The 57036-nt window shown below is 74.8% G+C and carries 50 protein-coding genes and 1 riboswitch (1 of these 51 only partly in view); of the genes, 16 read left to right on the top strand and 34 right to left on the bottom strand.

Annotation, left to right across the window (positions count from 1 at the left end; genetic code table 11):
- On the top strand, positions 1–2640 hold the 3' portion of the coding sequence (locus tag B5D80_RS20935) for an ATP-dependent helicase (protein WP_425437225.1). It extends 2007 nt beyond the left edge of the window; only the last 2640 of its 4647 coding nucleotides appear in the window; its start codon lies beyond the left edge, outside the window; its stop codon occupies positions 2638–2640.
- 66 nt (positions 2641–2706) lie between these two features.
- Here B5D80_RS20935 and B5D80_RS20930 read toward each other — a convergent pair whose 3' ends face one another.
- Positions 2707–3252: a hypothetical protein gene (locus B5D80_RS20930; protein WP_144081729.1), complete on the bottom strand. Its 546-nt coding sequence runs from the start codon at positions 3250–3252 to the stop codon at positions 2707–2709.
- A gap of 100 nt (positions 3253–3352) precedes the next feature.
- Between B5D80_RS20930 and B5D80_RS20925 the strand changes: the two genes are divergently transcribed.
- Both B5D80_RS20925 and B5D80_RS20920 read left to right on the top strand, forming a co-directional pair.
- Positions 3353–4147 (top strand): SAM hydrolase/SAM-dependent halogenase family protein, encoded by a 795-nt coding sequence (locus B5D80_RS20925; RefSeq protein ID WP_088645608.1) that lies wholly within the window; start codon positions 3353–3355, stop codon positions 4145–4147.
- Between the two features lie 24 nt (positions 4148–4171).
- A complete protein-coding gene (locus B5D80_RS20920; protein WP_307820989.1) occupies positions 4172–4432 on the top strand; it encodes a CPCC family cysteine-rich protein in 261 nt (86 codons plus the stop codon).
- Positions 4433–4475: 43 nt separating this feature from the next.
- On the opposite strand, the gene B5D80_RS20915 is transcribed toward B5D80_RS20920, so the two are convergent.
- The gene (locus B5D80_RS20915) at positions 4476–5759 is read right to left on the bottom strand and encodes a hypothetical protein (RefSeq protein ID WP_088645606.1); all 1284 of its coding nucleotides are present in this window, start codon (positions 5757–5759) and stop codon (positions 4476–4478) included.
- A gap of 109 nt (positions 5760–5868) precedes the next feature.
- Here B5D80_RS20915 and B5D80_RS20910 point away from each other — a divergent pair, with 109 nt between their 5' ends.
- Together B5D80_RS20910 and B5D80_RS20905 are read left to right on the top strand one after the other, a co-directional pair.
- On the top strand, positions 5869–6699 hold the full coding sequence (locus tag B5D80_RS20910) for a DNA-formamidopyrimidine glycosylase family protein (RefSeq protein WP_088645605.1): 831 nt from the start codon (positions 5869–5871) through the stop codon (positions 6697–6699).
- 152 nt (positions 6700–6851) lie between these two features.
- Positions 6852–10457 carry a fibronectin type III domain-containing protein gene (locus B5D80_RS20905; RefSeq protein WP_088645604.1) on the top strand — a complete coding sequence of 1202 codons (3606 nt, stop codon included), beginning with the start codon at positions 6852–6854 and terminating at the stop codon, positions 10455–10457.
- A 58-nt stretch (positions 10458–10515) separates the two neighbouring features.
- On the opposite strand, the gene pspM is transcribed toward B5D80_RS20905, so the two are convergent.
- The 11 genes from pspM to B5D80_RS20850 form a co-directional block, all read right to left on the bottom strand.
- On the bottom strand, positions 10516–11304 hold the full coding sequence (pspM, locus tag B5D80_RS20900; protein WP_088645603.1) for a phage shock envelope stress response protein PspM: 789 nt from the start codon (positions 11302–11304) through the stop codon (positions 10516–10518).
- Positions 11305–11326: 22 nt separating this feature from the next.
- Positions 11327–12199 carry a PspA/IM30 family protein gene (locus tag B5D80_RS20895; RefSeq protein ID WP_088645602.1) on the bottom strand — a complete coding sequence of 291 codons (873 nt, stop codon included), beginning with the start codon at positions 12197–12199 and terminating at the stop codon, positions 11327–11329.
- A 189-nt stretch (positions 12200–12388) separates the two neighbouring features.
- The gene (locus tag B5D80_RS20890; RefSeq protein WP_088645601.1) at positions 12389–12832 is read right to left on the bottom strand and encodes a helix-turn-helix domain-containing protein; all 444 of its coding nucleotides are present in this window, start codon (positions 12830–12832) and stop codon (positions 12389–12391) included.
- Between the two features lie 166 nt (positions 12833–12998).
- Entirely contained in the window at positions 12999–13574 is a 576-nt protein-coding gene (locus B5D80_RS20885; RefSeq protein WP_088645600.1) for a CinA family protein, read from the bottom strand.
- 178 nt (positions 13575–13752) lie between these two features.
- Positions 13753–14418, bottom strand: a complete 666-nt coding sequence (locus B5D80_RS20880; RefSeq protein WP_088645599.1) for a response regulator — start codon at positions 14416–14418, stop codon at positions 13753–13755.
- Positions 14415–16532, bottom strand: coding sequence for a sensor histidine kinase (locus B5D80_RS20875; protein ID WP_245854832.1), 2118 nt, complete (start codon positions 16530–16532; stop codon positions 14415–14417). Before B5D80_RS20875 ends, B5D80_RS20880 begins: the two co-directional genes overlap by 4 nt.
- Positions 16533–16576: 44 nt before the next feature.
- Positions 16577–17038, bottom strand: a complete 462-nt coding sequence (locus tag B5D80_RS20870; protein ID WP_088645598.1) for a hypothetical protein — start codon at positions 17036–17038, stop codon at positions 16577–16579.
- 353 nt (positions 17039–17391) lie between these two features.
- On the bottom strand, positions 17392–20583 hold the full coding sequence (locus tag B5D80_RS20865) for a hypothetical protein (RefSeq protein ID WP_144081727.1): 3192 nt from the start codon (positions 20581–20583) through the stop codon (positions 17392–17394).
- A 197-nt stretch (positions 20584–20780) separates the two neighbouring features.
- Positions 20781–21368: a CDP-diacylglycerol--glycerol-3-phosphate 3-phosphatidyltransferase gene (pgsA, locus tag B5D80_RS20860; RefSeq protein WP_088645596.1), complete on the bottom strand. Its 588-nt coding sequence runs from the start codon at positions 21366–21368 to the stop codon at positions 20781–20783.
- Between the two features lie 77 nt (positions 21369–21445).
- Positions 21446–22948 carry a 30S ribosomal protein S12 methylthiotransferase RimO gene (rimO, locus tag B5D80_RS20855; protein WP_088645627.1) on the bottom strand — a complete coding sequence of 501 codons (1503 nt, stop codon included), beginning with the start codon at positions 22946–22948 and terminating at the stop codon, positions 21446–21448.
- A 235-nt stretch (positions 22949–23183) separates the two neighbouring features.
- Entirely contained in the window at positions 23184–24107 is a 924-nt protein-coding gene (locus B5D80_RS20850; RefSeq protein WP_169733086.1) for an ornithine cyclodeaminase family protein, read from the bottom strand.
- 91 nt (positions 24108–24198) lie between these two features.
- A riboswitch (guanidine-III (ykkC-III) riboswitch) is annotated at positions 24199–24265 on the top strand.
- A gap of 56 nt (positions 24266–24321) precedes the next feature.
- Between B5D80_RS20850 and B5D80_RS20845 the strand changes: the two genes are divergently transcribed.
- A complete protein-coding gene (locus tag B5D80_RS20845) occupies positions 24322–24636 on the top strand; it encodes a DMT family transporter (RefSeq protein ID WP_088645594.1) in 315 nt (104 codons plus the stop codon).
- Here B5D80_RS20845 and B5D80_RS20840 read toward each other — a convergent pair.
- A complete protein-coding gene (locus B5D80_RS20840; RefSeq protein WP_088645593.1) occupies positions 24580–25194 on the bottom strand; it encodes a DinB family protein in 615 nt (204 codons plus the stop codon). The genes B5D80_RS20845 and B5D80_RS20840 overlap by 57 nt on opposite strands.
- Positions 25195–25354: 160 nt before the next feature.
- Between B5D80_RS20840 and B5D80_RS20835 the strand changes: the two genes are divergently transcribed.
- On the top strand, positions 25355–25600 hold the full coding sequence (locus B5D80_RS20835; protein WP_088645592.1) for a hypothetical protein: 246 nt from the start codon (positions 25355–25357) through the stop codon (positions 25598–25600).
- 61 nt (positions 25601–25661) lie between these two features.
- Here B5D80_RS20835 and B5D80_RS20830 read toward each other — a convergent pair whose 3' ends face one another.
- Complete coding sequence (locus B5D80_RS20830) at positions 25662–28133, bottom strand: FtsK/SpoIIIE family DNA translocase (protein WP_088645591.1); 2472 nt, start codon at positions 28131–28133, stop codon at positions 25662–25664.
- Positions 28134–28246: 113 nt separating this feature from the next.
- Here B5D80_RS20830 and B5D80_RS20825 point away from each other — a divergent pair, with 113 nt between their 5' ends.
- Complete coding sequence (locus B5D80_RS20825) at positions 28247–28723, top strand: type III secretion system chaperone family protein (RefSeq protein WP_088645590.1); 477 nt, start codon at positions 28247–28249, stop codon at positions 28721–28723.
- Complete coding sequence (locus B5D80_RS20820) at positions 28720–30324, top strand: type III secretion system chaperone family protein (protein ID WP_088645589.1); 1605 nt, start codon at positions 28720–28722, stop codon at positions 30322–30324. The genes B5D80_RS20825 and B5D80_RS20820 overlap by 4 nt, the downstream gene beginning before the upstream one ends.
- A gap of 74 nt (positions 30325–30398) precedes the next feature.
- Here the strand turns inward: B5D80_RS20820 and B5D80_RS20815 are convergent, their stop codons facing one another.
- Positions 30399–31598 (bottom strand): S1 family peptidase, encoded by a 1200-nt coding sequence (locus B5D80_RS20815; protein ID WP_088645588.1) that lies wholly within the window; start codon positions 31596–31598, stop codon positions 30399–30401.
- A gap of 183 nt (positions 31599–31781) precedes the next feature.
- On the opposite strand from B5D80_RS20815, the gene B5D80_RS20810 reads away from it, so the two are divergent.
- The gene (locus B5D80_RS20810) at positions 31782–32666 is read left to right on the top strand and encodes a helix-turn-helix domain-containing protein (protein WP_088645587.1); all 885 of its coding nucleotides are present in this window, start codon (positions 31782–31784) and stop codon (positions 32664–32666) included.
- A 201-nt stretch (positions 32667–32867) separates the two neighbouring features.
- On the top strand, positions 32868–33851 hold the full coding sequence (locus tag B5D80_RS20805; protein ID WP_088645586.1) for an SMP-30/gluconolactonase/LRE family protein: 984 nt from the start codon (positions 32868–32870) through the stop codon (positions 33849–33851).
- Between the two features lie 74 nt (positions 33852–33925).
- Here B5D80_RS20805 and B5D80_RS20800 read toward each other — a convergent pair whose 3' ends face one another.
- The 5 genes from B5D80_RS20800 to B5D80_RS20780 all read right to left on the bottom strand — a co-directional run bounded on the left by B5D80_RS20800 (position 33926) and on the right by B5D80_RS20780 (position 39430).
- Positions 33926–35614: a ribonuclease J gene (locus B5D80_RS20800; RefSeq protein WP_088645585.1), complete on the bottom strand. Its 1689-nt coding sequence runs from the start codon at positions 35612–35614 to the stop codon at positions 33926–33928.
- 52 nt (positions 35615–35666) lie between these two features.
- The gene (gene dapA / locus B5D80_RS20795; RefSeq protein WP_088645584.1) at positions 35667–36593 is read right to left on the bottom strand and encodes a 4-hydroxy-tetrahydrodipicolinate synthase; all 927 of its coding nucleotides are present in this window, start codon (positions 36591–36593) and stop codon (positions 35667–35669) included.
- Between the two features lie 46 nt (positions 36594–36639).
- Positions 36640–37383: an FAD-dependent thymidylate synthase gene (thyX, locus tag B5D80_RS20790; protein ID WP_088645583.1), complete on the bottom strand. Its 744-nt coding sequence runs from the start codon at positions 37381–37383 to the stop codon at positions 36640–36642.
- Between the two features lie 147 nt (positions 37384–37530).
- Complete coding sequence (locus B5D80_RS20785; RefSeq protein ID WP_425437224.1) at positions 37531–38196, bottom strand: DUF2752 domain-containing protein; 666 nt, start codon at positions 38194–38196, stop codon at positions 37531–37533.
- A gap of 4 nt (positions 38197–38200) precedes the next feature.
- A complete protein-coding gene (locus B5D80_RS20780; protein ID WP_088645582.1) occupies positions 38201–39430 on the bottom strand; it encodes a winged helix-turn-helix domain-containing protein in 1230 nt (409 codons plus the stop codon).
- A gap of 78 nt (positions 39431–39508) precedes the next feature.
- Here B5D80_RS20780 and B5D80_RS20775 point away from each other — a divergent pair, with 78 nt between their 5' ends.
- Positions 39509–40060 (top strand): GNAT family N-acetyltransferase, encoded by a 552-nt coding sequence (locus B5D80_RS20775; protein WP_088645581.1) that lies wholly within the window; start codon positions 39509–39511, stop codon positions 40058–40060.
- Here B5D80_RS20775 and B5D80_RS20770 read toward each other — a convergent pair.
- Entirely contained in the window at positions 39959–41296 is a 1338-nt protein-coding gene (locus B5D80_RS20770) for a glycosyltransferase 87 family protein (RefSeq protein ID WP_088645580.1), read from the bottom strand. The two genes, B5D80_RS20775 and B5D80_RS20770, sit on opposite strands and share 102 nt — an antisense overlap.
- Before the next feature lie 36 nt (positions 41297–41332).
- Between B5D80_RS20770 and B5D80_RS20765 the strand changes: the two genes are divergently transcribed.
- Positions 41333–41914: a GNAT family N-acetyltransferase gene (locus B5D80_RS20765; RefSeq protein WP_088645579.1), complete on the top strand. Its 582-nt coding sequence runs from the start codon at positions 41333–41335 to the stop codon at positions 41912–41914.
- A gap of 73 nt (positions 41915–41987) precedes the next feature.
- Positions 41988–42368 (top strand): VOC family protein, encoded by a 381-nt coding sequence (locus tag B5D80_RS20760; RefSeq protein ID WP_088645578.1) that lies wholly within the window; start codon positions 41988–41990, stop codon positions 42366–42368.
- Between the two features lie 12 nt (positions 42369–42380).
- Here B5D80_RS20760 and B5D80_RS20755 read toward each other — a convergent pair whose 3' ends face one another.
- From B5D80_RS20755 to truB, 7 genes are all read right to left on the bottom strand, one after another.
- Positions 42381–42851: a GNAT family N-acetyltransferase gene (locus B5D80_RS20755; protein WP_088645577.1), complete on the bottom strand. Its 471-nt coding sequence runs from the start codon at positions 42849–42851 to the stop codon at positions 42381–42383.
- Positions 42852–42958: 107 nt separating this feature from the next.
- Positions 42959–43726 (bottom strand): 4-hydroxy-tetrahydrodipicolinate reductase, encoded by a 768-nt coding sequence (dapB, locus tag B5D80_RS20750; protein WP_088645576.1) that lies wholly within the window; start codon positions 43724–43726, stop codon positions 42959–42961.
- A 160-nt stretch (positions 43727–43886) separates the two neighbouring features.
- On the bottom strand, positions 43887–45257 hold the full coding sequence (locus B5D80_RS20745; protein WP_088645575.1) for a M16 family metallopeptidase: 1371 nt from the start codon (positions 45255–45257) through the stop codon (positions 43887–43889).
- A gap of 128 nt (positions 45258–45385) precedes the next feature.
- Positions 45386–47761: a polyribonucleotide nucleotidyltransferase gene (locus B5D80_RS20740; RefSeq protein ID WP_088645574.1), complete on the bottom strand. Its 2376-nt coding sequence runs from the start codon at positions 47759–47761 to the stop codon at positions 45386–45388.
- 223 nt (positions 47762–47984) lie between these two features.
- Positions 47985–48254: a 30S ribosomal protein S15 gene (rpsO, locus tag B5D80_RS20735; RefSeq protein ID WP_067302624.1), complete on the bottom strand. Its 270-nt coding sequence runs from the start codon at positions 48252–48254 to the stop codon at positions 47985–47987.
- A gap of 218 nt (positions 48255–48472) precedes the next feature.
- Positions 48473–49399: a bifunctional riboflavin kinase/FAD synthetase gene (locus B5D80_RS20730; RefSeq protein ID WP_088645573.1), complete on the bottom strand. Its 927-nt coding sequence runs from the start codon at positions 49397–49399 to the stop codon at positions 48473–48475.
- 114 nt (positions 49400–49513) lie between these two features.
- Positions 49514–50398, bottom strand: a complete 885-nt coding sequence (truB, locus tag B5D80_RS20725; protein ID WP_088645625.1) for a tRNA pseudouridine(55) synthase TruB — start codon at positions 50396–50398, stop codon at positions 49514–49516.
- Between the two features lie 95 nt (positions 50399–50493).
- On the opposite strand from truB, the gene B5D80_RS20720 reads away from it, so the two are divergent.
- Together B5D80_RS20720 and B5D80_RS20715 are read left to right on the top strand one after the other, a co-directional pair.
- A complete protein-coding gene (locus B5D80_RS20720) occupies positions 50494–50790 on the top strand; it encodes a hypothetical protein (protein WP_088645572.1) in 297 nt (98 codons plus the stop codon).
- Between the two features lie 117 nt (positions 50791–50907).
- On the top strand, positions 50908–51930 hold the full coding sequence (locus B5D80_RS20715; protein ID WP_088645571.1) for a hypothetical protein: 1023 nt from the start codon (positions 50908–50910) through the stop codon (positions 51928–51930).
- A gap of 45 nt (positions 51931–51975) precedes the next feature.
- Here the strand turns inward: B5D80_RS20715 and B5D80_RS20710 are convergent, their stop codons facing one another.
- The 5 genes from B5D80_RS20710 to rbfA form a co-directional block, all read right to left on the bottom strand.
- Complete coding sequence (locus B5D80_RS20710; protein ID WP_088645570.1) at positions 51976–53301, bottom strand: MATE family efflux transporter; 1326 nt, start codon at positions 53299–53301, stop codon at positions 51976–51978.
- 1426 nt (positions 53302–54727) lie between these two features.
- Positions 54728–54937 carry a DUF6186 family protein gene (locus B5D80_RS20705; protein WP_194822111.1) on the bottom strand — a complete coding sequence of 70 codons (210 nt, stop codon included), beginning with the start codon at positions 54935–54937 and terminating at the stop codon, positions 54728–54730.
- Positions 54937–55344, bottom strand: coding sequence for a hypothetical protein (locus B5D80_RS20700; RefSeq protein ID WP_088645568.1), 408 nt, complete (start codon positions 55342–55344; stop codon positions 54937–54939). The genes B5D80_RS20705 and B5D80_RS20700 overlap by 1 nt, the downstream gene beginning before the upstream one ends.
- A 19-nt stretch (positions 55345–55363) precedes the next feature.
- A complete protein-coding gene (locus B5D80_RS20695; RefSeq protein ID WP_088645567.1) occupies positions 55364–56464 on the bottom strand; it encodes a DHH family phosphoesterase in 1101 nt (366 codons plus the stop codon).
- The gene (gene rbfA, locus B5D80_RS20690; RefSeq protein WP_088645566.1) at positions 56461–56934 is read right to left on the bottom strand and encodes a 30S ribosome-binding factor RbfA; all 474 of its coding nucleotides are present in this window, start codon (positions 56932–56934) and stop codon (positions 56461–56463) included. Before rbfA ends, B5D80_RS20695 begins: the two co-directional genes overlap by 4 nt.
- Between the last annotated feature and the right edge of the window lie 102 nt (positions 56935–57036).

The following is a 57036-nucleotide window of genomic DNA, read 5'->3' as shown; positions in this document are numbered from 1 at the left end:
ACCGCCCGCGACGCGCTGCGCGCCGGTGGCCTGGACGACTGGGCGGCCGACAACCTGATGGCCTACCTGCGGGAACAGCAGGCCGCCACCCGCTCGTTGCCCGACGACCGCACCGTGCTGGTGGAGCGGTTCCGCGACGAGCTGGGCGACTGGCGGCTCGCCGTGCACAGCGTGCTCGGGGCCCGGGTCAACGGCCCGTGGGCGTTGGCGATCGGTCGCCGGCTGGCCGAACGCTACGGGGTGGACGCCCAGGTCATGCCGTCCGACGACGGGATCGTGGTCCGACTGCCGGACACGGCCGACGAGCCGCCCGGGGCCGACGTGGTGGTGTTCGAGCCCGACGAGATCGCCCAGCTGGTCGAGGACTCGGTGGGCACCTCCGCGCTGTTCGCCGCCCGGTTCCGCGAGTGCGCCGCCCGCTCGCTGCTGCTGCCCCGGCGTGACCCGCGCCGCCGGCAACCGCTGTGGCAGCAACGCCAGCGCGCCGCCCAGCTCCTCGACGTGGCCCGCGAGTACGCCGACTTCCCGGTCACCCTGGAGGCCGCCCGGGAGTGCCTGCAGGACGTCTTCGACCAGCCCGCCCTGGCCGAGCTGATGCGCGACCTGGCCAGCCGGAAGGTCCGCCTGGTCGAGGTCGAGAGCGAGCGCCCCTCGCCGTTCGCCAGGTCACTGCTCTTCGGCTACGTCGGCGCGTTCCTCTACGAGGGGGACGCCCCGCTGGCCGAGCGCCGGGCCGCCGCGCTGGCGCTGGACTCGGCGCTGCTCGGTGAGCTGCTCGGCCGGGTCGACCTGCGCGAGCTGCTCGATCCGGCGGTGCTCGCCGAGACCGAACGGCAGTTGCGCTGGCGCACCGAGCAGCGTCGTCCCCGCGACGCCGAGGACGTGGTCGAGCTGCTGCGGGTCGTCGGTGACCTGACCGGGGCGGAGCTTTCCGAGCGGGGCGTACCGCAGGGGTGGCTGACCGAGCTGGCGGCGGCCCGCCGGGTGCTGCCGGTCCGGATCGCCGGTGCGGACCGTTGGGTGGGCATCGAGGACGCGGCCCGGCTGCGCGACGCGCTCGGGGTGGCACTGCCGGTGGGGGTGGCCGAGGCGTACCTGACGCCGGTGGCCGACCCGCTCGGCGACCTGGTCGCCCGGTACGCCCGCACCCACGGGCCGTTCGCCGCCGCCACCTGTGCCGCCCGGTTCGGGCTCGGGGTGTTCGTGGTGGAGCAGGCGTTGCGCCGGCTCGCCGCGACCGGGCGGGTGGTCTCCGGCGAGTTCGCCCCGGACAGCGTCGGCACCCAGTGGTGTGACGCCGAGGTGCTGCGGATGCTGCGCCGCCGGTCGCTCGCCGCGCTGCGCCGGGAGATCGAGCCGGTGCCGCCCCGGGTGCTGGCCGGTTTCCTGCCGCGCTGGCAGCAGATCGGCTCGTCGGCGCGCGGGGTGGAGGCGGTGGCCGCCGCCGTCGAGCAGTTGCAGGGCACGGCGGTGCCGGCGTCGGCGTGGGAGCGGCTGGTGCTGCCCGCCCGGGTCGCCGACTACTCCCCCGCCCAGCTCGACGAGCTGTGCGCCGGTGGGGAGGTGGTCTGGGCCGGCTCGGGGGCGATCTCCGGCGGCGACGGCTGGCTCACCCTGGCGTACGCGGACGTCGCGCCGCTGCTGCTCCCCCCGCCGGACGACGGTTTCGCCGGCACCCCGCTGCACGACGCCGTGCTGGACGCGCTCGCCGACGGGCAGGCGCTGTTCTTCCGTTCGCTCGCCGACCGGGTGGGCTCCACCGACGACGCCGCCCTGAGCGCGGCGATCTGGGATCTGGTCTGGGCGGGGCGGCTCACCAACGACACCCTGGCCCCGCTGCGGGCGGCGCTCGGCGCGGGCGGGGCGCACCGGTCCCGCCCGGCGGCTCCCCGGACCCGGTACCGCCGCCCGGGTCGGGTGGCGCTGCCCAGCCGGGGCGGTCCGCCCACGGTCGCCGGGCGCTGGTCGCGGCTGCCCGAGCGGGACACCGACCCGACCCGGCGGGCCGCCGCCCTGGCCGACCTGCTGCTCGACCGGCACGGGGTGGTGACCCGGGGCGCGGTGGTGGCCGAGCAGGTGGTGGGCGGGTTCGCCGCCGTCTACCCGGTGCTCGCCGCGCTGGAGGAACGGGGCGCGGCCCGGCGCGGCTACTTCGTGGAGGGGCTGGGCGCGGCACAGTTCGCGGTGCCCGGGGCGGTGGACCGGTTGCGGGCGCTGGCCGAGCCCGCCGACTCCGGGCGCGGCAACGGGCCGACCACGGTGCTCGCCGCCACCGACCCGGCCAACCCGTACGGCGCGGCGCTGCCCTGGCCGGAGCGGGCCGTCGACTCCGGTGACGGCACCGCCCCGGGCAGCGGGCACCGGGCCGGGCGCAAGGCCGGGGCGGTGGTGGTGCTGGTCGGCGGCGAGCTGGCCCTCTACGTCGAGCGGGGCGGCCGGACGATCCTCTCCTTCACCGACGACGCCGACGCGTTGGCCGCCGCCGGCAAGGCGCTCGCCGACGCGGTGCACTCCGGGGCGTTGGGGGCGATGTCGGTGGAACGCGCCGACGGCGGGGCGGTGCACTCCTCGCCGCTGCACGACGCACTCACCGCCGCCGGTTTCCGCGCCACCCCCCGGGGCCTGCGGCTGCGCGGCTGACCGGGCGGGCCGCCCCGCGTCGCCGGCCGGGTCACCCCGACCGGCGGCGGCCGGAGCGGGGCGGGGTCAGCCGAGCTTCGCCAGGACGTCGTTGTAGCGCTTCTGCTCGGCGGCGCTGGTCCGGGTGCCCAGGTAGTTGAGCACCACCGCACCGGCCCGGTACGCCTTGGCCCCCCACACGTCGGTCTGGTTGGTGGCGCTCGCCTCGTCGGGGAAGACGTACACGGCGACGGCGTCGGTGACCATCAGTTGGGCGCAGCCGACACCCGTACCGTTGGGGCCGCAGTCCTTGGAGCGGTCCCGCGGGTCGGGCACCTTGAGGCCGGCGGCCTTGAACGCGTCGACCACCTTGCGGGCGGCGGGGGCGCTGGTCTCCTTGGTCGGCCGCACGAACGGCGGGGTGGAGGGGCTCTCCCGGGGGGTGCTGCCCGGCTTCGCGGCCTTCGGCGCGCCGCCGGCCGGGGGCGCCTCGCTGGTGGCGGGGGCCTTCGACCGGCCGTCGGCCCACGCCCCGCCGTCCCGCTCGTCGCCGGGGTCGTCGCCGCACCCGGCGAGGGCCAGCGCGAGCAGGACGATGGTGGTCACGGGCAGGAGGCGGAGGCGTTTCGTCACCCCGGCAGTCTGCCGAACCGGGTGCGCGCCCGGAACCGGCCGGTCGGTCGATCGGGGTGTCCGGTCAGTGGTAGGGCGGTCACGGCACTAGCCTGCCGGCATGACCCCGACCCCCTGGATCTCGCTGACCACCGACTACGGGCTCACCGACGGGTTCGTCGCCGTCTGCCACGGCGTGATCGGCCGGATCGCCCCGGCCGCGCGGGTGATCGACGTGACCCACCTGGTGCCGGCGGGCGACGTCCGGCGGGGTGCGGCGGTGCTCGCCCAGGCGGTGCCGTACCTGCCGTACGGGGTGCACGTGGCGGTGGTGGACCCGGGGGTGGGCACCGCCCGGCGCGGGGTGGCCCTGGTGACACCGGGCGGGCTGCTGGTCGGGCCGGACAACGGGCTGCTGCCGGCGGCGGCGCAGGCGTTGGGCGGGGTCACCGCGGCGGTCGAGTTGACCTCGCCCGGGTGGGTGGCGGCGGAGGTGTCGGGTACCTTCCACGGCCGGGACGTGTTCGCCCCGGTGGCGGCCCGGCTGGCGCTCGGCGACCCGCCGGCCGACGCGGGCCCGCCCGTCGATCCGGCCGACCTGGTGACCCTGCCCGCGCCGGTGCTGCGTCGGGAGTCCGACGGGTTCACCGCCGAGGTGCTCACCGTGGACCACTTCGGCAACGTGCAGCTCGCCGCCGGGGCCGACCTGCTGGCGGCGTTGCCCGGCTCGGTACGGGTCGACGGCCACCCGGCGGTGCGGGGCGGGACGTTCGCCGACGCGCCGGCCGGGGAACTGGTGGTGCTCGTCGACTCGGCCGGCCTGGTCGCGGTGGCCTGCAACGGTGGCCGGGCGGTGGACCTGCTCGGGGTCGCCCCGGGTGCCACGGTGACGGTGCGGGGACGCCCCGGAGGGTGAGCTGCGCTCCCTGCGAGGCGTCCGGTGTGGAATGCTGCTGCGGTGGGTGAAGTGTGGGTTCCGGTGGGCTGTCCCTGTTGTGCGTCCCGGACGGGTGGGGGCACCTGTCCGGTCTGTTTCTGGACCGATGACGGCCAGGGCGACGCCGATGCCGACGTGGTGCGGGGCGGTCCCAATGGTGACCTGAGCCTCACCCACGCCCGGCTGAACTTCGCCGTGTACGGCGCCAGCCACCCCCGCTACCAGGACATGGTCCGCCCGCCCCGCCCGGACGAGCGGCCCTGAGCCGGTCCGTCCCCCGGCCCGGCGGGGTCGGGGGACGGACCGGTCAGCAGCGGGACACGGTGCCGCCGTACACCGTGGACACGTACGCGTGGCTGACGTACTGGCCGCCGGCCAGCCGGTTCCACCGGTTGGTGGTCCGGTACGTCCCGGTGACCGTCTGCCCGGTGACGTAACACTGGACGGGCACGTTGGCGTGCGTGGCGGCGAGCCCCCGCACCGGGTACGAGGTGCCGGGGCCGGTGCGGACGTTGAGCGGCCCGGAGCCGATCACGCCGCGCGGGCCGCCGCCGGTCCACAGGTACGTCACGTCGACCCAGGCGTTGTCGGTGAGCAGCAGGCCGTCCCAGAAGGTGCCGTCGGCGAGGTCGATGCCGGCCGGGTTGAGCACGGTACGCCCGAACTGATCCTTGCCGCCGTTGTAGCCGTACTGGTAGGCGGCCTGTGCCTCGGGTCGCCCCTGCGGCAGGTCCTTCCAGTTCTCCCGGACGGCGGCGGGGTTCCAGTAGTCGTCGCGGGTGTTCCACGGGCCGACGTCCCAGACGGGGGCGTACTCGCAGCGGCTGCCGCTGGTGGTGCAGACCCGCACGGTGTAGTCCCCGGTGTCGATCGGGGACAGTCCGCGTCGGGACGGCAGGGCGACGAAGTGGTCCCGGGGTTGGATGGTGCGCCCGTTGGCGGTGACCCCGCCGACCTCGCCCTCCCGGGTGGCGAACACCCGGTAGCTGCGCGCGGCGGTGGGGGCCGGGGTGGCGGCGGTGGTGCTGTCGGCGGTGAGCCGCACCGCGCGTACCGATGCGGCGGCGTGCGCGTCGCGGGTGGTGAGCAGCACCCGGGCCTGGACCCGGGTGACCGGGCGGTCGAAGACGGCCGGCCCGGTGCCGGCCTCCCGCCACTCGGTCCAGCCGGTGGCCCGCCAGCCGCGCACCTGGACGCCGACGGTGGCGCCGGTGGCCGCCTCGGCGGTGAGGTCGACGCGGACCCGGTTGGCCGGGCCGGCGAGGGTACGCGCGGGGGCGAGCAGCACCCCCTCGGCGATCGGCGCGCCCAGGGCTGCGGGCCGGGTGCGCCGGGTCGGGTGCGGGTCGGCGAGGCGCAGCCGGCCGGCACCGAAGCGGACGTTGACGTCGTCGCCGCCGGCCACGGCGAGGTCGACGGTCCAGTGCTCCCCGGCAGCGGGTGCGGCTGGGGCGGCGGCGTGGCCGGTGCTCTGGCCGGGGGTACGGGGTGCGGCGGCGGTGGCGGCGGTCGGCACGAGACCACCGGCCAGGGTCAGGGTCAGCAGGGCGGCCAACAGGGACGACGGGGGACGACAAGGGCCAAAGGCCATAATATTCTCCTCAAGACCCCCCTATAGTGCATTTTTTCGTAGATCGACAGGAAGCACGGTACAAATAGCGATACATGCGAATCCTGTTCGGACGAGGGAGAATGCTGGGGTGCCCGAGGGAGACACCGTCTGGAACACCGCCCGCGTCCTGCACCGCGCGCTCGCCGGCGCGCGACTCACCGGCAGCGACTTCCGGGTGCCCGCGCTGGCCACCACCGACCTGACCGGCTGGACGGTGACCGAGTCGGCCAGCCGGGGCAAGCACCTGCTGCTGCGGCTGACCGCACCGGCCCCGGTCACGTCGACCACCGCCTGGACGCTGCACTCCCACCTGCGGATGGACGGCGTCTGGCGGGCGTACGCCCTGGGGGAACGCTGGACGGCCCGGCCGGCGCACCTGATCCGGGCGGTGCTGCGCAGCGCGGAGGCGGTGGCCGTCGGCTACCACCTGCACGAGCTGGCCCTGCTGCCCACCGCCGGGGAGGAGCGCCTGCTCGGGCACCTCGGCCCCGACCTGCTCGGCGCGGACTGGGACCCGGCCGAGGCGGTCCGCCGGCTGGCCGCCGCCCCCGGGGTGACCATCGGCGAGGCGCTGCTCGACCAGCGCAACCTGGCCGGGGTGGGCAACCTCTACAAGTGCGAGCTGCTGTTCCTGCGCGGAATCTCGCCGTGGACGCCGGTCGGCGCGGTGCCCGACCTGCCCGGCACGGTGGCCCTGGCCCAGCGGCTGCTGGCCGCCAACCGGGGCCGGTGGACCCAGAGCACCACCGGTTCGCTGCGCCGGGGCCAGACCAGCTACGTCTACGGCCGGCGGGCCCAGCCGTGCCGCCGCTGCGGCACCGCCATCGCCAAGGAGGACCTGGGCGAACGGGTCACCTACTGGTGCCCGACCTGTCAGCCGGCCCCACCGCCGGCCGGCCCGGGAACACCTCCCGCCTGACGGGACAACCCGCAGACACGGACGAATGGGTAATTCCTATCCGGCCGCCGACGTCGCATGCTGCGGTGGAGTGCTCACCGTTCGTGACCATCGGACGCGACCGCCCACCACGCCGGGGTGGGGGCGGCGGGTCCCCGTGCCCGGGGAGAGCCATGACCCTGTTCCGCAGACTGCGACCGCACTGGACGACCCGGGTCGTCCGCCTCCACCGGCCCGACCGGCCCACCGTGCCGGCCGCCCGCACCGGCGAACCCGACCCCGCCCCGGCGACCCTCGACCCGGCCGCCGTGCCGCGCTGCTTCGGCCCGGTGCCCAACTTCGCCGGCAGCCCGCTGCCCGTACGCGACCCGCAGGGCCGGGTGGTCACCGGCACCGGCCTGCGCAAGTTCGTCGACGCGCTGCCGCTGCCCGGCCCGGCGGGCCGCACCGAGCTGGGCGGACACCTGCCGGTCGCCACCCCCGACACGGTGAGCTGGCCGGGCTGCGACTACTACGAGATCGGGCTGGCCGAGTACACCCAGCGGCTGCACCGGGACCTGCCCACCACCCGGCTGCGCGGCTACCGCCAGCTCAACCTGGGCACCGACCCGAACGGCCACAACACCGTCACCCCACCGGAACGGCCCTACCACCTCGGGCCGCTGATCATGGCCCGGCGGGGCCGGCCGGTCCGGATCAAGTTCATCAACCAGCTCCCCACCGGCCCGGCCGGGGACCTGTTCCTGCCGGTCGACACCAGCCTCCCCGGAGCCGGGGCGGGGCCGCTGGAGGGGCCTGCGCCCTACCCGCAGAACCGGGCCGTGCCGCACCTGTCCGGCGCGCACACCGGGTGGATCAGCGCCGGCAACCCGTGGCAGTGGGTTACCCCGGCCGGCGAGATCACCCCGTACCCGACCGGGCCGGGCCTGACCCACGTGCCGGACATGCCGCCGCCCGGGGCGGGGGCGACCACGCTCTACTACCCGAACGCGCAGAGCGGCCGGCTGATGTGCCTGCACGACAACACCCTCGGCCTGTCGCGGCTGACCGTCCTGTCCGGTCAGTTCGCCCTCTACCTGCTCACCGACCCGGTCGAGGAGGAGTTGACCGCCGACGGGGTGCTCCCCGCCGACCAGGTACCGCTGGTGATCCAGGACCGGACCTTCGTCCCCGACGACGCCCAGCTCGCCGCCGAGGACCCCACCTGGGACCGGGACCGCTGGGGCACCCGGGGCAACCTATGGCACCCGCACGTCTACCAGCCCCGGCAGGACCCGTACCGGGACTGCGGGCGCAACCCCACCGGCCGCTGGGACTACGGCCCGTGGCTGCCCGGCGTCGACGGTGGGGACGGGCCCCGGGTCGGCCCGGTGGACAACCCGCACCACGACCCGGTGGCCGCCCCGCAGGAGCCGCCGCAGGCCCCCGGGGTGCCGCACCCCAGCGCCGTGCCCGACGCGTACGGGGACACCATGCTGGTCAACGGGGTCGCCTACCCGTACCTGCGGGTGCGGCCGACGGCGTACCGGTTCCGGATCGTCAACGGCTGCGCCGACCGGTCGGTCAACCTCCAGCTCTACCGGGCCCGCTCCGACGGGCCGATGTGGCAGGCCGACGGGAGCCTCGCCGACGCCGACGCCGGTGAGGTGCCGATGGTGGACGCGGTCCGCGCCCCCGGCCGGCCGGCCGACTGGCCCACCGACGGGCGCGACGGCGGGGTGCCCGACCCGGCCGCCGCCGGCCCACCCATGATCCAGATCGGCAACGAGTGCGGGCTGCTCCCCGCCCCGGTGGTGCTGCCCAACCGGCCGGTCGGCTACCGCTACGACCGCCGCGACCCGACGGTGCTCAACGTGGACTCGGCCGCGCTGCTGCTCGCCCCCGGCGAACGGGCCGACGTGATCGTCGACTTCTCCACCCTGCCGCCCGGCGCGACGGTGCTGCTCTACAACGACTGTCCGGCCCCGCTGCCCGGCTTCGACCCCCGCTACGACCGGCACACCGCCGCCGGGGACCAGCGCGCCGAGGGCGGCGGCCCCGGCACCCTGCCCGGGTACGGCCCGAACACCCGTACCGTGCTCCAGTTCCGGGTGGCCGGCACCCCCGGCCGCCGGTACGACCTGGACCGGCTGGTCGAGCGGCTGCCCGCCGCGTACGCCGCCGCCCAGCGGCCGCCGGTGGTGCCGCACCCCGTGTACGACCGGGCGTTCGGCACCACCACCGGGCGGGCGACGGTCGCCTCCGCGCAGGCCACCTCGCTCACCTTCACCCCGCCGGGCGGCACCGCGCCGGTCACCCTCCCGATCCAGGTCAAGACCGTGGGGACCGTCTTCGAGCCGGAGTACGGGCGGCGGGCCGGCCGGCTCGGCGTACCCCACCCGGGTGCCGGCCCGCTCGGCCCGGTGTCCCTGCCGCTCGGCCCGACCGACCCGGCGACCGAGATCCTCGTCGCCGCCGACCCGACGGTGGGTCCGGCCGACCCGGCCGACGGCATCCAGGTGTGGCGGATCAGCGGGACCGGCCGGCAGACCCACCCGGTCCGCTTCGACGGCTGCGACGTGCAGGTGGTCAACCGGATCGGCGGGGACGGCACGGTCCGCGCCCCCGACGGCGGGGAGCGGGGCTGGAAGCAGACCGTCCGGGTCAACCCGGCCGAGGACGTGGTGGTGGCGCTGCGGCCCGAGGTGCCGCCGCTGCCGTTCAAGGTCGCCGACAGCGTGCGGCTGCTCGACCCGACCCGACCCGCCGGGGTACGCCTCGACGCCACCGGAGTCAGCCCCTGCGACGGCCGGCCGGCGATCGTGGTCAACCAACAGGTCAACCTGGGCTGGGAGTTCCGCTGGGTGAGCGGCGCGGCCGGGCTGCGGGACCTGGGCATGAGCCGGCCGCTGGTGCTGCGGGTGTCGCCCCGCGCGCCGACCGGGCTGACCGCGACCCCGGTGCCCGGCTCGGCGACCGCGCTGCCGGCGATCGCGCTGGCCTGGACGGGCAACGGCAGCCGGCCGGCGGCCACCGGGCACCTGCTCCAGCGGGCCACCGACGCCGGCTTCACCGCCGGCCTGACCACCATCACCGTGGCGGCGACCGCGACCCGGTACACCGACGCCAGCATCACCCCCGGCGTGACCTACCACTACCGCATCCGGGCCGAGAACGCGGCCGGCTGCTCGGCCTGGTCGAACAGCAGCCCGGCGTCGGTGCGCCTGCCCGCGCCGGGCGGGCTGGCCGCGACGGTGCCACCGGCGGCCCCGCTGCGGGTGGCGTTGCGCTGGATCAACCGCTCCTTCGCCACCGGGCTCGACGTGCAGCGGGCCACCAATCCGACCTTCACCAGCGGTCCGGGCACCACCGCCGTGCCGGTGGCCGACCACCACCTCGATCCGGCGGTCGCCCCGGACACCACGTACTACTACCGGGTGCGGACCACCTACCTCGGTGCGGCGTCACCGTGGTCGACGGTGGCGACGGTGACCACCCCGCCGGTGCCGGAACTGCCGACCGGGGTCGCCGCGACGGTGGGTGTCCCCGCGCCGGACACGGCGACGGTGTCGTTGAGCTGGGCGGCGGGCACCCCGGCCGGGCCGGGGGCCGGGTTCGTGGTGCAGCGCGCGGTGGACCCGGCGTTCGACCGGGAGGTGGCCAGCTTCACCGTCACCGGCCGCAGCTTCACCAACACCGGCCTGGCCCGGGGGGTCACCTACCACTACCGGGTCCGCGCGTTCAACGTGGTCGGCAGCTCACCGTGGACCGACCCGCTGCCGGTCCACACGCCCGACTGAGGTCACCCGGGCGGGCGGCACCGGCGCGGCAGGCCGGACCGGCCCGCCGCGCGGGCGCTCAGCGGGTGGGGGTGCGCTGGGGCTCGCCCACGGCACGCAGCTCGGCCAGGGCGGAGGCGACGCCGTGCAGCAGGTCCGTCGCCTCCAGCAGGCGGGCGGCGGACGGGTCCGCGACGACCTCCGGGTGGGCGTCCTCGGCGACGTAACCGGCCGCGGCGGCGACCAGCCCCTCGTAGGCGGTCACCCCGGCGACCAGTTGGTCGAGCAGGGCCCGGTGGGCCTCTTCGAGCCGGGGCCGGGCCTCGGGTGGGGCGAGCCGCAGGGCGCGCTCCACCCCGGCCGTGCGGTCGGCCAGGTCACGCAGCGAACGGTCGGCGGCGGCGGCCTCCAGCACGGCCGGCTCGGCCAGGCCGGTCAGCCGGGGCGCGATGCCGGCCAGGGTGAGCGCGGCGCGGTCCAGCCGGGCCCACGACTCGGCGGCGGAGGTGCCGCGCAGCGCGAACCGGGAGCGGAACCGGCGGGCCTCGGCCAGCACGCCGGGGCCCACCGGGAGACGTTCGACGGCGGCGACCAGCCGGGCCCGGGAGCGGGCGGCGGCCTCGGCCGGGTCGAGGGCGGGGGGCACCGGGCGGGCCGCGAACGCCCGCAGGTCGATCCAGCGCCAGGCGGCCAGCGCGACGGCGCTGCCCGCGGCGCCGGCCCAGGCCGCGTCGGGCAACCCCAGCCCGGCGTACGGGGTCAGCACCGCCGCCGCGCCGGTGAGCCCACCGGCCAGGACGCTCCACCGGCGGGCGGAGCGCCGCAACCGGCCCAGTCGACGGAAGTGTCGCGTTCGCTCGTCGGCCACCCGTACCTCCTCGTGCCGGCGGTCAGCCGGCGGTGGTGTCCCCCACGCCGCGGTCGCGGCTCATGCTGGCCCGGATCTCGTCCAGCCGGGCGGCGGCGGCCGGGTCGGACGCCGGGGCGGCCGGCTGGGCCTGCTGCTGCACCGACGGCTGCTCCTGCCGACCGCCGAGCTGGTCGCCGGCCATGCTGGCCCGGATCTGCTCCAGCCGGGACGACCCGGCGCTGTCCAGCGTCGACTTCTGGATCTCCAGCATCCGTCCCTCGACGGAGTTGCCGGCCAGCTCGGCGCGGCCCATCGCGTTGGCGTAGCGACGCTCGATGCGGTCCCGCACCTCGTCCAGCGAGGGGGTGTTGGCCGGCGCGGCCATCGACGACATCGACTCCAGCGACCGGGCCACGCTCTCCTGCATCTTGGCCTGTTCGAGCTGACTGAGCAGCTTGGTGCGCTCGGCGAGCTTCTGCTGGAGGATCATGGAGTTGTTCTCGACCGCGCGGCGGGCCTGCGCGGCGGCCCCGAGCGACTGGTCGTGCAGGGTCTTGAGGTCCTCGGTGGCCTGCTCGGCGGAGACCAGCTGGGTGGCGAGCACCTGGGCGGACTGCTCGTAGCGGCCGGCCTCGGCCTCGTCGCCCTTGGCGCGGGCCCGGTCGGCGAGGACCAGCGCCTGCCGGGCGTTACCCTGGAGCCGCTCGACCTCGGTCATCTGCCGGGAGAGCTTCATCTCCAACTGTCGCTGGTTGCCGATCACCGCCGCCGCCTGCTGCACCAGCGCCTGGTGCTGACGCTGCGCGTCCTCGATGGCCTGCTGGATCTGCACCTTCGGATCGGCGTGCTCGTCGATCTTGGCACCGAACAGCGCCATCAGGTACTTCCAGCCCTTGACGAACGGGTTGGCCATCTCCGCGGTATCCCCTCAGTAGCGTCGCTGCGCCCCGGCCACACCCGGGACCGGACGGGCCGGCACGGCGCTCCCCCATCGTCGCAGGCGGACGCCAGCAGGGCCGTTCGTACCGCGGGGAGTGCTCCGGCGGCCTGCGATCAACACTACGCGGCGTCGGCCAGCCCGGCCACGGGACGAACGGCGGGGTCAGGCGGCGCAGACCACGTCGCGGTCACTCGGGCGGACCCGGGCGCTACGCAGGGTGGCCTTGAGGGGGGAGTCCTGGCGGACCGAGACGGCGACCGCACCGTCGGTGGTCACCTGACGCACGCCCCGACCGGTGGCCTTGCGCACCCCGGCGGCGGGACCGGCGGTGGCCGGTTCGTCCTGCACCGGCATGAGCACGCCCGGCAGCTGCTCGGCCAGCGCCACGGTGTCGCTCACCTCGCGCAGCAACTCGGACAGGCGCGCACCGAGCGCGTCGCAGATGGCGGCGAGCAGCTCGCTGGAGGGTTCCTTCTGGCCGCGTTCGATCTCGGACAGGTAACCGAGGCTCACGTTGGCGGCGGTGGAGACCTCGCGCAGGGTGCGGTGCTGACCCTGGCGGCGCGCCCGAAGTGCGTCACCGATCACCCGGCGTAGCAGGACCATCGCACCTCCCCCTGACGGGATTTCACGCTCCGGGCGGATGGTCGCCCGCGCCGGACGCGGTGGACCGCGCCGCCGCCGACGCCGTACGCCGGAGCCTTCCCGCAACCGTACCCGTTGGTCGGCCCGGCGACATCCCACCCCGCCTGTCGGATCTGGACAACGCCGGTCAGCGCCGGCCCGCGCCGGCCGGCGGCACCCCCGCCGCCAACCCGGGGCGCGGGCCCGGCCCCGGCTCCGGAAATGCCCTGTGGATACGCGTCGCGAGCAGGCGTAACGCCTCGATCACCGCCGCCGCGCGGATGTGGTCACGGCCGCCGTCGAGGTCGAGCCGGCGGACCACCGGGCCGCCCGGCCCGGCCACCGCGACATAGACCAGACCGACAGGTCTGCCGTCCTGCGGCTCGGGACCGGCCACCCCGGTGGTGGCCACGCCCCAGTCGGCGGCGCAGCGCCGCCGGCCCCCCTCGGCCAGGGCGATGGCCACGTCCGGATCGACCGGCCCGCGTTCGGCCAGCAGATCCTCGGGTACGTCGGCCAGCCGCGCCTTCAGTTCCGTGGCGTAGGTCACCAGCCCGCCCCGGTAGACGGCGCTCACCCCGGCGATCTCCACGATCGCGGCGGCCAGCAGCCCGCCGGTCAGGGACTCGACGGTGGCCAGGGTCTGCTGCCGTTCGTGCAGGCTGTGCACCACGCCCGCCGCCGGGCTGCCTGCGGGTCGCTCGTGCTGCGCATCGGTCCCCATGCCGTCCTCCTTCCCCGACGTCATCCTGCTACTCATCCCGGCCCGGCCGATCGTCGTGTCCGCTCCCGCCGCCGGTGGGGCGGGCGTCCCGGGCGGGCATCCCCGGGTCCGCCCCCGGTGCCCGGCCCGGCTCCGGGCCCGTGCCGAGACCCGGCCGCCCCGTCGGGCCGGGGCGGGGTCAGCCGGTGAGACCCGCGTCCCGGGCGAGCAGGGCGGCCTGGACCCGGTCGGCGACACCGAGCTTGGCGAAGACGGCCGAGAGCTGGTTGCGGACCGTCTTCTCGCTGAGCCCGAAGTGACGGGCGATCCGGGCGTTGGTGTCGCCGCCGGCCAACCGGCGCAGGATGTCCCGCTCGCGCGGGGTGAGCCGGTCGAACGGGGGCGGCAGCTCGACCGGCTGGCGGCGCAGGCTGGTCAGCATCTGCGGGCCGACCCGGGGGCCGAGGACGAGCCCGCCGCCGGCCACCGTCCGCAGCGCGTCGACGATCACGTCCGGGTCGGTGTCCTTGAGCACGTAGCCCCGGGCGCCGGCCCGTAACGCCCGACCGACCACGTCCTCGTCGTCGGTCATGGTCACCATCAGCACCCGGGTCTCCGGCCGGCCCTGCACGATCCGCCGGGTCGCCTCCACGCCGTCGCCGTCCGGCAGCGCCACGTCCATCGCGACCACCCCGACGGGCTCGGTCGACGCGATGCCGACCGCCTCGGCGCAGGTGGCGGCCTCCAGCACGCCGTCGACCCAGGTCTCGCCCTCCAGCATGGTCCGCAGGCCCCGCCGGACCACCGGGTGGTCGTCCACGATCAGCACCCGCACCGCCCCGCCACGGGCCCCCTCCGCCGTCACTGCCCTCCCCCTCCCGCCGCGCCTTCCTCCACCCGGGGATCTTCGGTGATCAAGAGGTTCGCGTCATCCTCCGGGCGGATTCTGACGCGAACCTCTTGATCACCGGAAGCAGGCTGGGGCGGGGCGGGGGCGGGGGCGGGCGGGGCCGGGGCCGGGGGTAGGGGCAGGCGGACCCGGATCAGGGTGCCGTGCGGGTCGCGGTCGACGATGTCGCTGCCGCCGCCCAGCTCGGCGGCCCGCTCCCGGATCGAGTCCAGGCCGACGCCGCCGGGCCGGCGGGCGACGATGCCGGTGCCGTCGTCGGACACCTCCACGACCAGCGCCCGACCCCGGCGCACCACCACGTCGCAGCAGGTGGCCCCGGCGTGCCGGGCCGTGTTGGCCAGCGCCTCGCCGACGATCCGGTACGCCGCCACCTCCACCGCCGCCGGCAGCCCGTGCAGCGGGTCCGCAACGCTCAGCCGCACGGTCAGGGTCGGGCCGTCGAAGCGCTGGCACTCGGCCCGCAGCGCCGACTCCAACCCCCGGTCCAGGGCCGCCGGGCGGAGCTGGTCGACCAGTTGGCGTACCTCGCCGGTGCAGGTGAGCAGGTCGTCGGCGAGCCCGTCGAGGATGCGGGCCAGCCGGGCCTGGTCGACGGCGGCGAGCTTGCGGGCCGCGCGTACCTGCATCGACATGCCGGCCAGGGTCGGGCCGAGCCCGTCGTGCAGATCCCGGCGCAGCCGGCGGCGCTCCTCCTCCCGGGCGGTGACCAGGCGTTCCCGGGAGTCGCGCAGGTCGCGGATCAGCCGGGCGGTCGCGGCGGCCACCGAGGCGTGCAACGCGACGTCGCTGAGCAGCCGCCGCTCGACCGGGGTGAACCGGGTGCCCGGTGCCCGCCGGGCCACCACCAGCCGCCCCACCCGCTCGCCGTGGGTCACCATGTCGAAGCGTTCCAGCCCGGTGGTGGCCCGGCCGTGCGCGGCGTGCACCCGGGCGGGCCGCCCGTCGTCGGGCTCCCCGCCGAGTTCCACCGCCACGTACGGCACCTGGAGCGAGCGGGCGATGGTGCCGGTCAGCAGCGGCAGCACCGCCTCCGGCTGGACCGTCCGCTCCAGCAGGTCACCGAGGCGGGCCAGCACCGCGTACGGCTCGTCGCGGTCGCCGTAGAGCAGCCGGTTCACCCCGCGCTGCACCCGCCGCCGCAGCGGTTCGAAGGTCACCGCGATCAGCCCGGTCGCCACCAGTGAGGCGTTCGAGGTGTCCCCGCGCAGCACGAGGTCCCGCAGCAGGGCGACCACCCCGACGAACGCGGCGATCACCAGCAGGCTCATCACCAGCCAGACCAGGGTCCGGTTGATCACCTGTTCCAGGCCGTAGAGCCGGTAGCGGAGCACCGCCAGCGTCATCGCGCCCGGGATCGCGATCACCATCAGCACCCACGCGCCGGAGAGGTTGAGCCAGTCCAGCAGGAAGCCGAGCAGGAACAGTACCCCGGCGGCCAGCAGGCAGGCGAGCTGCTGGCGGGCCTCGCCGACGGCCCGCCGAAAGCGTCGGGCGAGCGCCACCAGCACGGCGGCCACCAGCAGCAGCTCCACCCCGACGGTCAGCAGGGCGACCCGGACCAGCAGCCGCGCGGTCGGGTCGGTGGCCGTCGTCGCGGACAGCAGCAGGCCCCGGGGGTCGCTGGTCGCAGCCACGGCCAGCGCCACGGCCACCACCGCCGTGGTGACCACCAGCCCGACCGCGACCGGCCGGAACCCTGGGCCCGGCAGCCGGCCGTCCGGGAAGACCAGCAGGGCCAGGAAGATCAGCCCGTACGGCGGCCACCAGAGCCACTGGCCCAGCCAGGCCAGCGGGGTGACGGCGGGCCAGCTCAACGCCAGCACCGCCGTCCCGGCGACGAGTCCGGCGGCCAGCATCAGCCGGCCGACCGGGTGACCGGGCACCCCGGCGAGCACCAGCGCGCCGAGCGCGGTGAACGCGACCGCGATCGTGCCGGTCAGCGCCGCCGGCCCGAGCGCCGCCGGCTGCGGGTACCACCACTGGCCGGCCAGGACGAGCCCGGCGACGAGCAGGCCCGCCCCGGCCAGGACCCGGCGGGACGGGGACAGCGCGGCGATGGGCGACGGCACGGCAGGCCTTCCGGGGTTGGTCGTCGGTGGTGGGAGCGGCTGGGTCAGTCGGCCCAGCCGGCGGCGTGCATGGCGTTGTGCAGCCAGTTGCCGGTGTCGTGTTCGAGGTGGTCGGGCAGGGTGCCGATCTCGTGCGGCAGGTCCGGGCCGTCCAGCCGGGGCAGTTGGGCCAGCGCCTGCTCCAGCGTGATCCGGGAGCGGGCGAGCACGTCCGGGTGGCTGCGGACGTACCGCGCCACGTGGGCGAGCACCGCGGTCAACCGCTGCCGGACGGCCTCGGGCTGCGCCGGGGCGGCGCCGGCGTCGAGGGACTCCAGCCGCCAGTCGGCGGAGAAGACCGGGTGCAGCCGTCGGCCGGTGACGTCGAAGAACTCGACCGCCCCGGCGAGCTTCTCGCCGTGGTCGGCGGTCGACAGCAGGTCGGACAGGTCCTGGTAGACGTGGCAGAACGTGTCGTCGGCCGCGATCAGCACGATCCGTCGGTCGTCGCCAGCGGTCAGGGTCATGATCACTCCTCGGGTGCCGTACGCGGACGGCGGGGCCGGTCCCCCGGCAGCCGTCCGCCGCAGCGTAGGTGGTCGACCGTCCACAGTGGCACCGCCGGGCGGGCCGGCGGGGTGGACGGTCGAGCCATCGTCACCCGCCGGCTGTCCCGCCGACCCGGGTCGGATGTCCCGGCCCGGCGGGACCGATCGGACGGCAGCCCCGGCCCGGGAAGCCCGGTAAGGGCCCGACCGGACGCGCGGGAGGGGCCCCGGCCGGCGACGGGGGAAGGGCCCCGGCCGGCCCGGCGGGCGGGGGAAGGGTCCCGTCCGCCCGGGCCGACGGGGCCCTTCCCGGTCGACGCGCCCGGGGGCGGTCAGCCCGCCGGGTGCACGCTCACCGTGGTCGCCCGGGTCATGTCGGTCGCCGCGGTCACCTCCGGCAGCCCCTCGGTGTGCCCGCCGGAACGCACCCGGGACGACCAGTGGTCGTACCGCTGGCCGAGCTGACCGACCCGGACGAACGCCGCGCTGGCCAGGCAGGCGCTCAGCGGGTCACGCGGCTTGTCCGGCACGCTGGCCTGGACGCAGCCGGCACCGTACTGACCCTGGTCACGCAGCGGGTCGAAGCCCGACCGCTCCCCGTCGCACGGGTTCCAGTCGAACGTCTGGACGCAGTCGGCGTAGTTCTCCACCGCCTGCGCCATCGCGTTACGCAGGTGCTGGTGGGCCGACTGGTCGCCGTCGCTGCGCGGGCGGGTGTAGTCGGCGGGCAACCCCTGGCCGCCGTAGAGCAGGCCGGCGAGGCTGTCGTCGAGTTCCAGCGCGGTGCCCCACCCCAGTTCGGTGTACGCCTGCAACAGCCGCAGCGCGTCGGAGACCGCCTTGCCCTTCTGCCAGAGCACCCGGGACACCTCCCAGGTGTCGCTGCTCGGCGGGTTCGGCCCGGTGCCGGCCCGCATCACCCGGTAGAAGTACTTCTGCCGGCCGGACAGCATCGCGGCGGCCTTGCTGCGGGCGGACGTCGCCTGGGTGGCGACGACCGGGATCGCCGCCGACTCGAACGCCGGCTTGTACGTCCCCGCCCACCGCTCGGTGAGGTACTTGTTCTCGTCGTAGCAGTAGCCCTGCGGGATCGGGGACCGGACGTCCCACGAGCAGAACGTGCCGATGGGGAACACGCGGGTGGCGGTCTGCACCTCCTGCCAGTCCCCGCCGGCCCACTTCACCCGCGACCGCAGGGTGATCTGGAGGTCGCCGGTGGTGGTCTGGAACCGGGGTCCCTCGTGCTCCTCCACGTTGACGAAGTTCGCGTCGTAGCAGGTGGAGAACGTCGGGGCGTGCCCCGGGGGCATGGCGTGGTGGGCCAGGTGGAACGCGTTGGGCAGGTTGCTGCGGCGTACCGTCGACGGGGTCGGCCGGCCGACCCGGGTCGGGCCGCACCCGCCGATCGACTCGGTCTCGGGAATCCGGTTCGCCACCGGGAGTTCCTGGTCCGGGCTGCCCCACATGTCGTGCACCGGCAGGGTGTCGCTGCCGTTCCAGACCACCGCCTTGCGGACGTTCTCCACCTGGGCGTTCCAGCCGGCGACCGCGGTGCGGTAGTCGGCCATCAGCGCGGTGAACAACGGGTTGGTGCCGCCGTCGGCGGTCGGCTGGCTGAACTGCCGGACCCGCTCGTTGATGGTCCGCCCGGTCTCGGCGACGGCGTCGCCCCGCCCGGCGGCCACCTGCGCGGCGAACTGCGGGTTCTCCAGTTGCAGGATGTTGTAGACCCGGGCGGCGGTGGACCAGGCGGCGGCGTTGGCGACCGGGCCGACCGTCCAGGTGCCGCCGACCCGGTTACGCGCCCACTGGCCCAGGTAGTTGATCGAGCCGGCGGGCAGGTGGGTGTCGAGCACGCTGACCGGGTCGGCGAGGCTGGTGCCGGCCGGCGCGGTGAAGGTGCCCTCGTCGGCGGCGTTGACGGTGGCGAAGGTGAAGGTCGGCGACTCGGCCTTCGGGAAGTAGGTGCCCAGGTAGTCCGGGATCGGCTGCCCGGTGATCTCCTTGTGGTGCACGTACGTGGTGATCACCTGGTTGAGCTGGCTCTTGGCGATGTTCTCCAGGGCCACGTGGGTGGCGAGCGCCATCGAGTCGACCTTGCGTTCGATGGTCTGCAACTGGGTGGCGATCCGGCCCAGGTTGGCGCGTACCTCGTCGAGGCCCTTGGTCAGCGCGTCGAGCTGGGCGACCAGTCCGGCGTACATCTCCTTGAGCGCCGACTCGATCCGGTCGAACCGCTTGTCGATCCCCTTGGCCAGCCGGTCGATCTGCTGGCGCAGCTTGCCGATCTCCGCCTGGATCGCGGCGTTCGGGTCGCCGCCCCCGGCGAACAGGCCGATCAGGCTCACCGCCGCGCCGAGCAGGTTGCCGGTCAGCACCGCCGTGCCCATCGCCGTCGCGGCCATGGCCAGCCCCTGCCCGAGCACCGTGGTCACGTACGTGTTGATCGCGGTCACCGAGGTCACCACGGCCTTGCCGATGGTCTCCAACTGCTTGCCGAACTTCTTGTCGACGAAGCCGACCAGGGTGGACAGCACCGTGACGGTGGACCCGAGCCCCTCGAAGATCTTGCGGTTCGACTCGGTCTTCGCCTTCTCCGCGTCGATGACCGCCTGGCTGGGCTTCGGGTCCTGGTTCAGCGGGTAGGTGTTGGCGTAGTTGACCACCTCGGTGATCCGGTTGTTGCCGTCGGTGTCGAGCACCTTCAGCGTCGCGTACGCCCGCTCCTGCACCAGCGCCTTGAAGGCGGTCGCGTCACCGCGGACGTCGCGGATCGCGGACAGCGGCACGTAGTAGCCGAGGGTGCCGGTGTTGCCGTCGGCGCGCGGCTCGTGGATGCGGGCGGCCAGCAACCCGTCGACCGGGGTACGCACCCCGGTGCCGGTGCGCCCGGCGAACGCGCTGTCCCAGCCGGTGGCCAGCGCGTCGTCGGTGGCGGCCCGCCGGTGCAGCTCCCGCCAGGTGTCCTGGACCAGGTCCCGGGAACGGGCGTTCCACGCCGCGTCCTGGTAGCCGCCCCGGACCAGGTTCAACGCGTCCGGCACCACGTTCGCGCCCTCCGCGCCGACGGTGCTGGCCAGGAAGGCCCGCACCGCCGGGCCGGTGGTCACCGCGCCGCTGGACTCGCCGAGCCGGGCCAGCACCGCCATCGCCACCGCGAACCGGGACCGGTCCTCGGCCCGCGCGTCGCCGACCGCCGCGTCGGCGACCGCCCGGGTGGTGGCCACGTGCCCCGCCACCTGCGTCGCGTCGGCACCCGGCTGGCCGGTACGCCAGTCCAGCAGCTCGGCCGTGAGCAGGGCGTCCTTCAGCCCGGCCGCCCCGGCGTCGCGCAACTGCACCACCGCCCCGAACAGCGCCCCGTGCACCGCCTGCTCGTCGAACGGCACCGGGTCGGCGGCACGGGCCGGGGTCTGGTGCATGGTGACCGCCAGCACCGCCGTCAGGCCCGCCGCCCACAGCCGGCGGCTGCGCCACCCGCCGCCCGGGGACCGTCCCCGGGCATGTCTCGTCGCTGTCCCCACCGCTACTCCTCCCGCCCGCGGGCGCAACCCCGCCCGCCGTCACCGGGCGTCGACCCGGCCGGACCGACGCCGCACCGGGCCGCAGGGGGCCGGTGCGGTGACGACTCTGCGGGGCGGGGCGTCCCGACCGGCAGGGACAGCAGTCCCGCCGCACCGGGATTCCGGCGCGGCGGCTCAGCGGGGGCGGTGCGGGCCGGTCAGGGCCGGGGGCGGCGCAGGCGCAGGGCCTGGGCGACGTAGTCGAAGCCGGTGACCACGGTGACCAGCACGGCGGCGGCCATGATCCAGGGCCCGACGGCGGCGAGGGCCGCCGGCATCGGCCACAGGTACCAGGCGATGGCCAGGATCTGCAGCGCCGTCTTGAGCTTGCCGCCCCGGCTGGCGGCGATCACGCCGTGCCGGATCACCCAGAACCGCAGCCCGGTGATGCCCAGCTCGCGGACGAGGATCAGCACCGTCACCCACCAGGGCAGCCGGTCGTAGACGGACAGCAGCACCAGGGCCGCGCCGGTGAGCGCCTTGTCGGCGATCGGGTCGGCCACCTTGCCGACCGAGGTGACCAGGCCGAAGCGGCGGGCGATCCAGCCGTCCACCAGGTCGGTCATCGAGGCGAACGCGAAGATCAGGCAGGCGGCGATCCGCCACCCGGTGTGGGTCATGCCGGAGGCGACCACCGACGCGGCGAAGACCGGCACCAGCACCAGCCGCAGCAGGGTCAGGCCGTTGGCCGCGTTGAGCACCGGCACCCGGGCCACCGGCGGCGCGGACTCCGCCGCCCCGGTCACCGCCGCGCCCCGCTCCGGCCGTCGAGGCCCACCTGGCACCGCCCCACCTGGCTCCCCCGCTCCGTCCGGGCCCACCGTCACCGTTCCGCGCCGGGCGCCGCCGAGATCATCTCATCCGGCACGGCCACCAGGTCGACGCCCTCGGTCGCGGTGACCGTGGCCCGGACGAGGTCGCCGGGGCGCAACGCGGCCAGGTCGACCCCGCCGCCGACCGGGGCGACCAGGGTGGTCGAGCCGTCGACCTCGGGGGCCTGGTGCGCCGCCCGGCCCTCCACCACGCCGTCGTCGACCGTGTCGACGAGCACCTCCACGGTGCTGCCGAGCCGCTCCTCGGCCCGCTGCGAGCACAACTCGTCGGCGAGCGCGGCGAGCCGGTCGTAGCGGCGCTTGACGGTGGCGGCGGAGAGCTTGCCGGGCAGCCCGGCGGCCTCGGTGCCGTCCTCGTCGCTGTAGTCGAACACGCCTATCGCGTCGAGCCGAGCCTCGGTCAGGAAGCGGGTCAGCTCGGCCACGTCCTGCCGGGTCTCGCCCGGGAATCCGACGATGAAGTTGCTCCGCGCGCCCGCCTCCGGGGCCAGGGCGCGGGCGCTCGCCAGCAGCTCCAGGAACCGGTCGGTGGAGCCGAACCGGCGCATCCGGCGCAGCACCGGCTCGCTGGAGTGCTGGAACGACAGGTCGAAGTAGGCGGCCACGCCGGGGGTGGTGGCGATCGCCTCGACCAGGCCGGGGCGGGTCTCGGCGGGCTGGAGGTAGCTGGCCCGCACCCGGACGATGCCGTCGATCGCGGCGAGCTGCGGCAGCAGCTTCTCCAGCGCCCGCGGGTCGCCCAGGTCCTTGCCGTACGACGTCGAGTTCTCGCTGACCAGCACCAGCTCGCGGACGCCGGTCTTGGCCAGCCACTCCGCCTCGGCCAGCAGCTCGTCGGGGGTACGCGAGACGAACGCGCCCCGGAACGCCGGAATCGCGCAGAACGCGCACCGCCTGTCGCAGCCGCTGGCCAGCTTCAGCGAGGCCACCGGGCCGGTGTCGAGCCGGCGACGCAGCACCTGCCGCAGGTGCGCCGGGGTGTGCTCGTCGGTCTGCGGCGCGACCCGGGTGGGGGTGCCGTGGCCGGGCAGGGAGACCGCCGACTCCCGCCGGGCGACCGGGGTCAGCGGCAGCAGCTCGCGGCGGTCGCGGGGGGTGTGCGCGCCGATCGCCTCGCCGGCCAGCACCGAGTCGAGCCGGGCGGCGATGTCGGGGTAGTCGTCGAAGCTGAGCACCGCCTGCGCCTCGGGGAGGCTGTCGGCCAACTCCCGGCCGTACCGCTCGGCCATGCAGCCGGCGGCGACCACCTTCGCCCCGGTGTCGGCGGCGGCGAGCAGGGTCTGGATCGAGTCCTGCTTGGCCTTCTCCACGAACCCGCAGGTGTTGACGACCACCACGTCGGCACCCTCGCCGTCGGTGGTGACCTGCCAGCCGTCGGCGTGCAGCCGGGCGGCCAGCTCCTCCGAGTCGACCTCGTTGCGGGCGCAGCCCAGGGTCAGCAGGGCGACCCGGCGGCCGTCGGCGGGCGACTGCTCCGGGTCGCGGCTCGGCATCGGGCGGGCCGGGCCGGCGTTGTCAGGCGTGGGGGTGGCGGACACCATCCGAGGGTACCGGGCGACGTCGCGCGCCCGACCGACGGCGGCGTGCGGTGTCGGCCGGTTCACCCCCACCCACCGACCCGCCGACCGTTGATCAAATGACGAAAATGCACACGACACGCCGGGAACACCCGCTGAAACTGCAATCCGATCATGATGCACCCGCTCGTGGCAGCCGACGCGGCACCGGTCAGACCGTCGTCGCGCCCACCCGGACCAGCCGGTCCAGGAGGGCGACCTCGGTGCCGGCCAGGCCGGTGGAGCAGAACACCGACACCTGGTCCGCGCCGGTCCGGCCGGGGACCGCCCCGGCCAGCACCGCCCCCAGGTCCCGCAACCTGCCCGGGTACGGCCCGACGGCGGTCAGCATCGGGGGGTCGTACGCCGCCGCCTGGGCCGGCGAGTCGGTGACCAGCACGTCGGCGGCGTCGAGCAGGTCGGTGCCGAACTCGTGCCGGTGCACCTGCTTGAAGCCGACGGTGTTGACGTGGGTGCCCGGGGCGAGATCGGCGGCGGCCAGCACCGGGGTGACGCTGGTGGTGGCGAGCACCACCACGTCCCGGTCGCGGACCGCCTCGGCGGCCGAGCCGACGGCGCGGGCGGGTATCCCCAGCTCGGCGCGGACCCGGGCGGCGAACGCCTCGCGCCGGGCCGCCGAGCGGCTGTGCACGGTCACCTCGCGCAGGGGCCGGACGGCGGCGCTCGCCCACACCTGCGTCCACGCCTGCCCGCCGGAGCCGATCACGCCCAGGGTGGCGGCGTCCGGGCGGGCCAGGGCGTCGACCGCCACCGCGCCCAGCCCGCCGGTACGCCGGGAGCCCAGCTCCGCGCCGACGGCGATGGCCCGTACCGCCCCCGTGCGGGCGTCGTGCAGCACCACGAGCTGCTCGCCGGCCGGGTGGCCGAGGGTGTCGTAGGAGCGGAAGCCGTACCACTCGTCGGTGAGCTGCCCGGCGGTGAGCACCATCCGCCCGCCGGCCAGCGGTGCGGACGCCCGGGGTGGGGCGACGAGCCGGCCGGCGTGGGCGGCCAGCAGTGCGTCCCGCATCGCCGCGACGGTGGTCGGCGCGTCCAGGGTGGCGGCGACCTGCCGGTCGTCGAAGAGCAGCGTCATGCTCCCCATGCTGCAACCTCAAGCTGACTTCAGCTCAAGGTGTGGTGGGGAGGATCACCCCACCCCGCCGGCCGGCGGTGCTAGCGTCGGGCGTGGTGGCCCGCGCGGCCACCCCGGACGAGTCGCGGGCGTACCCGGTCAGGCCAAGACGCCCCGTACCGAACCGACTCGTCCCTGGCCGACGGCCCGGGACCGACCCCCGAGGTGATGCCCGATGGCCTGGATCGTGCTGGTGCTCTCCGGACTCCTGGAGACCGCGTGGGCGGTCTCCCTCGACCGCAGCGCCGGATTCACCAGGCCGCTGCCCTCGACCGTCTTCGCGGTCACCCTGGCCGCCAGCATGGCCGGCCTGGCGTACGCGCTGCGCGACATCCCCGTCGGCACCGGCTACGCGGTCTGGGTGGGCATCGGGGCGGTCGGCACCGCAGTGGTCGGCATGGTCGCCCTCGGCGAGTCGACGAGCCTGCCCCGGCTACTCAGCCTGCTGCTGGTGGTGGCCGGCGTGGTCGGCCTCAAGCTCTTCCACTGAGGAACCCCGGGAACCGCCCGACGGGTCGGGGTGGACCGCCCGCGCGTGCCGCAGCAACCGGAGTTGGCCGATCTCGGCGACGTTCTTCATCAGCTCGGCGTTCACCCAGGCGATCATGTGGGCGACGGTGTACGCGGGGTCGTCCCGCCACGGGAACGACGCGGTCGCGTCGAGGTCGGCGTCGCCGAGCTGGTCGAACACCGCCAACCACGCGGCGCGCAGGTCACCCAGCCACGCCACCGTCCGGTCCCGGTCACCGGGCCAGCCGATCTCGGTACGCTCCCGCGGCCTGCGCCCCCGCGCGTGGTCGGCGGCGACCGTCCACCACCAGCCGATGTGCCAGGTGATCCAGCCGATCGTCGGGACCGGGACCGGGTCGGGTTCGACGTCCGCCCAGTCCGGCACCCACCCGCCGTCGGCGGCCGGGCGCATCGTCCAGCAGTGCGGCGCGGGCTCCCAGAGCAGGTCCGCCGGTTCCAGGCGTTCCAGGTGGTACTCGAACAGGGACCAGGTCAGCTCGAACTGCGACCGCAACAGGTCACGACGGGATGCCGGCATCGGGTGACCCTGCCACACCGGCGGGCTTGGATCGACCGGAATTCCCGCGCCGGCACGCAGGTGGGCCGGCTGGGACGTCGCCGCCCGGTGCGTAGTTTCCGTCGGGTGTGGGTAGTGATCGATCACCACAGCACTCAGGCCCCCGACCACGGAGGACGTCATGGCCGACATCCACGCCCCCGCCCGCCCGCGTACCAACGCCGCCCGCATCTGCACGATCCTGGCGTTCGTCTTCGCCGTCGTCGCGCTGCTGATCGCGCCGGTCATCTTCGGCATCATCGGCCTGGCGCTCGGCATCGTCGGCGCGGTGCTCGGCGACAAGCCGCTGGGCTGGTACGCCGCCGCCGCGAACGTGGCCGCCATCGTCCTGAGCCTGGTGCTGATCAGCGCCATGATGAACAGCTGACCGGACCCACCCGCGCGAACGGGCCTGCCGGATCTCCGGCGGGCCCGTCGCACGTCCCGGGTCAGTCCACGTCGCCGCGCAGGCCGACCAGCACCTCTTCCAGCTCGTCCGGCTTGACCAGCACGTCGCGGGCCTTGGAACCCTCGGACGGGCCGACCACCCCCCGGGTCTCCATCAGGTCCATCAACCGGCCCGCCTTGGCGAAGCCGACCCGCAGCTTGCGCTGGAGCATCGAGGTCGAACCGAACTGCGAGGTCACCACCAGCTCCACCGCCTGCACCAGCAGGTCCAGGTCGTCACCGATGTCCTCGTCGATCTTCTTCTTGCTGTCCTGCGCCGGGGCCAGCACGTCGGAGCGGAACTCCGGTTCCCGCTGGTCCTTGCAGAACTTCACCACGTCGGCGATCTCGCGCTCGGTCACCCAGGCGCCCTGGATGCGGACCGGCTTCGACGCGCCCATCGGCAGGAACAGCCCGTCGCCCCGGCCGAGCAGCTTCTCCGCGCCCGGCTGGTCGAGGATGACCCGGGAGTCGGCAAGCGACGAGGTGGCGAACGCCAGCCGGGACGGCACGTTCGCCTTGATCAGGCCGGTCACCACGTCGACGCTCGGCCGCTGGGTGGCCAGCACCAGGTGGATGCCGGCGGCGCGGGCCAACTGGGTGATCCGGACGACCGAGTCCTCCACGTCGCGCGGGGCGACCATCATCAGGTCGGCCAACTCGTCCACGATCACCAGCAGGTACGGGTACGGCCGCAGCTCCCGCTCACTGCCCGGCGGGGCCTTGATCTCGCCGTTGCGCACCTTGCGGTTGAAGTCGTCGATGTGCCGGACCCCGTTGGCGGCGAGGTCGTCGTAGCGCATGTCCATCTCGCGCACGACCCACTCCAGCGAGTCGGCCGCCTTCTTGGCGTTGGTCACGATCGGGGTGACCAGGTGCGGAATGCCCTCGTACCCGGTCATCTCGACCCGCTTGGGGTCGATCAGCAGCAGCCGCACCTCGTCCGGCGTGGCCCGGGTCAGGATGGACACCAGCAGGGTGTTGAGGCAGCTCGACTTGCCCGCGCCGGTGGCCCCGGCGATCAGGATGTGCGGCATCTTCGCGAGGTTGGCGACCACGAAGCCGCCCTCGATGTCCTTGCCGAGGGCCACCACCATCGGGTGGTGGTCGCTGGTCGCGGCCCGGGACCGCAGCACGTCACCGAGTGCGACGTTCTCCGGGTCGGTGTTGGGGATCTCCACCCCGACCGCGCTCTTGCCCGGGATGGGGCTGAGGATGCGCACGTCGGGCGACTTCACCGCGTACGCGATGTTGCGGGAGAGCTGGGTGATCCGCTCGACCTTGACCCCGTGCCCCAGCTCGACCTCGTAACGGGTGACGGTGGGGCCCCGGGTGAAGCCGGTGACCTCGGCGTCCACCCCGAACTGGTCGAAGACGCCGGTCAGTGCGGCGATCACCTCGTCGTTGGCCTTGCTGCGGGTCTTCGGGGCCGCGCCACCGGTGAGCATGTTGGCCGGTGGCAGCACGTAGTCGCCGGCCAGCCCGGTCAGCGCGAGCTGCTCGGCGCGGGTGGGCGGGGCGGAGTGCTCCGGCGGCTCCACCGGCTTGCGGCTGGCCGGCACCCGGCTCGCCGGCCGGCGGGGCAGCACGATCGTCTCCTGGAGGTCGACCTCCGGGCCGACGTCGTCGAAGTCGTCCGGGTCGGGCGGCGGGGGCGCGGCCTTGCGGGCCGGGCGTTTACGGGCCGGCTTCGCGACGGCCTCCGTCGGCTCCGCGTCCTCCTCCGTGGGGGCCTCGGGCGGGGCGACCAGCGTGCCGGCGAGCAGCCCGAGCCGTTCCGGGATCTTGTTGATCGGGGTGGCGGTCACCACCAGCAGGCCGAAGACGAGCAGCAGGATCAGCAGCGGCATCGCCACCCAGGCGGTCACCGCCCGCTCCAGCAGGTCGCCGATCCCGGCGCCGACGAGGCCACCGGCGTAGTCACGCTGCACCGGATCGACCGGATTCTGTCCGATGTGCAGCATCGCCGCCGTGGCGACCAGCATGGAACCCCAGCCGACCAGGCCCCGCCCCCGGTGTTCCGGGTCCACCGGGGTACGCATCAGCCGCCAGGCGCCGATCATCAGCAGCACCGGCACCACCACCGCGATCGCGCCCAGGAACAGGCGCACGGTGTCGGCCAGCCGCGCGCCGAACGGGCCGGCGCCGGAGAACCAGATCGCCACCGCGCTGAGGATGGCCAGCCCGAACAGCAGCAGGCCGGCGCCGTCGCGGCGGTGCTCCGGGTCCAACTCCCGGGCCGAGGCGGCCTGCCGGCCGGCGGCCCGGAAGCCCCAGCCGACCCCGTGCGCCAGCCCCATCCACAGTGCCCCGATGACCCGGCCCACGTACGCCGCCGGGGCGGGCCGGGGCGCCGGCCGCCGCCGGGCCGTCGCCCGGGTGGTCTTCTTCGCCGGCTGACGGGCACGACTGTTCGTGGTGCCGCGCGGCGACGCGCCGCGTCGCCGGCTCGCCTGAGAGGTACGGCCCGCCATAGAGTCACCGTAACGGCGTTACCCGGCAGACCGCCGCTTTTCCGGGTCGTGTCCGCGCGTCGCAGCACGGACCACGCCCGCAGACGTGTTATTCGCCTCAGAAGGGATGCCCGATGGCGTCGCCTGCTTTCGCGGACCGTCCCGACCCCCTCGCGGGTGACCCGCAGGCCCTGCGTCCGCTGACCACCGACCTGGTCGCCGCCGTGCTGGGCACCCGGGGGTACGTCGTGGTCACCGACGGCGACGGGGACCTGGTGGGCCGCTGGGACGACAGCCTGATCTGGTTCCTGCGCCAGGGCGGCCACGGCGAGCTGCTCCAGGTCCGCACCCTGGCGGCGGCGACCTTCGGCATCGAGCACGTGCCGGCGCTCTACGCCTTCTGCAACTCGTGGAACCACGAGCGGTTCTGGCCGAAGGCGTTCGTGCACGTCGACGACGACGGTCGGGCCCAGGTCTGCGGCGAGGTGATCACCGACCTGGAACGCGGGGTCACCCCGCACCAGCTCGACCGGTTGCTCGACTGCGGCATCACCGAAGGCTGCCGGCTCGCCGCCGCCGTCGGCCAGCTACCCGGCCGGACGCCCGGATGACCGGCGGGTTCCGTCCCGGGGCGGACGGGTCGGCCGCGCCGCGCGACCCGGTCCTGGCCGCGGCGTTCGCCGACGCCGGGGACCTGCCCGACGGGGAGGCCCGGCTGGCCGAACTCGACCGGATCGCCGCCCGCGCCGACGCGCTCGGCGACCCGCACTCCGCCCTGGACGCCCGGTTCGCGCTGGTGGCGGCGTACCTGCGGCACGGCGGACGGTGGCGGATCGTCGAGCCGGTACGCCGCCTGCTGGCCGCCGTGGACCGCTCCCCCGACCTGCTCGACGCCCGTCCCGGCGACGCGGAACTGCTGCGGCGGCACCTGCGCCAGGCGGTGGAGGCCGCGATCGGCACCCCCCGGATCGGGCTGGACCAGGCGCACACCCTGCTCGACGCGCTGGCCCGCCGGGTCGGCGCGGAGGCCGGCGTGGTCGCCCAGTTGCGCTGCCGGCTCGCCGACCACGCCGGCGACGAGCCCACCGCCCGCCGCTGGTACGACAGGTGGACGGCCGCCGCGCCGGACCCGGAAGCCGGCTGCCCCGCCTGCCTGGCGGTACGCCGCGCCGAACTGCTCGCCGGCTGGGGCGACGACCGGGCCGCGTTGGCGGCGCTGCGCCCCGCGCTCGACGCCGGGGTCGACTGCACCGACCAGCCGGAACGGGCCCTCGCGGCGGGGCTGCTGCCGTGGCTGCGCACCGGGGCGGCCGGCCGGGCCGCGACGGCGCACCTGCGGGCGTACCGGCGGCACCGGCGGGAACGGGCCGCGTTGCCGTACCTGGCCGCGCAGTTGCGGTTCTGCGCGCTGGCCGGGCACCCGGACCGGGCGCTGGACCTCCTCGCCGAGCAGTTGCCCAGGCTGGACCACCCCTACGACGACCTGTCGGCGATGGAGTTCGCCGCCGCCGGGGCGCTGGTCTGCGCGCTCGCCGCCGAGTCCGGCCGGGACGCCCGCCGGGTCCGCCGCCCCGGCCACGCCGACCGGCCCGCCGCCGACCTGGAGGTGGCGACCCTCGGCACCGACCTGCTGGCCGAGGCGACCCGGCTGGCGGGCAGCTTCGACGCGCGCAACGGCACCGGTCACCACGCCGGCCGGATCGCCGCCTGGCTGGCCGAACGGCCGACCGGCGACCCGGTGCCCCTGCCGGAGCCGGAGAGCGTCGAGGACCCGGCCGACGAACCGTTCCTGCCCTCGGCCGAGGAGCCGGCCCCGCTGAGCCTTTCGCAGCTCACCGCCGTGCTGGACACCCGGGGCGACGTGTACGCCGTCGACGCCGCAGGCGTGGTGGTCGGCCGCTGGGACGAGGCGGTCGTGCAGTTCCGCCTGCTGGGCCGGGACGGGGAGATCCTGCACGCCCGGGTGGTGGCGGCCCGGCGGCTGGCGGCGGGCCGGCTCGCCGAGGCGTACGAGTTCTGCAACGCCTGGAACCACGACCGGCTGCTGCCGAAGGCGTACGTCCACGAGCTGCCCGGCGGTGAGCTGGTGCTGGCCGGCGACGTCACCACCGACCTGGCGCACGGGGTGGCCCCGGCGCAGCTCGGCATCCTGGTCGACGCGGCGGTGAGCACCGGCGTCGCGTACGCCGCCGCGGTCGCCGCCCTGCCCTGACCGCCACCGCCCGCACACGGCAGCGGCCCCCGACCTCCGGGCGGTGGAGGTCGGGGGCTGCGGTACCAGGGTGGTCAGCGACCGCGTCGCGTTCCCTGCTGGCCGCCGTTCGCGGTGACCAGGGTCAGGTTGTTGCGCTGGAGGATCTCGTTGACCGGCTGGAAGAAGGTGACGCCGCCGACGGTGCAGTCACCGGAGCCGCCGGAGGTGACGCCCTGCGCCTGGTCGCCGGCGATCCACGAGCCACCGGAGTCGCCCGGTTCGGCGCAGACGTCGGTCCGGGTCAGCCCGGTCACCGTCCCCTCCGGGTAGTTGACGGTGGCGTTGCGGGCCTGGACGACGCCGCACCGGGCACCGGTGGTCGAGCCGGAACGGCAGATCGACGCGCCGGGCGGCACCTCGACGGAGCCGTTGACCGGCACCGTGCCGCCGTTGAAGTCGCTGACCACCCCCTGCGGGGTCCACTGGCCGTTGGTGCGCACGAACGCCCAGTCGTCACGCGGGAACGACGACGCCGCGAACACCCCCTGCCGAGCCTGGTTGAACCCGGTGGTGCGGTCGCCGACCCGGCCGCAGTGCCCGGCGGTGACGAACCCGCCCACCACCGCGAAGCCGATCGAGCAGCGCCCGACGTCGTTGATGAAGAACGGGTCGCCGCCGACCAGGTCGAACAGCGGCCGCGGCTGCTCCCGGGAGGTGGTGACCCGGACCGCGTCCGCCGGGGCCCCGCTGCCCGCCGCCCACCGGCGGGCCCGCGCCTCGGCACCCGGCTGGGCGAGCACCACCACCGAGTTGGTGGCGACGTCGACGTACCAGCCGGTGATGGCCGGGGACGCCTGACCGCCGACCGCGTCGAGCCGGGTCTTCGCCGCGTCCAGCTCGCCGACGGCCCGGTCGACCGGCCTGGGCACGGCACCGGCGGCCCGGACCCGGTCGGCCTGGGCGGGGTCGGCGACCGCCACGTTCAGGGTGGACCCGTCGCCGCTGAGCCAGGCCCCGCCGTAGTCGTTGCCGAGCGCGGCCCGCAGCCCGGTCAACCGGGCGGTGGCCTGCTGCTCGGCGGTCAACCGCCGGACCGCCTGGTCCCGGCTGATCCGCAGGTCACGGCTCAGCGCGTCCACCACCTCGGGGGCCGGCCCGCCGGCCGCGCGGGCGTCGGTCCCCCCGGCGCGTGGCGTGCCCTGGTCACCGGCGAACGACGGCAGGGTCACCGCCGCCGTCAGTCCCGTCGCCGCCAGCACGACGCCGATCGCTGTCATCCGTCTGCGGTCCATCCGTCATGCTCCTCCCGGCCGACGCGGGGTACGCCCGCCGGACGGAGGTACGCAGGCGGCCACCGTTCGGTTGAGCACATCCGCAGTTATCGACGTACGGTGACCGTCGGGTCACGCATTCCCGTCCTGCCTGTCCCCCGCAGGGTGTGGTTGGCCGGGTGGCCGCCGCCGATACTGGGAGTCATGCAGGCGCGACGACAGCTCGGCGAGTTCCTCCGCTCGCGACGCTCCCGGCTCAGCCCCCAGGAGGCCGGGGTGGCCACCTACGGCGGCCGGCGGCGGGTGCCGGGGCTGCGCCGGGAGGAACTGGCCCTGCTGGCCGGGGTGAGCGCCTCGTACTACGCCCGGCTGGAGCAGGGGCAGGCCACGAACGCCTCACCCGAGGTGCTGGACGCGCTCAGCCGGGCGCTGCGGCTCGACGCCACGGAACGCCGCCACCTGTCCGGGCTGGCCGCCGGACCCCGCCGCCAGGCCGTCCGCCGGCCCCCGCCGGAACGGGTCGACCCGGCCGTCCACCAGCTCGTCGCCGCCCTCGGGGACGTGCCCGCGCTGGTGCTCGGCCGCCGGCTCGACGTGCTGGCCTGGAACACCGCCGGCCACGCCCTGTTCGCCGGTCACCTGGAACCCGACTCGGTGGACCTGCCGGACCGGCGGCCCAACATGGCGCGGCTGGTCTTCCTCGACGCGCACACCCGTGACCTGTACGTCGACTGGCCGGCCAAGGCACGGGCCGTGGTGGCGACCCTGCGGATGGCCTCCGGGCAGCATCCGACGGACCCGCTGCTGGCCGCGCTGGTGGGCGAACTCGCGGTACGCAGCCCCGAGTTCGCCGCCCGGTGGGCCGACCACCGGGTCAAGGCCGGCGGCACCGCCGCGTACGGGATGCGGCACCCGCTGGTCGGCACGCTGACCGTCACCCAGCAGAGCCTGCGCACCGAGGACGACCAGACGGTCGTCGTCGCCACCACCGCACCGGGTTCCCCGTCGCAGGCGGCGATGACCCTGCTGGTGCACGCCACGGTCACCGGTCGCGCCACCGCCCGGCAACCGCTGCCCGAGCGCGGCTGACCCGCCACTCCCGCCCCCGGCGGCACCGGGCGGGTGCCGCCGTCCCACCCCGCTGCGGCGGCCCACCGCCGGACACCGTCGTCCGGTGCGGTCCGACGCCGCGCCACACCACGCGACGACGGCGCTCCGCACGGGGCGTCCGGTCGTCCGTGCCCGAAACCGGACCCGCTCCCGGGTCCACGCACCCACGAAGGACGAACCATGCGCAGAAGAATCCGCACCCTCGCGGTGGCCGTCGCGGCAGTCGGCGTCCTGGCCGTACCGGCGACGCAGGCGGTGGCCGGCCCGGCGGGAGGCGTCCCGGCCGCCACCGTCGACCCGTCGACCCTGCCCGCCCGGATCGCCGTCCACTTCGACCCGACGACGGGGCAGCTACCGGAGAACATCGCGTGGGCCCCCGACGGCACCGCCTACCTCACCTTCGCGGCGGCCCGGCAGGTCGTCGCCGTCGACCCGGCGGGCCGGACCCGGGTGCTGGCCACCCTGCCCGCCCCCGCCGACGGCGGCGTGCACACCCCGGTGCTCGGCTTCGCCCTGACCACCGGGATCGTCCGGACCGGCGACGGCACCCTCTACTTCCTGTACGCCAGCGGTGACGCCGCCAGCACCGGCCTCTACCGGCTGACGCCCGGCCAGCCGCCGCGACGGATCGCCGCGCTGCCCGCCACCGGGCTGCCCAACGGGCTGGCGCTCGACCCGACGGGCCGGACGTTCTACCTGACCGACTCGGTGCTCGGCACCGTCTCCACGGTGCCGCTGGCCGGCGGCCCGGCCCGGGTCTGGTCGTCGGCGTCCGCCCTCGCCGCGACGGGCTTCCTCGGCGTCAACGGCGTCAAGGTGCGCGGCGGCGCGGTCTGGGTGACCAACCTGGACCAGGGCACCCTGCTGCGGATTCCGCTGCGGCAGGGCCGCCCGGGAGCCGTCGAGGTCAGGGCGACCGGGCTGGTCGGCATCGACGACTTCGCGTTCACCGCCGACGGCCGGGTCGTCGCCGCCCTCAACGGGCCGAACACGGTGGTCGGCATCGACCACGACGGACGGACCAGGACCCTGCTGACCGGTGCCGACGGGCTCCAGAACCCGACCTCGGTGGCCGTACGCGGGCGCACGGTCCTGGTGGCCAGCGCCGCCTACGTCACCGCGACCGACCCCAACCTGATCGTGGCCACCCTGCGCCACCGCTGAGCCCACCGCACAACGGGCCGGCCACCGTCGTGACGACGGTGGCCGGCCCGCAGCGTCCGGGTGGGGGAAGCCGCTCAGACCTCGACGACGGTCGGGACGATCATCGGGCGGCGGCGGTACGCGTCGTTGACCCAGCGCCCCACGGTGCGCCTGACGATCTGCTGGAGCTGGTGCGGGTCGGTGATGCCGTCCGCGGCGGCCCGGTTCAGCGCCTCGGTGACCAGCGGGATCACCGGGTTGAACGCGGCCGGGTCCTCGGAGAAGCCCTTCGCCGACAGGGTCGGGCCGGCGACCACCTTGCCGGTGACCGAGTCGACGACGACGGTGGTGGCGATGAAACCGCCGTCACCGAGGATCCGCCGCTCGGTGAGCAGCGACTCGCTGACGTCACCCACGGCCAGGCCGTCGACGTAGACGTAGCGGCTCTTCACGTGCCCGACCACGCTGGCCCGGCCCTCGACCAGGTCGACGACGTCGCCGTCCTCGCAGATCACCACTCGGTCCGGGGCGACGCCGGACTCGATGCCGAGCCGGGCGTGCGCCCGCAGGTGCCGCCACTCGCCGTGCACCGGCATCAGGTTGCTCGGGCGCACCACGTTGAGCAGGTAGAGCAGTTCACCGGCCGGGGCGTGGCCGGAGACGTGCACCTTGGCGACGTCCTTGTGCACCACCACCGCGCCGGCCCGGGCCAGCCGGTTGATCACCCGGTAGACCGAGGTCTCGTTGCCGGGGACCAGCGACGAGGCGAGCACGACCGTGTCGCCGGGGGCGATGGTGATGTGCCGGTGGTCACCGCTGGCCATCCGACCCAGGGCGCTCATCGGCTCGCCCTGCGAACCGGTGGACATCAGCACGATCTGGTCGGGCGGCAGCGTGGTGGCCTCCTCGATGCCGATCACCAGACCGGCCGGGATGTTGAGCAGGCCGAGGTCGCGGGCGATGCCCATGTTGCGGACCATCGACCGGCCGATCAGCGCCACCTTGCGGCCGTGCTCCAGCGCCGAGTCGAAGACCTGCTGCACCCGGTGCACGTGCGAGGCGAACGAGGCGACGATGATCCGCCCCTTCGCCTTCGCGAAGATCGAGTCGAGCACCGGCCCGATCTCCCGCTCCGGGGTGACGAAACCGGGGATCTCGGCGTTGGTGGAGTCCGACAGCAGCAGGTCGACGCCCTCCGCGCCGAGCCGGGCGAAGCCGGCCAGGTCGGTGATCCGGCCGTCCAGCGGGAGCTGGTCCATCTTGAAGTCACCGGTGTGCAGCACCAGGCCGGCCGGGGTGCGCACGGCCACCGCGAGGGCGTCCGGGATCGAGTGGTTGACCGCGAAGAACTCACACTCGAACGGGCCCAGCCGCTCCCGGCCGCCCTCGCGCACGGTCAGGGTGTAGGGCTGGATGCGCCGCTCGGCCAGCTTCGCCTCGACCAGGGCGAGGGTGAACTGGGAGCCGACCAGGGGGATGTCCGGCTTGTGGGCGAGCAGGTACGGCACCGCGCCGATGTGGTCCTCGTGACCGTGGGTGAGCACGATCGCCTGCACGTCGGCCAGCCGGTCCAGGATGGGTGCGAAGTCGGGCAGGATCAGGTCCACCCCGGGCTGCTCCACGTCGGGGAAGAGCACCCCGCAGTCGACGATCAGCAGCTTGCCGTCGTACTCGAAGACGGTCATGTTCCGGCCGATGGCACCGAGTCCGCCGAGCGGGATGATCCGCAGCCCGCCCTCGGGCAGCGGCGGGGGCAGTTCACCCTCGAATTGCGCCTCGGTCACGCGTCCACCTCATTCTGCGACGCCGTAACCCGGCGTCCGTCGTGTCGTTCGATCATTCGGGCAGGTCCAGGCCCGCCGCCGCGCAGTCCGCGCGCAGCAGGGCCAGTTCGTCGTCGGTGGCGTCCACCAGCGGCGGACGCACCGGGCCGGCGGGCAGGCCCAGCACGTTCAGGCCCGCCTTCACCAGGATGGTGCCCGGGCTACGGAAGATCCCGGTGAACAGCGGCAGCAGCCGCCGGTGCAGGGTCAGCGCCGTGCCGGTGTCACCCGCGTCGTACGCCTCGATCATCTGCTTGGCGAGCGCGCCGGTGAAGTGGGTCGACGTGCCGACCAGCCCGACCCCGCCGACCGCCAGGGTGGGCAGGGTGAGCGAGTCCTCGCCACTGTAGAAGGCGAGGTCGGTGCGGCTGGTCACCCAGCCGGTGGCGGTCAGGTCGCCCTTGGCGTCCTTGACCGCGACGATCCGCTCGTGCGCGGCGAGCCGCACCAGCGTCTCGGTCTCGATCGGCACCCCGGCGCGGTGCGGGATGTCGTACATCATGATCGGCAGTCCGGTGCCGTCGGCGACCGCGGTGAAGTGCGCCACCAACCCCCGCTGCGGCGGCCTGCTGTAGTACGGGGTGACCACCAGCAGGCCGTGCGCGCCGGCCTTCTCTGCCGCGGCGGCCAACTCGATGGTGTGCCGGGTGTCGTTGGTGCCGACGCCGGCCACGATCTGCGCCCGGTCACCGATCGCCTCGACCACCGCGCGGATCAGCGTCTCCTTCTCCGCGTCCGAGGTGGTCGGCGACTCGCCGGTGGTGCCGTTGAGCACCAGCGCGTCGTTGCCCTGCTCGTCGACGAGGTAGGTCGCCAGCCGGACGGCCCCGTCGAGATCGAGGGAGCCGTCGGCGGTGAACGGGGTCGCCATCGCGGTGAGCAGCCGCCCGAACGGGCGCGACACGCCCCGGTCGGGGGCGGCAGGGTGGTCGTGCGTCATGCTCACAACCTAGCGGACGAGCACCGGACAGCCGGTGGGGAAGGGCTCAGGACAGCTGTGCGTGCGGGCTGGTCGCCACCTCGGTGCCGTCGGGCAGGGTCGAGACGACGAAGTCGGCGAAGACGTTCGGGGCGACCCGCTGGAGCTGCCGCAGGCACTCCACGGCCAGCTCACGGATCTCCACGTCGGCGTGCTCGGTGGCCCGCATCCCGATGAAGTGCCGCCAGGCGCGGTAGTTGCCGGTGACCACGATCCGGGTCTCGGTGGCGTTGGGCAGCACCGCCCGCGCCGCCTGCCGGGCCTGCTTGCGGCGCAGCGTCGGGTTGGGCTCGTCGGCGAACCGCTGCTCCAACCCCTCCAGCAGCTCGGTGTACGCCCGCACGCTCGCCTCGGCGGCCTCGACGAACCGCTTGTGCAGCTCCGGGTCGTCGGCGATCACCGCCGGCTCGACCATCGCCGCGTCCCGCTCCGGCACGTAACGCTGGGAGAGCTGGGAGTAGGAGAAGTGCCGGTGCCGGATCAGCTCGTGGGTGAACGAGCGGGACACCCCGGTGAAGTAGAACGTCACGCTGCCGTGCTCCAGCACCGACAGGTGCCCGACCTCCAGGATGTGCGCCAGGTAGCCGGCGTTGGTGGCGGTCGCCGGGTTCGGCTTCTTCCAGCTCTGGTAGCAGGCCCGACCGGCGAACTCGGCGAGCGCCTGGCCGCCCTCGGCGTCGGTCGACCACGGCACGCCGTCGGGGGCCTGGAACTGGGTCCACGCGATCAACTGCACCTGGGGCTGCACCATCTCCGGCATTCCTGCGACTGTAGTGGCCCGGCGGGCTGCGGGGAAACTCGGGCCACCGCGCTGACCAGCGAGATCATGGACAGTTCCGGCCGGGGGCACCGGCGGGTGGTCAACGTCTCCCACCCGGCCGCCGCCAGCCGCGGCCGGTCAGACGTAGAGCGCCGTGAACGGTGCCCAGGGCAGGTTGCGCAGCACCGAGAAGGCCATCCAGACGGCGAGGAACCCGCCGATCACCGGGGAGCTGAGCCGCAGCTCGGGCAGCCGCCACCCGAACGCCTGCCGGCCCGCCCAGGCGACGAAGAGGTACGCCAGGAAGGGCACCGCGAAGACGAACACGGCGTGGTGGCGGGCGGCGGCCGGCAGGTCGGCGTGCAGGAGGTACCACAGCGCGCGGGTGCCCCCGCAACCCGGACAGTCCAGCCCGGTGGTCAGCTTGAGCAGGCAGCTCGGCGCGGCGTCCGGGTCGCTGGTGGTCGGGTCACTGACCAGCGCGTACGCCATGCCGGCGGCGACGCAGCCGAGCGCGGCCAGCGGGGCCGCCCAGCGCGGCGACCGGGCGTGCAACCGGAGCACGAACCGGGTGAGCCGGTCCGGCTCGGGCGGCTGCCACACCACCGGCGGCCCCGCCGACCAGGACCCGGGCGGCACCCCGTCGACGCCCGCGCCCGGGTGGGGGTACGGGTCGGTCGGTGTGCCGACGGGCACGGGATCGGCCAGCGTGTGGGTGGTGCCGGCCGGTGCGGCACCGGTCGACGTCGGATCGGTGCCCTGCCCCGACCGGGTCGGCCCGGTCGGCCCGTCAACGCTCGTCACGGCCTCACGGTACACCGGTGAGGCTGCGCAACGCGGCGGTCAGCGGGGCGGCCAGGTCACCGGCCGCCGGTGGGGCGACCGCGTCCAGGCCGAGCCAGCCGGCGAGCCGGTACAGCTCGGCGGCGAGCGCGACGGCGGTCTCCCCCGGGTCGACGCCGGGCTCCCGCCAGGCCGCCGGCACCAGCAGCACCCCGGCCTTGCGGTCGGCCTTGAGGTCGACCCGGGCGGTGAACCGCTCCCCCTGCAGGAACGGCAGCACGTAGTAGCCGTGCACCCGCTGCGCGGCCGGCACGTAGATCTCGATCCGGTAGCCGAAGCCGAACAGCCGCTCGGTGCGGGCCCGCTCCCAGACCAGCGGATCGAACGGGCTGACCAGGGTGTTGCCCCGGACCCAGCGGGGCAGCCGGGCGTCGACGTGCCGCCAGGCCGGCTGCCGCCACCCCTGCACCGTCACCGGCACCAGCTCACCGGCCTCGACCAGCTCGGCGACGGCCTGCCGGGCACCGGCCAGCGGGAGCCGGAAGTAGTCCCGCAGCTCCGGCTCGGCGGCCACCCCCAGCGACCGGGCGGCCACCGCGACCAGGGTGCGGTACGCCTGCGCATCGGTCGGCGTGGGCGCGTCGAGCGCGGCCGCCGGCAGCACCCGTTCGGGCAGGTCGTAGCGGCGGGCGAAGGAGGGCGTCCGGTCGGCGGCGGTGACCTCGCCGGCCCAGAACAGGAACTCCAGCGCCCGCTTCACCGCCGACCAGTTCCAGCCCCAGTTGCCGGTCTCCCGGGGCGCGTCGTGTTCGATCTCGGCGGCGGTCAGCGGCCCGGCGGCGGCCACCTCGTCGCGCACCCAGGCGACCAGTTCGGGCTGCTCGGCGGCGATCCGGCGCATCCCGCCCCAGGCGTCGTCGCGGGCCTTGGCCATCCGCCAGCGCAGCGCGGCGTGCAGCCCCACCGGCACCAGGGACGCCTCGTGCCCCCAGTACTCGAACAGCTCGCGGGGGCGGCGGTAGGCGGCGGTGTCGAGCAGGCCGGTCGGGTAGGGGCCGAGCCGGCTGTAGAGCGGCAGGTAGTGCGCCCGTTGCAGCACGTTGACCGAATCCATCTGGATCAGCCCGACCCGGTCGAGCACCCGGCGCAGGTGCCGGCGGGTGGGCACCCCGGCGGGCGCGGGGTCGGCGAAACCCTGGGCGGCGAGCGTCATCCGCCGGGCCTGGGCGAGCGAGAGCGATTCCGGTGCGACCATCGCCGACGACCCTAGACCAGCGGTACGACACCGGAGCGGACACTGGACCGACCGCCCGTCGGGGCATAGAACGGACGCATGCTCACCATCCGCCGCGAGGAGCCCGACGACGCCGAGGCGATCGCGCGGGTGCACATCCACGGCTGGCAGGCCGGGTACGCCGGCATCATGCCGGCCGAGGTGCTGGTCCGGCTCAACCCGGTGGCCTGGGCGCAACGCCGGCGGGACGTCGGCACGGCCGACCCGGAGCACCCGTTCACCACCCTGCTCGCCGAGATCCACGGGATGCCTGCCGGGTTCACCACCTTCGGGCCGTACCGCAACAACCAGGACCGGGGCGACCTGGACCCGGCGTACGGCGAGGTGCTGGCGATGTACGTCGAGCCGGCGCACTGGGGCGACGGCACCGCGCAGGCCCTGTTCGCCGCCGCCCGCGACGGACTGGCGGCACGCGGCTGGCGGGAGTACCGGCTCTGGGTGCTCGCCGACAACGCCCGCGCCCGCCGGTTCTACGAGCGGGCCGGCCTGTCAGTCGACGGCGAGCGGTCCCGCTACCCGGTGCCGCTGGCCGGTGGCGGTCCCCCGGTGTACCTCGACGAACTGCGCTACACCGGCCGGTTGCCCGGCTGAGCCGGCCGGCCGCCGCCCGACGACGGGATCGACCGGTCCGACGGGGTCGCCGGGCCCGCCGCCGACCGGTGCCGCCCAGGTGCGGATCGGCAGCAGCACCAGCAGCACCAGGCTGATCCAGACGTAGGTGTTGCTGCCCAGGAAGCCGCCGACCCCGGTGAAGTCCTTCTCCCAGGCCCAGACGATCCGGCTGCACAGCAGCGCGTAGGAGACCACCGCGCCGGCCAGCAGCGCGCGCCGCCGCAGGCTGCCGGCGGGCGCGGCGACCGCGTTGTCGACCAGCAGGATCAGCGCCGGAATCAACCAGACCAGGTGGTGCACCCAGGTGACCGGGCTGACCAGGCACATCAGCGCGCCGGTCAGGGCCAGCCCGGTGGCCTCGTCGCCGACCGCCACGGCGGCCCGGCAGCGCCAGCCCCAGACGGCGACGGTGACCAGCACCAGCGCCAGCCAGGCCAGGGTGCTCGGGTGTTCCGGGTCGAGCCGGGCCACCACGCCGCGCAGCGACTGGTTGGACACGAACGCCAACTCGCCCACCCGGTCGGTGTTCCACAGCGCCGACGTCCAGAACTCCCGGGCGGCGTCGGGGAAGAGGGCCGCGGCGAGCAGGGTGGCGGCGGCCGCGGCGACGACGGCGGTGCCGGCGGCCCGGAACCGCCTGGTGATCAGCAGGTAGACGATGAAGACGCCCGGGGTCAGCTTGATCGCGGTGGCCAGCCCGATGCCGACCCCGGCCCACCGGTTGCCGGCCGGCAGCAGCCGCAGCAGGTCCACCGCGACCAGGAACAGCAGCAGCATGTTGACCTGGCCGAAGTTGACCGTCTCCCGCATCGGCTCGAACGCGGCGGCCAGGCAGAGCGCCACCGCCAGGACGAACCACCGGGTCCAGCCGGCCCGCCGGGCCACCGGGTCGAGCAGCCACCAGACCAGCACCGCGCTGACCACCACCGTGGCGGCCACGCTGACGGTGATCGCGGCCGGCCACGGCAGGTACGCCATCGGCAGCATCACCAGGGCGGCGAACGGCGGGTAGGTGAAGCCGTACTGGGTGCCCGGCTTGAGGTAGTCGTAGATCTCGCCGTGGTCGTGCACCCAGAAGTGCAGCGCGCCGTAGTAGACCTTCAGGTCGAAGAAGCCGTGCCGGACGGCCGCCACGGACAGGAACGCGGCCACCGCGACGGCGAGCACCGCCACCGCGACGACCTGCCCGGCCGTCCGCCTGGCCCCCTGCGCCACCGTCGTCTCCCTCGCTGTGGCCTAGGCTTTCGTGCCATGGCTCTGGGGTACGTCCGCCCGGCGCGTCCCGAGGACGCCGCCGAGATCGCCCGTGTGCAGCTCGCGACCTGGCGGGTCGCGTACCGTCGGCTGCTGCCCCGGCACGTGCTCGACAACCTGGACGAGGCGTGGCTCGCCCGGCGGTGGAGCGCGGCGGTGCAGGAGCCGCCCTCGGCCGCGCACCGGGTGCTCGTCGCCGTGGAACAGGCCGAGCAATCCTATCTGGTGGGGTTCGCGGCTTCCGGGCCGGCGGACGCCGAGGCGCTCGCCCCGGGCGAGCCGGCCACGGCACTGGGCGCCGGGGTGGTCGCGGTGACCGACCTGCTGGTCGAGCCGCGCTGGGGTCGGCGCGGGCACGGCAGCCGGCTGCTCGCCGCCGCCGTGGACGCCTGGCGCGGCGACGGGTTCACCCACGCGGTCGCCTGGACGTTCGACGGCGACGAGGCGACCCGTAGGTTCCTCACCAGCACCGGCTGGGAGCCGGACGGCGCGGCCCGCGCGCTGGACGTCGACGACATGCTCGTCCCCCAGGTGCGGCTGCACGTCGCGGTCCCCGCCGAACCGGACGACACGCCCTGACCCGGCCGGTTCTGTCGGCCCGCCCTGGTAGACCGGAGACGGCGGTACGCCACCGACGGTGAGGGAGACGGGCATGTTCCGGGAGACGAAGGCGTTCAGCGGGTTCTCGGCCGACGACACCGACCGGGCCCGGGAGTTCTACGCCGGCACCCTCGACCTGCGGGTGTCGCAGCTCGGCGGCCCCGGTGGGCTGCTGATGCTGCACCTGGCCGGCGACCGGGACGTGGTGGTCTACCCCAAGGCCGACCACGTGCCGGCGACGTTCACGGTGCTCAACTTCCCGGTGACCGACGTCGACCGGGCGGTCGACGAGCTGACCGCGCGGGGGGTGCGGTTCGCGCGCTACCCGGGGCTGCCGCAGGACGACCGGGGGATCATGCGCGACAACGGGCCGACGATCGCCTGGTTCACCGACCCGGCCGGCAACATCCTGTCCGTCATCGAGCAGGAGTGACCCCGCGCCGGGTCAGCGGCGCAGCTCGACGACCAGCTCGTCGTCCTCCACCGCCCCCGTCGGGGTGAAGCCCAGCGAGGCGTAGAGCCGCGCGGCGGCCGTGTTGTCCGGGTGGTACGACAACCGGACGGGGTGCCCGCCGTCCGGCCCGCCCAGCCAGGCGGCGAGGGTGCGTACGGCGGCCCGGCCCACCCCCCGGCCCTGCTCGGCGGCGTCGATCAGCATTCCGCCGATCCACCGCGACCCGTCGTCGTCCACGCCCCACATGACGTGGCCGGCCACGGTTTCGTCGGCGTGGACCGCCAGCGACGTCCACACCTCGGAACGCGAGGTCAACACCAGGTAGCGGGCCGCCAGCGCCGGCACCCACCCCCGCTGGTCGTCGCGGGGGGCCAGGTCGGCCACCGCCCGCCAGTTGTCGTCGTCCACCGGGCGCAGGGTGACCCGCCGCCCGAGCCGATCGGTATGTCCGGAATCCAGCACCGGGGCAGCCTAGGGGCGCACGACGGCACCCGCCAACGAATTCGTCGCCACGCGCACGCCACACCCGACCCGGCACCCGGGCACGGCGGGCGGGCGACGCGGCAGGTCTAGTCGAGCAGGGCGTCCAGGCCGACGGTCAGCCCCGGGCGCTGCCGGACCGCCCGCACCGCCAGCAGCACCCCGGGCATGAACGACACCCGGTCGTACGAGTCGTGCCGGATGGTCAGCGTCTCGCCGAGGGTGCCGAACAGCACCTCCTGGTGGGCGAGCAGGCCGGTGGCGCGGACCGCGTGCACGCGTACCCCGTCGATGTCGGCACCCCGCGCGCCGGACACCTCGTCCCTGGTGGCGTCGGGGGCGGGGCCGAGGCCGGCCTCGGCGCGGGCCTGCGCGACCAGCCGGGCGGTGTGGGTGGCGGTGCCGCTCGGCGCGTCGAGCTTGCGCGGATGGTGCTGCTCGATGATCTCCACGGACTCGAAGTGCCGGGCCGCGCGGGCGGCGAACTGCATCATCAACACCGCGCCGATGCCGAAGTTGGGGGCGATCACCACCCCGACGTCGGGCCGGTCGGCCAGCCAGCCGCGCACCTGCTCCAGCCGCTGCCCGGTGAAGCCGGTGGTGCCGACCACCGCGTGCACGCCCCGCTCGATGCACCAGCGCAGGTTGTCCATGACCGCGTCCGGGGTGGTGAAGTCGACGACCACCTCGGCGGAGGCGGCGGCGGACAGCTCGTCGCCCTGGTCGACGGCGGCCACCAGCGCCAGGTCGTCGGCCCCGTCGACCGCCCGGCACACCTCGGCGCCCATCCGGCCCCGGGCACCCAGCACGCCGACCCGGACCGCCCCGCCCGGAACCTTCTCCTGCTCGTCAGTCACGCGGCACAACCTATCCCAATCGGGACGCGGGCCACCGCCGGACCACCACCGTCCCACCGGCCGGTCCCGGTACGCGCTCCGGACCCGGCCGCAGCCCACCCGGACGCCGGCGGGTCGGACCGCCGCCGGGACGACCCGGCGGCGGGTGGCGGGGGCGGGCTCAGCCGGCGAAGTCGTGCTCGCCGAACGGGCCGACCACCGCCAGCGACATCGGCCGGCCCAGCAGCTCGGCGGCCAGGGTGTTCACGTCGGCCACGGTCACCGCGTCGACCCGGGCCAGCAGCTCGTCCACCGGCATCAGGTCGCCGTAGAGCAGCTCACCCTTGGCCAGCCGGCTCATCCGGGAGCCGGTGTCCTCCAGGCCCAGCACGAACGAGCCCTTGCTCATCCCCTTGCCCCGGGCCACCTCCGCCTCGGTGAGCCCGTCGGCGGCCACCCGGGCCAGCTCGGCACGGGTCAACCGGAGCACCTCGTCGACCTTGCCCGGCGCGCAGCCGGCGTAGACGGCGAACAGGCCGCTGTCGGCGTACTGGCTGGCGTAGGAGTAGACCGAGTAGGCCAGGCCACGCCGTTCGCGGATCTCCTGGAACAGCCGGCTGGACATGCCGCCGCCGAGGACGTTGTTGAGCACCCCGAGGGCGAACCGCCGCTCGTCGACCCGGTCGATGCCGGGGCAGCCGAGGATGACGTGCGCCTGCTCGGTCTCCTTCGGCTCGACCAGGACGGCGGCCGGCTTCGTGCGTACCGCCGGGGTGTTGCGCCGGGGCGTGCCCGGTGCGGCCGGGTCGGTGTCCAGCGGGGTGCCGCGCAGCGCCTGACGGACCAGCCGGACCACGGTGGCGTGGTCGAGGTTGCCGGCGGCGGCGACGACGATCTGCGGCGCGGTGTAGCGGCGGCGGTAGAAGCTCTGGATCTGCCGGCGGGTCATCGGGGTGACCGTCTCCTCGGTGCCGGAGATCAGCCGGCCGAGAGGATGGTCGCCGTAGACGGCGCGGGCGAACAGGTCGTGCACCTCGTCGCCGGGCTCGTCGTCGTGCATGGCGATCTCTTCGAGGATGACCCCGCGTTCGGTCTCCACGTCGGCCGGCTCCAGCAGCGAGTCGGCGACCGCGTCGCACATCACGTCGATGGCCAGCGGCAGGTCCTCGTCGAGCACCCGCGCGTAGTAGCAGGTGTATTCCTTGGTGGTGAAGGCGTTGGTCTCGCCACCCACCGCCTCGATCTCGGCGGAGATCTCCAGCGCGGTGCGCTTGTGGGTGCCCTTGAACAGCAGGTGTTCCAGGAAGTGCGCGGCACCGGCCTGGGGGCCCGTCTCGTCCCGCGAGCCGACCGTGACCCAGATGCCGAACGAGACGCTGCGCATCGTCGGGATCGCCTCGGTGAGCACCCGCAGCCCGCTCGGCAGCACGGTCCGCCGTACGGTGCCGCCCAGCGGGTCGTCACTGATCGTGCGGGTGACCGCCCGGGACGTCGCACCGGCACGGCCCGGTTGCGCCCCGGTGGCGTGCCGTCCGGCGTCGGGCGACGCCACCGGCCGTCGACCAGAGGGAAACGACGAACGCTGGGCCCGACTCACGGAAACCTGCTCTCGGTGCGACGAGGGGTGGAGGGAACACACCGGCCGGGTGACGACGACGTCGTCACCCGGCCGGTCACTGCTCAGCTGTGCCGGGTACGCCGACGCGGACGCTCGCCGCCGTCGCCGCCCTCGCCGCCACCCGGGCCGCGCTCGCCGCGCTCCGGCGCCCGACCACCCCGGTCGCCGCCCCGGTCACCGCGGTCACGCGGACCCCGGTCACCGCCCCGGCCGGCCGGCCGGTCGCCACCGGCGGCCTCGCCCGCGGCCGGCGCCTCGGCACCCTCCGGCCGGACCTTGTCCAGGTAGATCTTGCCGCGGGCGTCGATGTCCGCGATCTCCACCTCGACCTTGTCGCCGACGTTGAGGAAGTCCTCGACCCGCTCGACCCGCTTGCCGTCGCCCACCTTGGAGATGTGCAGCAGGCCGTCGCGGCCGGGCAGCAGCGAGATGAACGCGCCGAACGCGGCGGTCTTGACCACCGTGCCGAGGAACCGCTCGCCGGCCTTGGGCAGGGTCGGGTTGGCGATCCCGTTGATCCGGTCCACGGCGGCCTGCGCCGACGGGCCGTTGGTCGCGCCGACGTAGATCGTGCCGTCGTCCTCGATGGAGATCTCGGCGCCGGTCTCGTCCTGGATGGCGTTGATGGTCTGCCCCTTCGGGCCGATCACCATGCCGATCTTGTCCACCGGGATCTTGACGGTGGTGACCCGGGGCGCGTAGTCCGACATCTCGGCCGGGGCCTCGATCGCCGCCTGCATCACCCCGAGGATGGTCTGCCGGGCCTCGTTCGCCTGCTGGAGCGCGGCGGCGAGCACGTCCGACGGGATGCCGTTGAGCTTGGTGTCGAGCTGGAGCGCGGTGACGTACTCCGGCGTGCCGGCGACCTTGAAGTCCATGTCACCGAACGCGTCCTCGGCACCGAGGATGTCGGTAAGCGTCACGTACTGGGTCTTGCCGTCCACCTCGTCGGAGATCAGGCCCATCGCGATGCCGGCCACCGGCGCCTTGAGCGGCACACCGGCCGACAGCAGCGCCAGCGTCGAGGCGCAGACCGACCCCATCGAGGTCGAGCCGTTGGAGCCGAGCGCCTCGGAGACCTGCCGGATGGCGTACGGGAACTCCTCGCGCGACGGCAGCACCGGCAGCAGCGCCCGCTCGGCCAGCGCGCCGTGGCCGATCTCCCGCCGCTTCGGCGAGCCGACCCGGCCGGTCTCCCCGGTCGAGTACGGCGGGAAGTTGTAGTTGTGCATGTAACGCTTGCGGTTCTCCGGGGAGAGGGTGTCCACCATCTGCTCCATGCGCAGCATGTTCAGCGTGGTGACGCCGAGGATCTGGGTCTCGCCCCGCTCGAACAGCGCGGAACCGTGCACCCGGGGCAGCACGCCGACCTCGGCGGTGAGCGGCCGGATGTCGCGCGGCCCGCGGCCGTCGATGCGGACCTGCTCGCGCAGCACCCGGTTGCGGACCTCGGACTTGGTCAGCGAACGGAAGGCGGCGGAGAGTTCCTTCTCCCGGCCCTCGAACCGGCCGGTCAGCTCCTCGGCGACCTTGGCCTTGACCCGGTCCAGGGCCTCCTCGCGGTCGGCCTTGCCGGCGATCTGGAGCGCCTCGGCCACCTCGGCGCGGACCAGGTCGGCCACCGCCTGGTAGACGTCGTCCTGATAGTCCAGGAAGACCGGGAACTCGGTGACCGGCTTCGCGGCCACCTCGGCCAGCTCGCTCTGCGCGCGGCACAGCTCGCGGATGGCCGGCTTGGCGGCCTCCAGGCCGCTGGCGACGATCTCCTCGGTCGGGGCGGTCGCGCCGCCCGCGATCAGGGTCACCGCGTGCGGGGTCGCCTCGGCCTCGACCATCATGATCGCGACGTCGCCGTCCTCGAGGGCGCGGCCGGCCACCACCATGTCGAAGGTGGCGCGGGCCAGCTCCTCCAGGGTCGGGAACGCCACCCACTGGCCCTCGACGTGGGCCACCCGGGTCGCCCCGATCGGGCCGGAGAACGGCAGGCCGGACAGCTTCGTCGACATCGAGGCCGCGTTGATGGCGACCACGTCGTACGGGTGCTGCGGGTCGAGCGCGAGGACGGTCTCGACGACCTGGACCTCGTTGCGCAGGCCCTTGACGAACGACGGGCGCAGCGGCCGGTCGATCAGCCGGCAGGTGAGGATCGCGTCCTCGCTGGGCCGGCCCTCACGGCGGAAGAACGAGCCGGGGATGCGGCCCGCGGCGTACATCCGCTCCTCGACGTCGACGGTCAGCGGGAAGAAGTCGAACTGCTCCTTCGGGTGCTTACCGGCGGTGGTGGCGGAGAGGACGACCGTCTCGCCGAGCTGGGCGATGACGGAGCCGGCGGCCTGGCGGGCCAGCCGGCCGGTGGAGAAGGTGATCTCACGGGTGCCGAAGGACCCGTTGTCGATCACGGCGGTGCGGGATTCGGTGCCGAGGTTGGTCTCGGTCATGTGCGGCGGTACTCCTTCGCGTCGTGGGCCCACGACACCGGAGCTGCTCAGACGGCCGGTCTTCGATCGAAGCGCCCGGGTGGCCGGCAGGTTGCCGGGATGCCCGGGGGCCACTACCGGAGACCGGTACGCTGACCGGCTCCCTCTCGGGTGGTCGCGCGGCCCTCTTCTTCTGGTGGTGCGCGGAACGGGGGAGCGGCCAGGCGGCCGCTCCCCCGTCACGTCATCGGCGCAGGCCGAGCCGCTCGATCAGCGACCGGTAGCGGTTGATGTCCTTCTTCTGGACGTAGTTGAGCAGCCGACGGCGCCGACCGACCAGCAGCAGCAGCCCACGGCGGCTGTGGTGGTCGTGCTTGTGCACCTTCAGGTGCTCGGTCAGCTCCGCGATCCGCTTGGTGAGGACCGCGACCTGCACCTCAGGCGAACCGGTGTCGCCCTCGGCGGTCGCGTACTCCGAGCGGATCTTGGCCTTGGCTTCCTGGTCGAGCGCCATGTTCTCCCTGTTTCGGTGGGTTGACAACTGGTGTCCGTCGTTCGGGTCCGCGTGGACCGGAGACGGACGAACCTCGCACCCGCGGCGTCGTGCAGGCACGCGAGGCCCCGCGTCGGTCATCCGACGTCACCGCCACACTACCAGCCCGTCGCGGAACCGCCCGGTCAAGGCCCACGCGGCGGGCGTCGGCGGCCCGTCGACCCCGCCCGCCGGGCCGGTCAGGCGACCGCCAGGCGGGTCCGCGCGACGTCCTCGGCCATCTGCGCCAGCAGCGGCTCGATCGCGTCGTACCGGATCTGGCCGCGCAGGTGGGCGGCGAAGTCGAGGGCGACGTGCTCGCCGTACAGGTCGCCGGCGAAGTCCAGCACGTGTGCCTCGACCCGGCGCTCCCGGCCGTCGAACGTCGGGTTGGTGCCGATCGAGATGGCCGCCGGCAGCCGCTCGACGCCCCCGCGCACCAGCCAGCCGGCGTACACCCCGTCGGCGGGCACCGCCGCGTGCGGCGGGCAGCGCAGGTTGGCGGTGGGGAAGCCCAGCTCCCGGCCGCGCTGGTCGCCCAGCACCACCACCCCTTCGAGCCGGTGCGGCCGGCCGAGCACGGCGGTCGCCGCCGCCACGTCCCCGGCCTCGATCCGGGCCCGGACGTACGTCGAGGAGAAGACCGTGCCGTCGGCGGCGACCAGCGGGGCGTTCTCCACCACGAAGCCGTGGGTGCGGCCGAGCTGTTCGAGCAGCGCCACGTTCCCGGCGGCCCGGTGCCCGAACCGGAAGTTGTCCCCCACCACGACCAGCGCCGCGTGCAGGTGCTCGACCAGGATGTCGTGCACGAACGCCTCGGCCGGCAGCCGGGACAGCTCGGCGGTGAACGGCACCACGCACAGCACGTCGACCCCGAGCGCCCCGATCAGCTCCGCCTTGCGGATGGGCTCGGTGAGCACGGCCGGGTGTGCGCCGGGGCGGACCACCTCGGCGGGGTGCGGGTCGAAGGTCACCACCACCGACCGTACGCCCAGCTCACGGGCCCGCGCCACGGCGTGCCCGATGGTCGCCTGGTGACCCCGGTGCACGCCGTCGAAGACGCCGATGGTGACGACCGACCGCCCCCAGTCACCGGGTGCCGCCTCGTACCCCCGCCACCGCTGCATGCCGCTCCTTCCCTGCTCCACCACTGACCGGCTCACACCCGTACCCACCGCCGCCGGCCGTGCCGGCCGTCGTCCCCGCGCCCGTCGTCCCCGCCGCGCCGTCCCGCGGCCCGGTCAGGCCGGGGCGAGCACGATCTCCGCGCGGGCCCGGCCGTCCCGCTCGCTGACGATAGCGATCAGGCCGCCGTCCGGTCCGAAGACGGCGTACGGTCCGGCGATGCCCACCGGGTCCAGCGGGCCGCCGTGGGAGAGCACCTTCGCCTCGTCGGCGCTGGCCTGCCGACGGGAGAAGTACCTGTCGGCGGCGGTGTCGAGGGGCAGGGTGACCACCTCGGGGGCGCGCTGCTCCAGCGCCGCGAGGGTCGCCGACTCGGCCAGGGTGAAACTGCCCACAGCGGTACGCCGCAGCGCGGTGAGGTGCCCGCCGACGCCGAGCGCCAGGCCCGCGTCCCGGGCCAGCGCCCGGATGTACGTCCCGGAGGAGCAGGTGACGTCGATGTCCACGTCGATCACGTCCGGGGTGTCCCGGCGGATCGCCGACACGTCGAGCCGGGAGACGGTGACCCGCCGGGCGGGCAACTCGACCTGCTCACCGTCCCGGACCCGCTTGTACGCCCGCTCTCCGTTGATCTTGATGGCGCTCACCGCGCTGGGCACCTGGTCGATCTCGCCGGTCAACGGCACGAACGCGGCCCGGATCGCGGCGTCGGTCAGCGCGCCGGCCGGCGTGGTCCCGATCACGTCGCCCTCGGCGTCGTCGGTGACCGTGGACTGGCCGAGCCGGACCGTCGCGGTGTAGCTCTTGCCCGCCCCGATCACGTACGTCAACAGCCGGGTGGCCCGGCCCACCCCGATCACCAGCACCCCGGTAGCCATCGGGTCGAGGGTGCCCCCGTGCCCGACCCGACGGGTACGGGCCAACCGGCGGATGCGCGCCACCACGTCGTGCGACGTCATGCCGCCAGGCTTGTCGACCACGATCAGACCGTCACCGTTCACGACCGCCAAGCCTGCCAGACGGGTCCATCCCGCCCGCCACCGCACGGCACAATGCTCGTCGCGCCACGAGCCCTCCGTCACCCGTCAGGAGCCGCATGACCACGCCGCCGCCGCCCGAACACCGTGCCCGGGTCGAACTCCCCGAGTGGATGCGTCACCCGGAGCCGCCCCGTCGTACCCTCGGCCGGCGGTTGTCCGAGCTGGTCGAGGCCGTGCCGACGCTCCGCCGGGCCCGGCTGTCGCTCTGGCGGTGGCGCGACCGCAGCCGATTCAGCGAACGTCACCCGGTGGTCGCCGGGATCGTCTCGTTCGTGCTGGTGGCGACGCTGGCCAGCCTGCTGGTCGGCGGCGCGCTCTACCTGTTCGCCCGGATGCGCGCCGGCACCCTCTGAGCCCGTGGCCCCCCACCCCGGGCCAGTCCTCGCCCGTGGCCCCGGACGGGACAGCGCCGCGACCGCCCGGGTGCGAGGATCATGCGCCCCCTTCCCGTCCGACCCAGGGAACACCGCGTGACCCACGACCCGACACCCACTGACCCACCCCCCGACAGGGCGGCGGTCGCCACCGCGGACGAGCCGGTCCGGATTCCGTCCTGGATGCGGGAACCCGAGGTGGAGCACGAGTTGACCCGCTCGGAACGGCTCCGGCTGCGTTGGGGTCGGTACGGCGGCACGCTGCTGGGCGCGGTGGGCGTCCTGCTGGTGCTGGTGCTGGTCGGCGGGCTCGCCCTGGGCGGGTTCCGCTTCGTCCAACGGGCGCACGACGGCGCACCGCTGCTCCCCCGCCCCGGTGGCGCGTCGCCGCCCGCTCCCCGGCCGACCGACGCCAGCGGCAACAGTCTCGGCCCGTTCGTCGCCACCCCGGCCGAGGCGTACGCCGAGGGCGCGGCGGCCGTCGTGCCGCCCGCCGCCCACCGGACCGGGCCGTTCACCGCCGAGCAGGTCACCGACGCGCTGGCGCGGGTCCGTCGGGCACTGGTCGAGGGGCGGGTGGAACCCCGGATGCTGGACGGCGATCCGGACGGGTTCCTCGCCGTGCTCGCCCCGCAGAACCGCGACTCCGTCCGTCGGGACCTGGCCTCCGGCAGCAGCCTCGGCTTCGCCAGCCGGATCGCCGACCGCGCCGACCCGGGGCTGGACCGCGACGAGCAGGTGCGTGGCCGGGGCACCATCACGTACCGGTCCACCACCGCCGCCAGCGGGGTACGGGCGTTGGAGGTCACCACCCGGTTCGTCTGGGCCTACCCGTTCGACCTGTGGCGTCCCCAGGCGTACCGGCCGGGCGCGGAGCTGGTCACCCTGCGCGACGAGGTGGTGTGGCTGGTGCCGTACCCGGACGACGTCGGGCCGGCCGGGCGTGGTCTCTGGCTCGACTCGGCCCGGATCACCCTGCAGAACGCCGACTGCCCGGCGATGCGGCGGGGTTTCCTGGCGCTGGCCGAGGCCGAACCGCTGCGTCGTCGGACCGCGCCGGCCCCGACGGGCGACGTCTACGACGAGAGCTGGCGGGCCGGCGACGGCGAGGAGTGCTGACCGGCGATCGCGGTGCTCCGGCCGGAAACCGTCGCAGCACGGCCGTCAGCGCACCGCGCCGACCACCGCCCACCTGCCGGACCGCAGCCGCAGCAGCACGCCGACGAGCCGGATCACCACGAGCAGGGTGAGGCCGGCCCAGATGCCGCCCAGACCGAGGTCGAACGCGTAGGAGAGCCAGATCGCCGGCAGGAAGCCGCCGACCGCCGCGACCACTGTCAGGTTGCGCAGGTAGCGGATGTCGCCGGCGCCGATGAGCACGCCGTCGAGGGCGAACACCACCCCGGCGAACGGTTGCATCGCCACGAACCAGGGCCACGCCACCATCGCCTGCTCGCGTACCTCGGGATCGGAGCTGAACAGGGACGGCACGACGCCGGCCCCGGCGGCGATGAGCACCGCGAAGGCCACCCCGCACACGCCGCCGAGCAGCGCGAACCGGCGGGCCAGGGCACGCGCGCCGGCGGCGTCGCCCGCGCCCAGTGTCGCGCCGATCAACGCCTGCGCGGCGATCGCCAACGCGTCGAGCAGCAGCGCGGTGAAGAACCACAGTTGCAGCGCGATCTGGTGGGCGCCCACGGAGGCGGCGCCGAACCGGGCGGCGACGGCGGTGGCGGACAGGAAGCTGGCCTGGAAGGCGAGCCCCCGGATGAGCAGGTCCCGGCTGAGCACCAACTGCTGGCGGATCAGCGCCGGCCGGGGCCGCACGCCCACCCGCTCCCGCAGCAGCGCCCCGACGAAGAGGGCACCCGAGACGGTCTGGGCGATCGCGTTGGCCACCGCCGAGCCGGTCACCCCGAGCCCGGCGGGGTACACCAGCAGGGGGCAGAGCAGTGCGGAGAGCAGGTTCGGCCCGAGCACGAACAGCAGCGGGCGGCGGGTGTCCTGGATGCCGCGCAACCAGCCGTTGCCGGCGGCGGCCAGCAGCAGGCCGGGCGCGCCGAGGGCCGCGATCCGCAGCCACTGCCCGGCGGTGTCGGCCACCTCGCCACCACCACCGGCGAGGGTACGCGCCAGCGCGTCGCCGCCGAACTGCATGCCGACGGCGACCAGCACGCCCACCCCGAAGGCCAACCAGGACGCCTGGACGCCCTCGGCCAGCGCCGCAGCCCGGTCACCGGCACCGAACCGGCGGGCCGCCCGCCCCGTGATGCCGTACGCCAGCACGGTGCCGAGCCAGGCGGTGAGCGTCAGCACCGTGCCGCCGACGGCGAGCGCGGCCAGCGGAACCCGGCCCAGGTGCCCCACGACGGCGGTGTCGACCAGCACGTAGAGCGGTTCGGCCGCGAGCACCACCAGGGCGGGCAGGGCGAGCGCGGCGATCCGGCGCGGCGAGGCGAGCGCGGTGGCGGTGGCGGTGGACTGGCTCATCGCCGCCGATCCTGGCATGCCTGCGGTAAGGAACGCAAGCCTGGGCATCACTTACCGGACGGTGACCGACGGAACCGGCCCGGCGAACCCGCGTTCGCGGGGTCGGGCTCGTGGTGGCGGAGTGGTGCGGCGGGGTGTTCCGGCTGGGCGGGTTCAGCGGGCCGGGTTTCGCAGGGCCTCGGCCAGGCCCGAAGGGTCGGGTTCAGCCCGGCGTGGTCGAGGCAGGCCGACCCGGCAGGGCAGACGCGGGCCGAGCCGACCGTGCTGAGGTGGACCGGGCCGGCTCCGGACACGGCCGGGCCGGCCGGTGCGGATGCAGCACGATCGACTGGCGGGCGGCCCCGCGGGCGTCCCGGTCGCCGCAGGTCGAACACGACCCGGCCGAGCGACCTCTGGAAACCGCCCTCACCGGGCAGCTCGAAACACGGCGTGAGCCGGGCGATCTCTGGACACCACAGGGCCGGGGTCGACTGAGCCGGGCTCGGAGCGGGCCGCCCTCGTACACCGCCGGGCCGGTTGGTCACGGCCTGACCCGGCTCGGCCTGGCCGCGCTGAACGCGGCCGGAGCCGGGGCCGGGGGTGGAACCGAGCGCAGCCGGGGCCGGGTAGAGCCGAGCACCCAGCCGGTGCCGGGCCGGGCCGAACCCGGCCGACGCCAGGGTGGGGACGACCCAGAGCAGGCGCTACGGCCGAGTCGGGCTGCACCTGGGCCGGGGCCGAGCCTGGCGGACGCCGGGGCTCCGGCCCGGGGCCGAGTCGGGTGGGGCGAGCGAGAACGTGCCGGGGCGACCACGACCACCGGGGCCAGGCTGAGTCGGAACTCAGCCGGGCGGCGGGGTCACCGCTGGTACGGCAGGGTCACTGACGGGTGTCCATCGAGGTCTGCAACGCGCGGCGCATCTGCTCGCGGGCCTCGTCGGTGGTCTCGGTCTTGGGCTTGGTCGCCATGGCGGTGTCCTTCCAGGGTGCGGACCACCGAACAGGTGGCCCGGACGGGCGGTCCTGCTGAGCGCCGGGAAGGCAGCCCGGGATCACCGGAGCGGCTCGCCTGGCAGCGTGAGCCCGGGTCGGTCAGACCCTGGAGGGAGGCAGCACCGGGTGTGGCACCACCGCCCGCGACCTGCGTCGCGGCGCGACGTCGGCCCCTCCCAAGTTAACGTTTACTTTCCACATGCTGCCCACTCTTCCCGTCATCTGGACGACCCGTGCACGGCGCTCCGAACACGGCCGAACCGGCCGGGCCCGGCGTAGGACGAGGGCCGGGCGGTCGAACCAGCCGGAGGTGCGACACCCGACGACCCGGACCAGGCACGAACCGAACTGGACGGACCGCACCCGCACCGGGTGGGAGAGATCGGCCCGGTCTCAGCCACCGAACACCGGGCAGAACGGCAGGAGGCCGCCGACGCCCGGACGGTGGAGGCGGTCAGCGGGCCAGGAAGTGCCAGCCGAGCCACCACCAGAACCCGAACACGCCGATCCGGCCGACCGGCACCGGACCGACCTCGTACCGCATGACGTAGGCGCAGACGTCGCCCAGTGACGGAATCCGGGAGCCCTCCCGGCGGGCGGCCCACTCGACGGCCGCGAAGAGCACCAGCGATGCGAGGAAGCCGCTGATGGCGAGGGTGCGCATCATCGCCGTACCAGCCCCCAGAATGCGGCCAGCCAGGCGAACCAGGCCGCCGAGCGGACCAGTTGGTCCTCCAGCAGCGGATCGGCCAGGCGGGAGAAGGTGGGGAACTCGTCGCCGACCGCCATGACGAAGGTGGCCCCTTCGAGCACCCCGAACAGCGCCGCCGGCAGCAGCCACCAGACGGTGCCCCGGCCCAGCCGGCGCGGTGCCGGCCGACGCTGCACCCGGTTGCCGAGGCCGAGCCAGATCAGTGCGCCGCCGGTGCCCAGCGTCCAGATGTTGGCCTGTGCCGAGAACGACGGGAACTGCCCACCGACCAGGGAGAGGCAGGCCAGCACCGGCACGGTGACCACCGGCCTGTCCCAGGCGCGGGGGACGTCCATGGCGATCTCGTGCGGCTGCTCCATCGTCCGATTCTCCCCGGGGTCACCGTGTGCGGGAAGACCGACACCCGTCGGCGTGGGCGGGGCCACCCGTCAGCGCACCTGCCAACTCCACCCTGATCCGGGCGATGACCTGCTCGGCGTCGCCCGATCCGGTGAAGCCGGCGGCGAAGCGGTGACCTCCGCCACCCAACGCCACCGCCACCGCGCTGACGTCGACGGCGCCCTTGCTGCGCATCGACACCGCCCACTCGACCGGCCCGACCTGCTTGAGCACGCACGCGACGTCCGCCTCGGCGGTGCAGCGGACCGAGTCGATCAGCGACTCCAACACGTACGGCTGCTGGTCGTGCCGGGCCAGGTCGTCGAGGGTGGCGTCGGTCCAGACCAGGCCGTGACCGGCGGCGGCCTCCGGTTCGAGGCGGGCCCGCCCCAGCACCTCGCCGAAGAGCCGGACCGCGCCGAACGGCCGGGTGTCGAAGACCTCGCGGGAGATGTCACCGGGGTGCAGGCCGGTGGCGAGCAGCCGGGCGGCGAGCCGGTGCACCTCGGGGGTGGTGGCCGCGAACCGGAACGAGCCGGTGTCGGTGGTCAGCGCGACGTAGAGACCCGTCGCGATCTCGGCGTCCAGCGGCACGTCGAGCCGGGAGAGCAACTGTTCGGCGACGACCGAGGTCGCCGCCGCCGTCGGGTCGACCAGGTGTACCGCGCCGAAGCCGGTGTTCGAGGCGTGGTGGTCGAGGACGATCGAGGTGCCGGCGGTGTCGAGCCGGTCGACCAGGTCACCGAGCCGCGACTCGCTCGCGGCGTCGAAGCAGACCACCAGATCCGGGTCCGGGTACGCCTCGTCCGCCGGTACGAGCAGGTCGAGGCCCGGCAGCCAGCGGAACGGCTCCGGCACCTCGGGAGGCCCCGGGAAGGTGGCCTGCAACCGGTGTACGCCGAGCCGGCGCAGCCCCAGCCCGAAGCCGAGCATGCTGCCCAGCGCGTCGCCGTCCGGGTTGACGTGACAGATCAGCAGCACCCGGGCGTCGGCCGGCAGGCCACGTACCGCCGCGACGGCGGCAGCCCAGTCGTCCTCGCCGGGGCCGGCGGACGGTGACCCGGTACGGAGCTCGTCGGCCGTGCCCGGGGCGGCCGTCACCGCCGGTCCGTCGTTGACGTGTCGGTGGCGGCGTCGTCGTCCTCGTCGTCCTCGTCGTCGACCCGGTACGGCTGGGCGTCGCCGGCGTACTTGGCCTGGGCGGCCAGCCGCTGCACCTCGGCGTCGGCGTGCCGGGCCTGGGCGAGCAGGTCGTCGATCTGCTTGACCTGGTCCTGCACGTCGTCGAGGACGAAGGTCAGCGAGGGCGAGTGACGCAGCCCGAGGGCCTTGCCGACGGTGCTGCGCAGCATGCCCTTGGCACTCTCCAGCGCGGCGGCGGTGCTGGCCTGGGCCGTCGCGTCACCGAGGACGGTGTAGAAGACGGTGGCGTCACGCAGGTCGGCGGTGATCCGGGCGTCGGTGATGGTGATCATCCCGAGCCGGGGGTCCTTGATCTGGCTCCGCACCACCGAGGCGACCAGTTCGCGAATCCGCTCGGCGTGCCGGCGAACCTTGGCCGGATCAGTCATGTCCCCCACCTCCAGGGCGTTCCTTCCGCGGCCGGAGCGGTGACGCGGGCGTCACCGGGACCAACCACCCAACACCTCGAACACTACCCGCGCGCCACCCCC

The organism is Micromonospora wenchangensis, assembly GCF_002210435.1.
In the GTDB taxonomy this organism is placed as follows: Bacteria; Actinomycetota; Actinomycetes; order Mycobacteriales; family Micromonosporaceae; genus Micromonospora; species Micromonospora wenchangensis.
The sequence above is the reverse complement of the archived record's forward strand: the minus strand, read 5'-3'. Positions and strand labels throughout refer to the sequence as shown.

What these genes read in the sequence shown, in the direction of transcription:
- B5D80_RS20925 (WP_088645608.1), top strand. Translation starts at nt 3,353, where the DNA reads ATGACCCCGACCCCCTGGATCTCGCTGACCACCGACTACGGGCTCACC.
- B5D80_RS20915 (WP_088645606.1), bottom strand. Translation starts at nt 5,759, where the DNA reads ATGGCCTTTGGCCCTTGTCGTCCCCCGTCGTCCCTGTTGGCCGCCCTG.
- B5D80_RS20905 (WP_088645604.1), top strand. Translation starts at nt 6,852, where the DNA reads ATGACCCTGTTCCGCAGACTGCGACCGCACTGGACGACCCGGGTCGTC.
- B5D80_RS20895 (WP_088645602.1), bottom strand. Translation starts at nt 12,199, where the DNA reads ATGGCCAACCCGTTCGTCAAGGGCTGGAAGTACCTGATGGCGCTGTTC.
- B5D80_RS20890 (WP_088645601.1), bottom strand. Translation starts at nt 12,832, where the DNA reads ATGGTCCTGCTACGCCGGGTGATCGGTGACGCACTTCGGGCGCGCCGC.
- B5D80_RS20885 (WP_088645600.1), bottom strand. Translation starts at nt 13,574, where the DNA reads ATGGGGACCGATGCGCAGCACGAGCGACCCGCAGGCAGCCCGGCGGCG.
- B5D80_RS20870 (WP_088645598.1), bottom strand. Translation starts at nt 17,038, where the DNA reads ATGACCCTGACCGCTGGCGACGACCGACGGATCGTGCTGATCGCGGCC.
- rimO (WP_088645627.1), bottom strand. Translation starts at nt 22,948, where the DNA reads ATGCCGAGCCGCGACCCGGAGCAGTCGCCCGCCGACGGCCGCCGGGTC.
- B5D80_RS20850 (WP_169733086.1), bottom strand. Translation starts at nt 24,107, where the DNA reads ATGACGCTGCTCTTCGACGACCGGCAGGTCGCCGCCACCCTGGACGCG.
- B5D80_RS20845 (WP_088645594.1), top strand. Translation starts at nt 24,322, where the DNA reads ATGGCCTGGATCGTGCTGGTGCTCTCCGGACTCCTGGAGACCGCGTGG.
- B5D80_RS20840 (WP_088645593.1), bottom strand. Translation starts at nt 25,194, where the DNA reads ATGCCGGCATCCCGTCGTGACCTGTTGCGGTCGCAGTTCGAGCTGACC.
- B5D80_RS20835 (WP_088645592.1), top strand. Translation starts at nt 25,355, where the DNA reads ATGGCCGACATCCACGCCCCCGCCCGCCCGCGTACCAACGCCGCCCGC.
- B5D80_RS20830 (WP_088645591.1), bottom strand. Translation starts at nt 28,133, where the DNA reads ATGGCGGGCCGTACCTCTCAGGCGAGCCGGCGACGCGGCGCGTCGCCG.
- B5D80_RS20825 (WP_088645590.1), top strand. Translation starts at nt 28,247, where the DNA reads ATGGCGTCGCCTGCTTTCGCGGACCGTCCCGACCCCCTCGCGGGTGAC.
- B5D80_RS20820 (WP_088645589.1), top strand. Translation starts at nt 28,720, where the DNA reads ATGACCGGCGGGTTCCGTCCCGGGGCGGACGGGTCGGCCGCGCCGCGC.
- B5D80_RS20815 (WP_088645588.1), bottom strand. Translation starts at nt 31,598, where the DNA reads ATGGACCGCAGACGGATGACAGCGATCGGCGTCGTGCTGGCGGCGACG.
- B5D80_RS20810 (WP_088645587.1), top strand. Translation starts at nt 31,782, where the DNA reads ATGCAGGCGCGACGACAGCTCGGCGAGTTCCTCCGCTCGCGACGCTCC.
- B5D80_RS20805 (WP_088645586.1), top strand. Translation starts at nt 32,868, where the DNA reads ATGCGCAGAAGAATCCGCACCCTCGCGGTGGCCGTCGCGGCAGTCGGC.
- dapA (WP_088645584.1), bottom strand. Translation starts at nt 36,593, where the DNA reads ATGACGCACGACCACCCTGCCGCCCCCGACCGGGGCGTGTCGCGCCCG.
- thyX (WP_088645583.1), bottom strand. Translation starts at nt 37,383, where the DNA reads ATGGTGCAGCCCCAGGTGCAGTTGATCGCGTGGACCCAGTTCCAGGCC.
- B5D80_RS20780 (WP_088645582.1), bottom strand. Translation starts at nt 39,430, where the DNA reads ATGGTCGCACCGGAATCGCTCTCGCTCGCCCAGGCCCGGCGGATGACG.
- B5D80_RS20775 (WP_088645581.1), top strand. Translation starts at nt 39,509, where the DNA reads ATGCTCACCATCCGCCGCGAGGAGCCCGACGACGCCGAGGCGATCGCG.
- B5D80_RS20765 (WP_088645579.1), top strand. Translation starts at nt 41,333, where the DNA reads ATGGCTCTGGGGTACGTCCGCCCGGCGCGTCCCGAGGACGCCGCCGAG.
- B5D80_RS20760 (WP_088645578.1), top strand. Translation starts at nt 41,988, where the DNA reads ATGTTCCGGGAGACGAAGGCGTTCAGCGGGTTCTCGGCCGACGACACC.
- B5D80_RS20740 (WP_088645574.1), bottom strand. Translation starts at nt 47,761, where the DNA reads ATGACCGAGACCAACCTCGGCACCGAATCCCGCACCGCCGTGATCGAC.
- rpsO (WP_067302624.1), bottom strand. Translation starts at nt 48,254, where the DNA reads ATGGCGCTCGACCAGGAAGCCAAGGCCAAGATCCGCTCGGAGTACGCG.
- B5D80_RS20730 (WP_088645573.1), bottom strand. Translation starts at nt 49,399, where the DNA reads ATGCAGCGGTGGCGGGGGTACGAGGCGGCACCCGGTGACTGGGGGCGG.
- B5D80_RS20720 (WP_088645572.1), top strand. Translation starts at nt 50,494, where the DNA reads ATGACCACGCCGCCGCCGCCCGAACACCGTGCCCGGGTCGAACTCCCC.
- B5D80_RS20710 (WP_088645570.1), bottom strand. Translation starts at nt 53,301, where the DNA reads ATGAGCCAGTCCACCGCCACCGCCACCGCGCTCGCCTCGCCGCGCCGG.
- B5D80_RS20705 (WP_194822111.1), bottom strand. Translation starts at nt 54,937, where the DNA reads ATGCGCACCCTCGCCATCAGCGGCTTCCTCGCATCGCTGGTGCTCTTC.
- B5D80_RS20700 (WP_088645568.1), bottom strand. Translation starts at nt 55,344, where the DNA reads ATGGAGCAGCCGCACGAGATCGCCATGGACGTCCCCCGCGCCTGGGAC.
- rbfA (WP_088645566.1), bottom strand. Translation starts at nt 56,934, where the DNA reads ATGACTGATCCGGCCAAGGTTCGCCGGCACGCCGAGCGGATTCGCGAA.